The following is a 54,355-nucleotide window of genomic DNA, read 5'->3' as shown; positions in this document are numbered from 1 at the left end:
GCCGGGTTCGCTGACACCACCGGCCGGTTCCTGCCGATCGTGGTGACGCTGAACGCGGCCCGGGTCCTCGACGCGGCGGCCAAGCTGCTCGGCGTCGACCACGCCGAGTTGTCCCGGCTCGCGCTCAGCGCTCCGGCCGGCGCCGACGGGCTCGTGCTCGTGCCGTACCTGGAGGGCGAGCGCACGCCGAACCGGCCGGACGCCACCGGGGCCGTCCACGGCCTCACGCTCAAGACCTCCGACCCGGCCCACCTGGCCCGGGCCGCGGTCGAGGGCATGCTGTGCGCGCTCGCCGACGGTCTCGACGCGCTGGTCGCGAACGGGGCCACGGCCAACCGGATCGTGCTCGTCGGCGGGGGCGCCCGCAGCGAGGCGGTCCGCCGGATCGCGCCCGAGCTGTTCGGCCTGCCGGTGCTCGTGCCGCCGCCCGGTGAGTACGTGGCCGACGGCGCGGCCCGTCAGGCGGCCTGGGTCGCCCTCGGCGGTGACGAGCCGCCCGTGTGGACGGCTGAGTCGCCGGAGACGTACGAGGCCACGCCGGTTCCGCTCATCCGGCAGCAGTACGCAGTCGCGCAGGGGGCGGTTGTCGATCGCGCCCGCTAACCTTTGCGGGTGAGCAGGGGAGGCGCCGCCCATCGCGCGTACAGCGTGGTGGTGTTCGTGGTCCTCGCCTCGCTCGACAACGTCGCCATCGGCCTGGTGCCGCCGCTCTACGGCAGCATCGGGGACGCCTTCGGGGTCGGCGAGGGCCACATCGCCCTCGCCACCACGATCATGTTCCTGATCAGCGCGGTGGCCGCGATCGGCTTCGCGTACGCCGGGGATCGCACCGACCGCAAGCCGGTGCTGATCCTCGGCACGCTCATCTGGGTCGCCGGCACCGCGTGGTCGGGTCTGGCCGGCAGCTACCCGAGCTTCCTGATCGCCCAGATCGTCGCCTCGTTCGGCCTGGGCGCGGTCGCCTCGGTGAGCTTCGCCGTGGTCAGCGACCTGATCTCGCCCAAGCGGCGCGGCCTCGTAATGAGCTTCTGGGGCCTTTCCCAGGGGGTCGGCACGCTCGGTGGCACCCTGGTCGGCGGCCTGCTCGGCCACTCGAACTGGCGGGAGCCGTTCCTGATCACCGCGGTGGCCGGCGTCGTGGCCGGGGTGGCGTACATGTTCACCTACAACGTGCCCCGCGGCGACAGCCAGCCCGAGCTGGCCGGGGTCGACTACGACGAGCGGATCCACCACGACCACCTGCCCCTGATCCTGCGCCGGCGCACCAACATCTGGCTGATCCTGCAGGGCAGCACGGCCCAGATCGCCCTCGGGTCGCTGGTCTGGCTGCCCGTGCTGTTCCGGTCGCGGGCCGAGGACCAGGGCTATTCGGCCGGCACGGCCGTGCTGGTGGGCAGCGTCTTCGCCACGCTGTTCCAGCTCGGCGGCGCCCTGTCGATCCTGGGCGGCCTGGCCGGCGACCGGCTTCAGCGCCGTACGCCCCGGGGCCGCGCCCTGGTCGCCTCGGCCGGGGTCGTCGCGGCCGTCCCGTTCTACATCGTGTTGTTCTTCGTCCCGATGGACATCGAGGTCCCGGACGGCGGCGGGACGGGCGCGATCATCGGGGCCGTGCTGGGCAGCGTCTTCACCTCGCCCACGGTCGGCCTCTGCCTGGCCACGGCCGTCTTCGCGCTGATGCTGACCTCGGCCAACTCGCCCAACTGGTTCGCCCTGATCGCCGACGTCAATCCGCCCGAGCACCGCGGCACCGTCTACAGCCTGGGCAACCTGGTCAACGGATTCGGCCGGGCCGGTGGCAACGCCATGGTCGCGGTGGCCTTCCGCGGGCTGGCCGGCGCGTTCCCGCCGCCGCTCAACTACGCGGTCGGGCTGGCCGCCTTCCAGCTCTTCTGGGTGCCCACCGGCGTGATGTTCTGGCTGGCCAGCAGGACGGTGGCGAAGGACATGGCCGACACCCACGCCGCCCTGCTGACCCGCGCGGCGGCCCTAGAGGCGCGCCCAGACGGTGACGTCGGTGGGTACCCGCCCGTCGTCGAGGGGCTCGCTGCTCAGCAGGACGGTGGCCCCGGCCGGTAGCTCGACCGCGTCCGGCCCGAAGTTGGTCACCACCAGCACGTCACCGTTGGTGAAGGACAGAGAGTCGGACTTGCCGGACCAGGTCAGCCGGCCGCCGCCCAGACCGTGCTCGCGCCGGATGGCCAGCGCGGAGCGGTAGAGCTCCCAGGTCGAGCCGGGCACCCCCTGCTGGCGGTCGGCCGCGTACTCGGCCCAGACCGCGGGCTGCGGCAGCCAGCTCTTGTCGCTCGGGCCGAAGCCGTACGAGGGCGCGTCGGCCTCCCACGGCAGCGGCACCCGGCAGCCGTCCCGGCCCCGCTCGGTGTGCCCGGAACGCTCCCAGGCCGGGTCCTCGCGGACGTCGTCGGGCATCGTCGTGTGCTCGGGCAGCCCGAGCTCCTCGCCCTGGTAGAGGTAGGCCGAGCCGGGCAGGGCGAGCATCAGCAGCGTGGCCGCCCGGGCCCGGCGCAGGCCGAGCGCGGTGTCGGGCTGCGGGTCCCCGGCGCCGATGCCGTGCATCCGGGCCTGCCCGACCGGGTAGCCGAGCCGGGTCGAGTGCCGCACCACGTCGTGGTTGGACAGCACCCAGGTCGTGGTCGCGCCCACCTCGTCGTTGGCGGCCAGCGACTCGTCGATGATCTCGGCCAGCCGGGCCGGGGCCCACGGCGCGTCCAGGTACGGGAAGTTGAAGGCCTGGTGCATCTCGTCGGCCCGGACGTAGCGGGCGAGCCGGGACGCCGGCTGCACCCACGCCTCGGCGACCAGGATGCGGCCGCCTTCGTACTCGTCCAGGGTCGAACGCCACTGCTGGTAGATCGCGTGCACGCCCTCCTGGTCCCACATCGGCGGCGGCGGGCCGGCCGGCTCCAGACCACCGAGGATCTGGCTGGTCGACGTCCAGTCGGCCAGGTCCTTGTCCTTGATCAGGCCGTGCGCGACGTCGACCCGGAAGCCGTCCACGCCCCGGTCCAGCCAGAACCGCAGGATGCCGGCGAACTCCTCCCGCACCTCCGGGTTGTCCCAGTTGAGGTCGGGCTGGGTGACGTCGAACAGGTGCAGGTACCACTGCCCGTCGGGCAGCCGCTCCCAGGCGCTCCCACCGAAGACGCTCTGCCACGAGTTCGGCGGCTCCGAGCCGTCCGGCCCCTTGCCGTCGCGGAAGATGTAGCGGGCCCGCTCCGGGCTGCCCTTCGCGGCCGCCCGGGCGGCCCGGAACCACTCGTGCTCGCTGGAGGTGTGGTTGGGCACCAGGTCGACGATGAGCTTGAGCCCCAGGTGGTGCGCCTCGGCGATCAGCTTGTCGGCGTCGCCGAGGTCGCCGAAGCGCGGGTCGACGCCGCGGTAGTCGGCCACGTCGTAGCCCGCGTCGTGCTGCGGCGAGGGATAGAACGGGGAGAGCCACACGGCGTCGATGCCGAGCTCTCGCAGATAGGGCAGGCGCCCGGTGATGCCGGGCAGGTCGCCCATCCCGTCGCCGTCGCTGTCGGCGAACGAGCGGGGATAGACCTGGTAGATGACGGCGTCGCGCCACCATTGTTCTGAGCGGGGCATACCCCCAGGCTAATCGTCCAGGATGGCGGCGAATCTCTCCTCGGCCAGGTCCAGCTGGTCGAGGATGTGGTCCTTGGCGGCGATCGACAGCGGCGTGTCGGGCCGGCCGACCAGCTCGCGCAGCTTCGGGACCAGCGGGCGGTACTTGACGGCCGCTTTGAAGGCTTTCTCCGGGGTCGTGTGGACCACGCCCACCCCGTTGTCGGTGAAGTCCGAGACCTTGATCACCCGGGCCCACGGGTCGCGTTCCAGGCTGTCCGCCACGTGCTGCCGGTACTGCTCGTGGCGGTCCCGGTCGCGGTCGTACTCCGGGTTGGTGACCGAGCGGACCAGCTCGGCCGTGCGCGGGCCGAACCGGCGGGCCAGCTCGGCGATCGCGGCGTCGGTCAGCTCCTGATAGGTGCCCGAGGACCGCCCGGCCAGCTCGGCCGGGTGGTCCTCGACGGCGTCGTGCAGCAGGGCCGCGCTCAGCACGTCGACGTCGCGCACCCCGTAGTACCTGATGATCCGGATGGCCACCCGGAGCAGGTGGTTCAGGTACGGCTCGCGCACCCGCCGGTCGTTCGCGTGCAGCCGGGCCGCCAGGTCGAGCGCCTCGACCAGCCGCTCCCGCTCGCCGGCCGGGAACGACTCCAGCTCCAGCAGGAGCCGCTCGCGCAGGCCGGCCTCGCCGTACACCTCGGTGATCGCGTGCAACGGCATCGACAGCAACATCCGGGGCGCCATGCCGAGAACGTACCGGACACCTCACCCGTTGGTGGGCGTCCGCACGGGAACCGGGCGCGGCGAGGGCCGCCGGACGGTCGGCGTGGCGATCGTGGCCTGCTTGAGCGACCACGGGACGGCGGTGTCGGCGTGCGCCCCCCGGCGCGGCGTGCCCGCCCCGTCGGTGAACTCCTCCTCGGTCATCGCCTGCAGCGCGCTCAGCGCCACCCCGACGATGGTGGCCGCGGTGATCAGGGTGATCGGCACGATCATCGTGAGGGGCCGGAAGCCGTCGACGGCGGCCGTCGCGCTCGGGTCGAGGTGGACCGACATCGCGGCCATGCCCGTGTAGTGCATGCCGCAGACGGCCACTCCCATGATGGCGGCGGCGCCGCTGATCGGGACCCAGCCGCGGACCGAAATGGCGAACCACAGGGCCACGGTCGACGCGACCACCGCGATGAGGGCCGAGGCGACGACCAGGGCCAGGTTGTACCGCATCTCGCCGGCCACGTGCATGCCGTACATGCCGGTGTAGTGCATGGCCAGCACCCCGCCGCCGGTCAGCACGCCGGCCGCGATCACCTTGGGCAGGCTGCGCCGGCCGTGCCCGACGATCAGCAGGCCGGTGCCGACCGCGGCCACGGCGAAGACGAGGCTCAGCACGGTCATCGGGATGTCGAAGCGCACCGGGCTGTCCGGCACCTCGAAGCCGAGCATGGCCGCGAAGTGCATCAGCCAGATGGCGCCGCCCCCGATCGCGAAGGCCGAGATGACCAGCCAGCGGTTGCGCCGGCCGGCCGTACGGGCGTCCCGTGCTCGCGCCGTGCCCAGCAGCCCGAAGAACGAGCCGAGAAAGGCCAGCAGATAGGCGGCGAGCGGGTTGAAGACGCCGTACGTGAAGTGATGAACCTCGGCCACGACAGAGCCACCTCGCGATGAAGATCGACGGATTTCCGGAATTGATTCAGTCAGAAATCCGCGGAACGTCATCGCACGAACAGTGCGGCCCGCATATGAATGGAGCCGGGGCCACCCGTTCAGGTGGCCCCGGCTCTGAGGTTTACCGGGGGACTTAGATCGTTGGGGCGGGGGATCAGGTGAAGATGCTGACGCCGCCGGGGCCGACCAGGAGGCCCACGATGATCAGCACAATTCCCCAGAGGAGCTGCCGCCGGAACAGGGCGAGGATACCGGCGACCACCAGAATGACTGCGAGGATCCAAAGGAGTACGTCCATGCGCCCCAGGTACCCGAACGCCCGGTTTCTCTAAACGTGGTTCTCACACGGACGTGAGTGACGTCTCGATCTCTTCCGAGAGCAGCTGGTACACGTTGTACGCCTGCTTGATCACGGGGTGCGCGACGTTGCGGACGGGCACCCCGCCCGGGGTCCGTCCGCGCTCGGATCCGTGGTGCGCGTGCCCGTGCAGGGCCAGCGCGACCGGCGCCGAGTCGATCGCCTGCCCGAGCTGGTAGCAGCCCAGGAACGCGTAGATCTCCAACGGCTCGCCGACCAGCGTCTCGGGCACCGGCGCGTAGTGGGTGAGGGCCACCAGCGCGTCGCACTCGACCGAGTGCAGCGCCTCGCGCAGCGCCGCCGCGTACCGTTCGCTGGTGCCGACGAAGTCCTTCATCTCGCGTTCGCCGAAGTTGCTGGCGCAGGCCCCGGCGAACCCGCCGCCGAAGCCCTTGGTGCCGGCCACGCCCAGCCGGTGGCCGTTGAGCTCGAGCACGGTGGCCGCGCCCTCGAGCACGGTGATCCCGGCGTCCTCGAGCACCCCGGTGACCTGCTCCTGCTGGTCGCTCTGGTGATCGTGGTTGCCGAGCACCACGACGACCGGCACGGCCAGGCCGCCGAACTCCTTGGCGAAGCACTGCGCCTCCTCGACCGTGCCGTGCCGGGTCAGGTCCCCGGCGATCAGCAGCGCGTCGGCGCGGTCCGGCAGTTCCTCCAGGGCGGGCCGGTAGCGGCCCACCACGTCCTTGTCCACGTGGACGTCGCCCACGGCGGCGATCCGGATCATGAAATCTCCTCCACCTCACTGGGCGCTTGGGCCCGAGTGATGCCGATGTCGCAGGTGATCTCCACCTCGGGGTAGCGCGAGGTGATCTGCCGGCAGATCTCGTCCCGGCGCTGCGCGCTCTCCACCTCGCCGCCGAGCACGATCGAGTGGTCCCGGCGCTGAACCGTGATGCCCTGCTCGGCGATCCGGTCGTGCTCGGTGAGCAGCCTCTGGATCTCGGCCTCGAGATCGATGTCGTTCGTCATAGGTCCCGGCCCTTCACTTGGTTGCCAGCGCCTCGGGCAGCGGAACGACGTCCAGCCGGTCCAGCAGAATCAGAAACGCCTCGGCGTACGGTGATTTGCGCGTCTCCCGCCGGACCCGGTCCCAGTCGATCTGCTCGCGCAGCGAACGGGCCACCGGAAGTCCCGTGGCGAAGTCGCAGTAGTGCTGGCTGTAACTCATCAACTTGTGGATCATCAGCTGGCTGGCCGAGAGCACCGGCATGTAGATGGCCTCGACCGAGATCTGCTCGGTGTCGCGCAGCGTCTCGTCGGTCACCGGCGTCTCCACCGGGCGGTAGATCAAGTCCACCATCCGGTCGGAGTCGTAGACCTTGACCAGCCAGTCCTCGGGCGGCTGTTCGGTGCGGAAGCCCACCTTGGCCAGCTCGGCCAGCGCCTGCTCCTTGTCCTGCTCGCGGAGCAGGAAGTCCACGTCGTGGTCGCTGGAGTGGCCGCCGTGCGCCCACACCGCGAAGCTCCCGCCCAGCGCGAACGGGATGGCCGCCGCCTTGAGCGTCGAGGCGACCTTTTTCAACGTGGTGGCCAGGCCCTCGTCCACCTGGTGCGGCATGTTCTCCCCCTGTCGACGGGTGCGGTCCTGTGCCGGTTACGACTACCCGGGCGGCCCCGCGTTTGAACCGCCGACCTTGTGGATCTTCGGGCAAATCCACTGGAACCCCCATTTTGGTACGCCGATGACCGCCGTCGCCGGAAAACCGCATGTGCACCTGCCGGTTACCGTTGGTTGGCATGACCCTCCGCACGATCGCGCTGATCGGCATCGACGGCTCCGGCAAGACGACGCAGGCCCACCGGCTGGCCGAGGAGCTCGCCGCGGCCGGGCGGCCCGCCGTCTACCGGCGCAACGCCGGCGGCCGGCACTGGGTCGGCAAGGTGGCCGTGCGGCTGGGCAAGCGCGACGCGGAGGATCTGATCGGCCGGCGCGCGATGCTCTTGGTCGAGTCGGTGCTGCGCTGGCTGGCCATGCTGCGCACGCTGCTGTGGCGCGCGCTGGTCGGTGGCGTGGTGGTCATGGACAGGTACGCCTACTGCCAGTACGCGAGCCTGCGGTCGCGCGGCGCCCGTCCGGCCGCCGAGCGCCGCGCCCGCCTCGCGTACCGCCTCTTCCCGAAGCCGGACGTGACCTTCCTGCTGGCCGTCGACCCGGCCGTGGCCCAGCAGCGGATCGACGCCCGCGGCTACGACCACGAGTCGATGGCCTACCTCACCGCCGCCGACGCCGCCTACCGCTCCCTGCCGGAGTTCCCGTCCTTCGTCGTGATCGACGCCAATGGCACGCCCGACGAGGTCTCGGCCGCGCTGCACGCGGCGCTCTCGTCCTCCCCGGTGTCCCGGCGCCGCGGCCTCCTGCTCGCCGGCGCGGCCACCCTGGCGGCCATGGTCACCGTCCTCGGCTACCAGTTCGCCGAACTGCTCTAGACGGGAATCTGCGCGCCCGTCGTCGGCCGCGACGCGTCCGAGGTCAGGAAGAGCAGCACCGAGGCGACCTCCTCGGCGCTCGTCCACTTGCCCGGATCGGCGTCGGGCATGTCCCGCCGGTTGAGCGGGGTGTCGACGATCGCGGGCAGGAGGGTGTTGCACCGGACCGCGCTGCCCTTGTACTCGGCCGCGACCGAGCTCGCGAAGGCCAGCACGGCCGCCTTGGCGATCGCGTAGCCCGACCCGCCGGGGAACGGGGCCAGGGCCGCCCGCGCGGCCACGCAGACCACCGAGCCACCGCCGGCCGCCACCAGGTGGGGCAGGGCGGCCGCGGTGACCAGATACGTCGGCCGCAGGTTGGCCGCGAGCATGGCGTCGAGCCCGGCGATCGGCGTCTCGTGGATCTTCCCGCCGACCGCGAAACCGCCCACCAGGTTGACCACCGCCCGCAACGGAGCGCCGGCCTCGGCCGCCGCGACCGCCATGGCCGCGGTGACCTCGGTCTCCTTCTGGAGGTCGCCCTCCACCGCCACGGCACCCGAGGGCAGCCGTCCGGACGACCCCGGACGGACCGGGGCGACCACCCGCCAGCCCTCCGCCACGAACCTCTCGACCGCCGCCGAGCCGATGCCGCCGGCCCCGCCGGTGATCAGAACCGTGCCCTCGCCCATGTGCCCTCCCGCTGTGTTTTTCGTCACCCCGGCCGTCCGGATGGTCCGGGCGCTCCGAACCGTTGTCGAACGGTGGGTCACTCGCCTGGGCATCACCCGTGCGGGCGAGTGAACTGCGCCGCCGCGTGCCGCATTGTGGCAGGTGGTCCCGTTCGGTGAACGCCTCGGGATCTTTTCGATGGTGCTTTTGTTTCAGACCCGTAGCGAACCTGACGATCCACCACCTGAACCCGGGAAGCCACTCGGCCGTACAGGGTGGTGACGAGCGTCCCAAGGACCTTGGTGATGCCCGTCGCTGTGATCGATGAGGGACCGGTGGTGTCATGGGACGAGCGACGGGTATCCGTCTGTCAGCGCTGCCGACAACCAGGGCGCGTGGGAATGCCAGCGGAGTGACACCTGCTCAGGAACTACGCACTGGGCTCTCAGCTATCACCCAGGCATTCGTGACACTTTCGACCCACCAGCCGGAATCAGTACAGGCAGCAATTTGTTGTGTAGATGCCAGTAACCGCAATACGCGAACTGCGGACGTTACGGGGAGGAACTGATGGACACAGGTATCGCCCGTAGCGGGGTTAGTAGTGATGGCAATGAGGGGACCGTGGGCAACGTGGAGAAGAGCACCGTCTTGAGGACCGATCAGGTTGCCGAAGAGCGCGACCTCGTTGGCGTCTACCTGCACGAGATCTCACGGACGCCGCTTCTGGACGCCGCGCGGGAGGTGGAGCTCTCCAAGGCGATCGAGGCCGGCCTGTACGCCGAGCACCTGCTCGAGACCGGCGAGGCCAAGCGCGGCGTGAGCCGCGAGGAGCTGGAGCGGCTGGTCACCGAGGGCCAGAAGGCCAAGGACCTGTTCATCCGGGCCAACCTGCGGCTGGTCGTGTCGATCGCCCGGCGCTACGTGCGTTCCGGCATGCCGATGCTCGACCTCATCCAGGAGGGCAACACCGGCCTGGTCCGCGCGGTCGAGAAATTCGACTACGAGCGCGGCTACAAGTTCTCGACGTACGCGACCTGGTGGGTCCGTCAGGCCATCAGCCGGGCCATCGCCCAGCAGGAGCGCACCGTGCGTCTCCCCGTGCACCTGGTCGAGGACGTCAACCGGATGCGCAACGTCACCCGTCAGCTCGTCCGCGAGCTGGGCGGCGACCCCGAGCCCGAGCAGGTCGCGGCCGCGCTCGGTGTGACCGTGGAGCGGGTCAACGAGCTCACCCGCTGGGCCCAGGACACGGTGTCCCTGGACACGCCGGTCGGCGACGACGGCGACACCAACCTCGGCGACCTGGTGGCCGACAGCGACGCCCCCTCGCCCGAGGACATCGTCCTGACCGCCCTGGAGCGCCAGCGCATCGAGGGTCTGCTCAACCACCTCGACGACCGGTCGGCCGGCATCATGCGGGCCCGCTACGGCCTCGAGGACGGCCGGGAGCACTCGCTGACCGAGGTGGCCTCGCGCTTCTCGCTCAGCCGCGAGCGCATCCGCCAGCTCGAGATCCAGGCGCTCGGCCGGCTGCGTGAGCTGGCCCGGGCCGAGGGCCTGCAGGCCGCGTAAGGTTCCTTCCTCCCCCCGCCCACAGACGCGAAAGGCCGGTACCCGACGGGTACCGGCCTTCATCGTGTGCGCTGGCGGGTCGCTAGACCCGGCCGTATCCGTACGGGGTCATGACGTTGATGGAAACCTTCTTGACCACCGTGCCGGTGTGCGGCGCATGAATGATCATGCCGTCGCCGACGTAGATCGCGACGTGCCCGAGACTTCGGTAGAACACGAGGTCGCCGGGTTGCAGCTCGGACTTGCTGATGCGGGTCGTCGCACTCCACTGGGCCTCGGTGTTGTGCGGCAGCGACTTGCCCGCCGCGGCCCACGCGCCCATTGTCAGGCCCGAGCAGTCCCAGGTGCTGGGGCCGTCGGCGCCGAACACGTACGCCTCGCCGAGCTGGGCATAAGCGAACGAGACAGCCTTGCCGGCCGAACCCGCGATGGTCGGAACGGGACCGTTGTACTTGGTGGGGGTCTCTTGCGCCTGGCCGTAGGCCTGGGTACGCATGGCCATCAATTTCTTGATGTCCTTCTCGATGCCGGTCTTCTGGGTGGCCAGCGCCGTGACCTGAGCCTGCTGCTTGGCCTGGGTCGCCTTGAGGGCGGCCTGGCGGGAGCTGAAGTTCTGGGTCGCCTCGGTGTAGGCGTCGATGTCGCGCTGGTTGGACCGGGTGATCTGGTCGAGATAGCTGATCTTGTCGACCAGGTCGTCCTGTCCACCGGTCAGCAGAGCGGTCATCGGGCCGACCCGGCCCTGCTTGTACGTCGTCGCCGCGAGGGTGCCGACGCGGGCGCTGGCGGTCTTGAGCGCGGCCTGGGCCGGAGCCAGGGACGCCGCGAGCTTCTTCTCGTCCGCGATCGTCTTCTGCAGGTTGATGCGCATCTTGTTGTAGTTCTCGGTGACGTCCTCGAGCTGGTTGGACGCCGCCTCGATCTTCTTGGTGAGCTCGCTCGTGGACGGCGCCGCGTGCGCGGCCGTCGCCAGAGACCCGGTGATCGCGACAGCCATGGTCGCGACTGCGAGCGCCCGAAGCCTCGTACGGAGGTGTGGCACCGGTTAGTGGCCTTTCTTCCGCTTGGCCGCCTACCGGGTCAGCTGTCGGGTTGGGGCCCGGAAGAAGCCCTCCCGCGCGCACGCGGATTCACCCCAGAAACACGGTTTCCCGGCTCCGGCGTGGGACTTTGCGCGCTCGGGGGAGGGCGGCGGTCGTCACGCAGGATTGGGCGGCGTTGGCCGGCGCCACCGAGGGGAGTGGCTGCGGACCGAACCAACCGCATTAACTTATCGGGGGAAACATCAAATGCAAGCTGTCACAGAGTGATTTAAGACTGCGGACCGCTTTGCGTCATTGATCCCGATAACAGATAGTCATTCGGCCGGGACAATGTGTTGATGGTCCCTCTCAAGCCGGACTATTCGCAAGCTCGGCCTGACGCTCCGGAATCCACTGCTTGCTCACCTTGCGCTCGACCCAGAACGACAGGAACGGGATCGTGCCGGCCAGCATCACGGCGATCATGCGGGGGAACGGCCAATTCGCCCGGCGGGACAGGTCGAAGGTCAGCGCCAGGTAGACCATGAACAGGAAGCCGTGCAGCGGGCCGACGACCGCGACCACGGAGGCGTTGTCGGCCAGGTACTTCAGCGGCATGCCGACCACCACGAGCGCGAGCAGGCCCACGCCGACGATGTAGGCGATGATCCGGTAGCGGGTCAGGGCTCCCTGCACAGTGGCACGTCCTTCTTCTACTTCGGCCCGGGGTAGTCGCCTGGGCGGGCCCCCGGGTGTTCCTTCAACCAGGCCAGATAGTCGTTGTAGGCGGCCGTCTCGGGATCATCGGCGTCCGCGGCCGGGCGCACGGCCACCCGGACCGGCCGGCCGACGGTAACAGCCGTACCTGGGAGCCTCTCCGGCTCCGGCTCGTCGCCGTGCGACGGGTCCAGCTTGCGCCGGGCGAGCTGGACCTCACGCCACCAGAGGAAGACCACGAAGCCCGCGAAGACCGGCCACTCGAACATGTAGCCCCAGCTGATCGCGTTGCCCCCGGTGGCACGGCTGAACTGCCACCAGCCCAGCACCAGGCACCCGAAGAACAGGATCAGCGCCAGGACGTGCCGGGCGATCCACGCCGGAGTCCACAGGCCCTTCATGCCCTTGAGCGTACCGGCGTGGGTTTGACCCCCGCCCGCACGGGCAACCGTGCTGGCAGCACACCGACCACCCGCGCCCACGGAGGTACGCCATGACCGATGCCCAGGACTCCTCGGCGCCCCTCATGGAGAACGGGATCGACCCCGCCGGCCTGGCCGACGAGGACCTGTTCCGCGAGCTGGGCAGCCTCTACCGCACCCGGCTGGCCACCCTCCGGCACGGGCCCGACGCCGCCCTGGCCAACCACTTCAAGCGGACCGCCGAGCTCGAGACCGAGTACCTGGCCCGCAATCCCGGGCGCGAGGTCGACCAGGACCGGCTGACCCAGGACTTCCAGTAAGGAGCCACCTTGACCGAGACGCTGCGCGCCCGGCTGGCGCGCGTCGGCCAGTCGTACGCCCCCCACGAGCACCGGCCGCTCGCCGGCTACCTCGCCGCCATGGGCGCCTTCAGTGCCCTGGCCGCGAGCCTGGCCGCCGCCGCGAAGGTCACCGGGAAGCCCGCGCCGGAGCGCCCCTCCCTGGGTGACGTGGCGCTGCTGTCGATCGCCACCCACAAGCTGAGCCGGCTGATCGCCAAGGACTCGGTCACGAGTCCGCTGAGGGCGCCGTTCACCCGTTACAGCGAGCCGGCCGGCGCGGCCGAACTCAACGAAGAAGTACGCGACCACGGCAGCTCCCTGAAACACGGGATCGGCGAGCTCATCACGTGCCCGTTCTGCCTGGCGGTGTGGGTCGCCACCGGCCTCACCGGTGGTCTCGTGCTGGCCCCGCGCCTCACCCGCCTGGCCGCGACGACTTTGACGGCCACTGCGGTCTCCGACTTCCTGCAGATGGCCTACGACATCTCCAAGCACGCCGCCGAGGGCGACTGATCTTTCACCGTCGAAAAAGCCGCCCCTCAGCGCGAGGGGCGGCTTTTCAGGGTGGCCCGTCCTTTTCGAGGCCGGACGAGCCATCCGGGCTCTCGGGCTCGCTGTCGTCCCGGTCCGCGGTGACGTCCTCGTCGACAGCGGTGTCGCTGTGCTCCGAGGCGAAGTCCTCCTGCTCGTCCGGATCGCCGATCGGCTCCATGCCTTCCCTTCCCGTTCGGTTTAGAGGACCCGCAGGGCCTCGGCTGCCTCGTCCTGTGCGTACTCGCCGTCCGGCAGCGCGTCGATCCGGGTCATGGCCGTGGCCGGCAGATCGGCCGCGATGGCCCGGCGCTGCAGGTCGGCACTGCTCAGCCGCTCCTGCGCGTCGAAGGCGTCGTCCAGAAAGGCGTCCAGCTCACGAAACTCATCGGTCACGGCCCGAGGACTACCCCCGGCACCCGGCGACAAACGCTGTGGTGGGCGTCACATCGGCTAACGGAATCGTGACCCCCGTCCGACCGTTGAGAGCAGATGTCGGTGTGCCCAGTGTCCCCGGGCCTCACCCATTGCCTTCACGGAATACCGTTCGGCTGGAGCCGTGATGAGCCACTCGCCGCGAGGCGACCTGCACACCGATATCGCGCCGTCCCCGGTCCGCCGGGGGCGGCGCACCCTTTCTCCGGCCCGGCGCGGTTTGGGGGAAGGGCGGGCGCGGGTACCCGATCTCTCATGACTGATGACCGGATCAGGCAGCGGGCCGCCGATCTGCTCCCCGAGGAGCAGGGCAGCGCCGACCCGCGCGCGCAGGCCGAGGCGATCCTCGCCGATTCGGACGAGCGCGAGGCCGACCTCGAGGCGGCGCCGGACTCGTTCCTGGAGCACCGCCGGTCGGATCAGGCCGCGGCCACCGGCGAAACCACCCGGTAGAGGCACAAGGCTTACGTGATCGTCAATGGTCATGGCAGGATGCCCCGCGTGCCTGCCCCAAATCGCCGGGTTTCTTCCGCGCAGCGTGGCCCCGCCCGGGTGCTGACCCGGCCCGGGCGCCTCCGCGCGCCCGCGGGCCGCCCGGCGGACCCCAGCGGGCCACACCCGCTCGAGCTGGCCGGCCTGCTGCACGAGCTGTCGGCCCGGCTGCTCTCGGCCGACAGCTTCACCGCCGCCCTCGAAAGGCTGGCCCAGTTCACCGCGGGGGCGGTGCCCGGCACGATCCGCTGCTCGGTCGCCCTGATCGGTGAGGGCGGCCCGCCGACCCGGACCGGCCACGGCCCCGCCGGCGAGGGAGTGGACGCCCTGCAGTACGACCAGGGGACCGCGGGACCCGGCCTGGAGGCGGCCCGCACCCGCGCGCTGGTCATCGCGCCCGATCTGGCCGGGGACCAACGCTGGCCCGAACTGGCCGGCGTGGCCCGCGCCGAGCGGGTCCGCGCCGTCGCCGCCATCCCGCTCGACCTGCCGCGGGCCGAGGTGGGCGCGCTCAGCCTGTACTTCGACGAGCCCGGCGCGCCCGGCCCCGACCGCCTGCTGATCGCCATGGCTTTGGCCAGCCAGTCCGAGGTCCTGCTGGACGAGCTGCGCCGCCGCGACGCCCTGAGCGCCGGCGCCACCGTCGACCAGGCCATCGGCGTCATCATCGCCCAGCGCGGCTGCGGCGTCCGCGAGGCCCGCGACGTCCTGCGCGACACCGCCCAGCGCCTGGGCCTCGACCCCCAGGCCGTAGCCGCCCGCCTGCTCGCCGTGGCCGCCCGCTCCCGGCCCACCGACACCTGACGGTGCCACCAAGTCGGGCGGTGGTCGGTCAGGCTTTGCCGACGTGCTGGACGACGTCGAACTCGAGCAGGGAGGCGCCGCCGGCGACGGGCTTGGCGCGCTCGCCGGAGTGGGCGGCGCGGCCGCTGCCGGCCGACCAGGCCTGGAAGTCCTCCTCGGTCTCCCAGCGGGTGTAGACGAAGTAGCGGGTCTCGCCGGCGACGGGGCGCAGCAGCTCGAAGGACAGGAAACCGGGCGCGTTCTCGACGGCGCCCTGGCGGGCGGCGAACCGCTTCTCCAGCTCGGGGCCGGCGCCCTCGGGAACGTCGATCGCGTTGATCTTCACAACAGCCATGCCGCCACGGTATCCGGGCCAAGGGCAAAGAAAGCGGGAGGCCGGGAGTGTCCGGCCCCCCGCTGAAGTGCCGTGCGTCAGCTCTTGTCTTTGCCTGCGGGGACTGTTTCCGAGGCCGACGTGGAATCCGGCTTGTCGCGGAGGGGGCCCGCTCCCACCTCGCCGGGGACGCCGTCGCTGTTCTCGGCGGCGAGGATGTCGTCGGCGCGCTGCTGCTGGGCCGAGCGCATGCTCAGCGGGATCTCCGGCAGGAAGAAGACGACGATCAGGCCGATGACCATGACGGCCAGGGCGAGCAGGAACACGACCTGGATGCCGTCGGAGAAGCCCTCCTTGAAGGGGTGGGCGATCACGTCGGACAGCTTGTTGAGGAACGACGTGTCGCTCAGGTCGCCGCCACCCGCCGTGGCCTGCTGCAGCGTCTGGGCCTGGGCCGGGTCGGCCTGCAGGGCCTGCTGGAACTCGGGCGTCGAGCGGGCCGCCGTGAAGGCGTCACTGATCTTGCCGGGCAGGACGTTGAACAGCACCGACAGGAAGATCGCGGTGCCCAGCGTGCCGCCCATGGAGCGGAAGAAGGTCACCGAGCTGGTGGCGACGCCGATCTCGCGCGGGGAGACCGCGTTCTGCACCGCGGTGATCATCGGCTGCATGTTGCCGCCCAGGCCGAGGCCCATCAGCACCATGATCAGCATGGTGCGCCAGAGCGGGGTGTCGGCGCCGATCGTGGCGAACAGGGCCAGCGCGGCCACCATCAGGGTGCTGCCGATGATCGGGAAGATCCGGTAGCGGCCGGTCCGGGCGATGAGCTGACCGGAGATGATCGAGCCGGACATGATGCCGAAGACGAACGGGATCATCTGCAGGCCGGCCAGGGTGGCCGACGAGCCCTTCACGATCTGCAGGTAGAGCGGGACGGTCATCAGGCCGCCGAACATCGCCATGCCGAGGATCGTGCTGGAGGTGGCGCCGACGGCGATCGTGCGGTTCCGGAACAGGCGCAGGGGCAGCAGGGCCTCGTCGCCGTAGGCCCGCTCGGCCAGGACGAAGGCCACCAGGCCGAGCGCGCCGATGATGTAGCAGGCGAAGGCGCGACCGGAGTCCCAGCCCCAGTCGCGGCCCTGCTCGGCCACCGTCAGCAGCGGCACCAGGCCGACGATCAGGGCCAGCGCGCCGGGCCAGTCGATGCGGTGGTCGACGCGGGTGTGCGGCAGGTGCAGGACCCGGGCCACGACGGCCATGGCGGCGATGCCGATCGGGACGTTCAGGTAGAAGACCCAGCGCCAGCCGTCGACCCACAGGATGGTGTCGGCGCCGGCGAAGAAGCCGCCCAGGATCGGGCCGAGGACGCTCGCGGTGCCGAAGACGGCCAGGAAGTAGCCCTGGTACTTGGCCCGCTCGCGGGGCGGCACGATGTCGCCGATGATGGCCAGGGCCAGCGACATGAGGCCACCGGCCCCGATGCCCTGGATGGCGCGGAACGCGGCCAGCTCGTACATGTTCTGCGAGAGGCCGCAGAGCATCGAGCCGACGACGAAGATGCCGATGGCGAACAGGAAGAACGGGCGCCGGCCGTAAAGGTCGGAGAGCTTGCCGTAGAGGGGCGTCGAGATCGTCGACGTGATCAGGAAGGCCGTGGTGGCCCAGGCCTGGATGTTGAAGCCGTGCAGGTCGTCGGCGATCGTGCGGGTGGCCGTGGCCATGATCGTCTGGTCCAGCGCGGCCAGGAACATGCCCATCATGAGGCCGGCCAGGATCGTCAGGATCTGCCGGTGGCTGAATTCCGCGGACGCGGGTTTGGTGGTGGGGTTGCTCACGCGTTCTCCCGTGATGGAGTTGCGGCCGGCTCGTTGCGCAGCTGCGCCTCGACCGAGCTGTTGAATTGTTCGAAGAGAGCGGCGAAGGTGGCGATCCGCTCGGCCGGCCAGCCCTCGAGCGCCTCGGCCAGCCACGCCTGGCGGGCCGCCTCGAGCTGCTCGCACGCGGCCCGGCCGGCCTCGGTGATGGCCAGGCGTGATGCCCGGCCGTCCTCGGGGTCGGCCTCGCGCCGGGCCAGTTTCGCCTTCACCAGTTGTGCCACCTGCCGGCTGATCGTGGAGGGGTCGGCCTGCTTGATCTCGGCGAGATCGGTGGCCCGCATCGGGCCCTTGTGCCGCAGTGGAAACAGCAGCATCAGCGCGGAGAACTCCGCACCGAGATCTCCGACACTGAGCATGCTCCTGCTCCGCGTCGCGAGCCGGTGGAACCGGACAAGTTCTTCGGCGAGTTGGGGGAGGGCATCCACGGCGTGCCGTCCTCGGGTCGAACGGTTGATTGCTTGTAACCTACAACTGGTTGGGTGATGAACGCATCTCGATTGTCATCAACCCACGGTCACCATCAGCGCATTTGCCATACGCCTGTGACGAGCGTCTCGGTCTCCTCGAGTGCGGCCGGCACGGGCACGACGTACTCGGCCACCTGGGTGAAGAGCCGCTCGGGGAAGTACCCCCGTCCGGGGTCCCCAACCAGGACCAACGTGTTTTCCCGCCGCGCGGCCCGCAGGGTGGCGGTGATGGCCGGGGCGACCGCCGGGCTGTAGAAGACGTCGCCCGCCAGCAGGACGTCCGGAGTCCCGGTCTCGGCACTGAGTGTGACGTCGTTGGCGGCGGCGTTGCGCCGGGCCGCGGCCACCGCGGCCGGATCGAGGTCGGTCGCGGCCACCTCGGCCGCGCCGGCCCGGGCGGCCGCGATCGCGGCGACTCCGCTGCCGGTGGCGAGATCGTGCACCCTCTTCCCGGCCACCACGGCCGGATGGTCGAGCAAATAGCGGGCCAGGGCCTGACCGCCGGCCCAGACGAAGGCCCAGAACGGCGGCGGCTCGTCGCTGCGGAACTCGCCACCGGTCAGATCGAAGAGGCCGACGTCCTGGTCGGCCAGGTAGAGGGAGATCTCCGGGGCCAGCGGTACGGGCAGCAGCTTCACACAGCGATTGTGCGACCCGAGTTGGCCATCACGAGCTTGGCCCGGTACTCGGCGCGGGCCTCGGCGGCCCACGGGGCGTCCTCGTCCTCGAGCAGCGGGCGGCTGGCCAGGAAGGCGGCCGCGGTCAGCGGCTTGGCCGCGCGGTCGGCCGGACGGCCCTCGGCCGCGGTGATCAGCTCGTCGAACCGGTGGACGTCGACCCGGACCTGGTCGAGGTCGAGCGACCAGCGTCCACGCTGGTGGCGGACGACCGGCTCCATCGTGTCCCGCAGGACGGACATGTCGGACTCGACGGCGTTCTTCTTTTCTTCCAGCGCGTCGGCCAGCTCCGCCGTCGACTGCGGACCCCGCAACGCGAGCAGGGCGAGCAGGTGGCGCGGGCGGTCTCCACCGAAGTCGGGACCGGCCAGGAGGATGCCCCTGGTCCGAACCTCGACCCGGCCGAAAAGCTGGATGTCGAACATGTTTCGGAACTTTGCAAGTGAGGAAGGCAGTGCGGCAAGCCCCAATGCGGGGGGTCTAATCACCCGAAAGATTGGTGATCACGGCCGCTTGGTGTCAACCGATCATCGGGCGTACCGGTGGAACGGATCCGGCCCGGTGCCGCCGCCGTCTGTTGGTAGGGCAAAGATGAGAGCTGGTACTCCTTAGACTTCCACGGGTCCGGTTGAGAGAAAGGTGGCGCATGACTAACGGCGATGCGATCAGCGTGCTCGTCGTCGACGGCCACCAAACCTTTGCCGAGCTGCTGGGACACGCCCTGGCCGGCCAGCCCGACCTGCAATATGTGGGTCACGCGCTGACGGGTGCGGAGGCGCTGCGCCTGGCGGCGGAGCTCAAGCCGAACGTGATTCTGCTCGATCCGGATTTGTCCGATGCGGACGGAATTGCCATCGCCGAACTGCTCCGCGTACGCCAGCCGGACACGCGTGTGGTGATCCTCACTGCCTCCGAGGAGCAGGCGCTCGTCGGGCGGGCCACGGCGGCCGGCGCGGCTGGCTTCCTGTCCAAGAACGGCGCGCTCGGTGATGTGCTCAACGCGCTGCGTACGGCCCACGGCGGTGGCATGACGGTGTCGACCGACATCCTGGCCCGGCTGCTGCGCAGCACGAGCCCGGTGGTCGGCCCGCGCGGCGGCGGCCTCACAGCCCGTGAGGACGAGGTGCTGCAGCTCATGGCGGCCGGCCTGGACGCGCGGGCCATCGCGCGCCGGCTCGGCATCAGCCTGCACACGTGCCGCGGTTACGTGAAGGCGGTTCTGGCCAAACTGGGCGCGCACAGCCAGCTCGAGGCGGTCGCCATCGCCACCCGGCGCGGCCTGGTGCGCCCCGGCCGGCCGTAACGCTAAGTAGTTCTCCCCGGTACTCATCCGGGAGGACGCGAAATCCGTACTCCTTCCGGGGTGCCGCTGTTGATGGCGGCGTCAGGGGAAGGATTCGCGTGGACCGAACAGCAGCTGACCGAGCAGCGGCTGGCGGGGCACCGTCCGATGTGGCGGTGGCCGAGCCGTCGGCGCCCGGCCTGGGGAGTCGAGACACCATCTATCGACGGCCGCCGGCCCAGCCGGAGACGGAGGACCCGTCGTGGTTCAAGGGCGGCGCGCCCGCGGCCCCGGCCGCCGAGACGACGAGCCGGGCCTCGTTCGGCTTCGGCGACGGCCCGATCTCGCCGGTGCGGCACCCGGCGTCGCCGACCTCACCAGCGCCGGTGAGCTACGAAGAAAAATACGACGAGAAGCCCGAGCCGATCGCCGTCGAGCTCCCGGTCCGCCGCATGGGCGACACCGCCGAGCGCCGGATGAACTTCTCCGACACCGGTGAGCGTCCGGCGATCTTCCCCGACCTCAACGAGCGCCCGGCGCCCACCGGCGCGCCGATCGCGTCCCCGGCTCCGGCTCCGGCTCCGGCGCCGGCCCTGATCCCGGCCGCGCCGCGCCAGTCGCGCGGCGTCACCGTCGGCATCGTGCTGATGAGCCTGGTCGTCCTGATCGCCGGCAGCATCGTCGGGGTCGTCTATTTCACCGGCTCCGACGACGACCTCGACTCGGTGCTCCAGCTCGGCGCCGGCGACAACGGCAAGCGTACGGCCGTGGCCCCGCTCGACAACCGCACGAAGGCCAGCTTCGAGCTGCTGGCCGCGAGCAACAAGGTCAACGTCAGCATCGGCGAGCTCGGCGACGACCTGTACCGGATCTCCACTCCGGAGGATGCCGGCATCCTGCCCAGCCCGGTCGTCCGCGACGACGACGTGAAGCTGCAGGTGACCCGGGACGGCGACGGCACCGGGGGCGAGATCGACGTCGTGCTGGCGGCGAAGGTGAGCTGGCAGCTGCGCTTCTCCGGGTACGCCGAGGAGCAGGTCATCGATCTCAGCGGGGGCCAGATCAGCGGCATCGAGATGGTCGGCGGCATGCGCACGGCCCAGTTGACCCTGTCCCGGCCGGCCGGCACGGTCCCGATCAAGATCAATGGCGCGGTGGAGAAGCTGGCCCTCAAGTCGCCGGCCGACAGCCCGGTGCGGGTCAAGGTCGGCGGCGGCGCGCAGACCGTCGTGGCCGGGACGAGGACGCTCAAGGACGTCGCCGCCGGCTCGACGCTCACCCCGAAGGACTGGGCGGTGCCGAACCGGTACGACGTGGGCGCGGGCGCCCCGATCACCACGCTGACTGTTTCCAACGCATGATGGCGGGGGAGGGCCGGGGCCCTCCCCGCCACATCAGGAGAGAACGCGCAGGCGGACCGTCTGCTCCATGGCCCGCAGCCGGTCGAGCACCTCGTCGCTGAAGTCACCGCTGATGTCGGTGATCAGGTAGCCGTACTCGCCGCGGGTGCTCAGCAGCTGACCCTCGACGTTCACCTTGTGCTCGGCCAGGATGCTGTTGACCTGGGCCAGCACGCCGGGCGTGTTGACGTGCACGTGCCCGATGCGGCTCTGCCCGGCCTGCTCGGGCAGGGCGACGCCGGGGAGGTTCACACTGAGCGTGGTGTTGCCCTCCTCGACGAAGGTGGCCAGCTTGTTGGCCACGAAGGCGCCGATGTCGGACTGCGCCTCCTCGGTCGACCCGCCGATGTGCGGGGTGAGGATGACGTTGGGCAGGCCACGCAGCTCGGAGACGAACTCGTCGCCGCGGCCCTTGGGCTCGGTCGGGAAGACGTCGACCGCGGCGCCGGCCAGGTGGCCGCTCTCCAGGGCCTCACGCAGGGCGACGTGGTCGACCACGATGCCGCGCGACAGGTTGAGGAACAGGGCGCCCTCGCGCATCCGCTTGAACTGCTCGGCGCCGAAGAAGCCGGCGTTGCCGGGGCGGCCGTCGACGTGGATCGTGACGATGTCGCTGGTCTCCAGCAGCTCCTCGATCGAGGCGCAGCGGTGCGCGTTGCTCAGCGCGAGCTTGTCGGCGGTGTCGTAGAACGACACGTGCATGCCGAGGTTCTCCGCGAGCACGGAGAGCTGGGTGCCGATGTTGCCGTACCCGACGATGCCGAGGCGGCGGCCGCGGATCTCGTGGGCGCCGTCGGCCGACTTGTCCCAGACGCCGGAGTGCATGAGCGCGTTCTTCTCGGTGAGCCGCCGCGTCATCGCGATGATCTCGGCGATGGCCAGCTCGACGACCGAGCGCGTGTTGGAGAACGGCGCGTTGAAGACCGCGACGCCGCCGGCCGAGGCGGCGGTCAGGTCGATCTGGTCGGTGCCGATGCAGAAGGCGCCGATCGCGACGAGCTTGTCCGCCGCCTCCAGGGCCTTGGCGCTGACCTTGGTCTTGGACCGGATGCCGAGCAGGTGCACCCCGCGGATGCGCTCGATCAGCTCGGACTCGTCGAGGGCGTTGCGGACGGACTCGACGACGTATCCCTCGGCCTCGAGCCGGGTCACCGCGTCGGGATGGATGCTCTCCAGTAGTAGGACTCGCACCTTGGCCTCGTCGATCATGGGGTTCCGTTCAGTGAGGAAGTTTGGCCGTCCGGGCCGCCACGCCGAAGCCCGACCACCCAGCCTAATGCCCTGGAATGACCCGCCCGGGCGGGTGTGCTCGACCTCCCATCTGGTGGTTTCGCGCGTGTTTCCGCGTGCGCACAGATACGGAGGTGACCTTCTATCGGTTCACAACTCGGCCTTCAACCAGGGCAGGAGCGCCTCGGCCTGCCACCGCTGGAAGGCCCGCACGGTCGGGATGCCGGGCGGCGGCGGCAGCCGGCAGATGTCGGAGAACATGCCGGCCAGGGCGGCGAACGCGTCGGTCACGATCCGCCGGTCGATACCCTCGATCACCCGTTCGGGATCGCCGCCGTGCACCCAGACGTTCGACGCGAGGTCGACGCGGTCCCACCAGCCGGGCCCGACGGCGGCCCACGGCCAGTCGACGATCACCACCCGGCCGTCCGGGCGGACGATCATGTTGTCGGCCCGGATGTCGCAATGCGCGACGGTGTCTCCGGTCCCCAGCCGATCGAGCGTCCGGGCGGCGGCGGCCTGCAACTCGGGCAGGTGGTCGCGCGCCCATGGGTCGAGGTCGGCCGGCGGATCGGCGGCCACCCGCTCCCAGCCGCGGAACTCGTGGGCGAACTGGTCGCCGGCCCGGGGCAGGCCCGAAGGCGCCGGCGTGGTGGCCCGGGCGAGCTCGGCGAGGGCCGTCACGGCAGCGTCGATCTCGCTGCTCACCCAGGGGGTACGGGGGTGAGCGCCGGCCACGTCCTCGAGCACCAGGACCACCCACTCACCGTCGTCGAACCCGCCGATCAGGCGGGGCGCGGGCACCCGCTCCGGCAGCAGCGCGGTGATGCGCATCTCGTCGCGCGCCATCTCGGCCGAGCGCGCGTTGATGGTGGCGGTGACGGCCTTGACGAAGGCCCGGCGACCGGTCTCGGTGACCACCCGGTCGGCGCTGCCGGGGGAGAAGCCGCCGGGCTGGGAGTCGGCGCCGACCACGGGGCCGCCGCCGACGATCTGCTCGACCCGGGCCCGCACCGCCCCGGGCAGCTCGAGCCACGTGATCCGTTTTCCGGTCGCCGCCACCATGGGCTGATCGTGTCAGCTTTCCGACGGTGCGGGCGACCCCATTTATTTTGGGACTGATGCCGTTTTTGCCGCCTCTGCCGGGTCTTGAAAAGGTGAAAGGTCTGGCAGACTCGAAGGGTGGCTTCGCTGGGGTGGGCGGTAGTGCTGTCGGTGCTGTCGGCCGGCAGTTACGCGGCCGCGGCCGTGGCCCAGGAGCGCCTGGCCAAGCACGGCCAGCGGGGCCTGTCCCGCTGGGTGATCGCGCTGATGCTGACCGGCGGCGGCGCGATCCTGCATCTGGTCGCGCTCGACTTCGGCACCGTCGCGGTGGTCCAGGCGCTGGGCACCCTGACCCTGCTGTTCGCGCTGCCCATCGCCCGGGTCCGCTATGGCGTACGGCTCAGCGCCGCCGCCTGGGCCGACGCGATGCTCACGGTGGCCGGCCTGGCCCTGATCATGTCGCTGTCCGTCGAGTCGGACCGGCCGGCCGTGCTCGCGCCCGGCGAGGGCCTCGACATCTCTCTCATCACCGTGGGCGCCGTGGGTGTCCTGGCCCTGCTGGCCTGGCGGGTCGGCGCGCGCCTGCGCGGCGTCCTGCTGGCGGCGGCGGCCGGCATCGCCTTCGGCATCTCGTCGCTGCTGGCCAAGGCGGTGATCGGTTCGCTCACCGGCGACGGCCTGGGCTCGGTGTCGACCTTCCTGCTGGCCCTGGTCATCATCTTCGGGGCCGCCGGCTACCTGCTGGGCCAGCTCTCCTACCGCGGCGCCGGCCTGGCCGCGCCCCTGGCCACGGTCAGCGTCGCCAACCCGATCGTGGCCGCCTTCGCCGGCGTCCTCGTCTTCGACGAGGGCTTCCGCTTCGGCGCCACCGGCCTGGTCGTGGTCGCCCTGGCCGGTCTCGTCATGACCGCCGGCGTGATCGGCCTGGCCCGCCGCACGGCCGCGCCCCCGTCGGCCGCCGCCGACGCGCCCGGCGAGTTGTCGGAGCGCTCGGCTCACTGACCCCCGGTCATCACCCGCATGAAGTCGGCGATGGTGGCCAGCTCCTGGGTGCTGTAGCGGGACAGCAGCGAGCGCATGTGGTCGGCCTGGGCGGCGTAGCGGGGGCGGACGCGGTCGTCGACGGCGGCCTCGACCGGGGAGACGATCACCTTGCGGCGGTCGTGCGGGTCGCGGTCGCGGCGGACGAGGCCGGCCGACTCCAGGCGGTCGAGAACGCCGGTCACCGTGCCGGTCTTGAGACCGGTGAGTTCGGCGAAGCGGCCGGGCGTGAGCGGGCCGTGCACGTCGAGCAGCGTCATGAACTGGGCGTCGCTCGGGCCCAGCCGGAGCTCGTCGGCGACCTTGTGGCTGAACAGGACGGCCGAGGCGATCATCCGCCGGGTCGCATCGATGATCTCGGCCTCGGTCAATTCCCTCGTGGACACAAGTATCTCTCAATCGCTAGTATCTCGGTCAGACGAGATAATTGGCTGAGCGAGACATTTTCCCACGGGGAGGGATCACATGGATCGGGCACGGACGGCGATCGTGGTGGGCGGCGGCATAGCGGGGCCGGTGGCGGCGATCGCGTTGCGTAAGGCGGGCATCGAGGCGACGGTCTACGAGGCGTACGAGGGGACTGCCGAAGGAATCGGCGGTGCGCTGACGCTGGCCCCGAACGGGATCGCGGCGCTGGACGCGATCGGCATCGGGGAGGCGGTCACGGCGGCCGGCTCCGAGACGCCGCGCATGGTGATGGAGACCGGTTCGGGCCGGCGGCTCGGCGTCTTCACCGACCTGCCGGGCCTGCCGGTGAGCCGGACCTTCGCCCGGCCCGAGCTCTACGCGGCGCTGCGAAAGGTCGCTGAGGATGCCGGGGTGTCGACCCGGCACGGCAAACGGCTCGTGTCCTATGCGGACGGTCCTGGTGGCGTCACGGCCGCCTTCGCCGACGGCTCCAGCGCGACGGCCGACGTGCTGATCGGGGCCGACGGCATCCACTCGGCCGTACGCCGGCTGCTCGATCCGGCCGCGCCCGCGCCCCGCTACGTCGGTCTGCTCGGCCTCGGCGGGTGGGTGCCGGACGACGGGCTGCCCTCGACCGCGGGCGCGATGCACTTCGCCTTCGGCAAGCGCGGCTTCTTCGGCTACTGGGTGTTCGGTGGGCGGGCCGGCTGGTTCGCCAACCTGGCGTCGGAGAAGCCGCTGAGCGCGGCCGAGGCTCGGGCCGTCCCGGAGGGCGAGTGGCTGCGCCGGCTGCGGGAGCTGTTCGCGGGGGAGAAGCTGCCGGCTTTCCGGATGCTCGACCGGGTCGAGCCGGGGACCCTGGTCAACGTCGGCGGGATGTACGAGTTGCCGCCCGTCCCGGTCTGGCGCCGTGGCCGGGTCGTGCTGACCGGTGACGCCGCGCACGCCACCTCGCCCAGTTCGGGTCAGGGCGCGTCGCTGGCCGTCGAGAGTGCGATCGAGCTCGCCCGCTGCCTGCGCGACCTGCCGGTGCCGGCGGCGCTGGCGGCGTACGAGAGCTTGCGCCGGGCCCGGGTCGAGCGGGTCATCGCGCAGACGGCCAAGGTGAACACCGCGAAGGCGGCCGGGCCGGTGGCCCGGGTCGTCCGCGACCTGACGTTCCCCCTCGCCATGCGCACGGTCTTCAGTCAGGAGCGGATGATGGGCTGGATGCATCGGTACAAAGTGGACTGGAATTCGATGGTTATCCAGACGGAGTAGTCCTTTCGTGCCATCGATGAGGGACGAACGGGTCGCATCGAGCTTGATCTAGATCTGCGGGCGGCCGGCTTCCGTGTTGTCGGGCGAAGGGGCGACGCTCACGCCCCCAAACAAGGAGTCTCCATGCTCAACACGAAGCGTTCCCGGGTCCGTGCCGCCGCTGGGGTGGGGATGGCGGCCGTGGTGGCGGCCGTCGGTGCGGTCACGTTCAACGCGTCCGCGGCCGAGCAGTCGTCGGTGGCGGTGACCGCGCCCGACGGCAAGGCCGTCTCCATCCCGGGCATCGCGGCCGCCATCAAGCCGCCGAAGGGCGTCAAGCCGCTCGGCGCGTACGTCGTCACGTCGGGCACCCAGACCTACACCTGCGCCAACGGCTCCTTCGCGGGGGCGTCCGTGCCGGAGGCGCAACTGCTCGGCACCGGCGGCCGGGTGCACCACTTCGCCGGCCCGAGCTGGCAGTCGACCCGCGACAACTCGCTGGTCAAGGCGGCCAAAGAGGCCGAGAGCGCGCGTGCCGGCACGATCCCGGAGCTGCTGCTCAAGGTCACCGAGACCTCCGGCACGGGTGTGCTGAGCCGTGCCACCTACATCAACCGGCTGCTGACCTCCGGCGGCACGGCCCCGGCCGGCGCCTGCACGAACGGCGAGAAGAAGGCCGTTCCGTACGGCGCGGTCTACGTTTTCTGGCGCTAGATCAGGCCGCCCATGCCGGGGTCGCTGATGCTCTCCTCCCCGTTCTCCAAGTGGCCGGCGTAGCGGCGCTCGACGCCCGCGCCGGTCACGGTGAGGTCGTACCACCCACGGGTGCGGTCGGTGGCGCGGTGGACGATCCGGCGCGCTCCGGCGCGTACGGCCAATCGCTCTGACTTGTGGGTGTAACGGTCGGCGATGGTCAGATCGGCCCGCGCGACGCCGTGGTTGCGCAGCTCCAGCGTGATCGTCTGCCGGTGATCGTCGGTGCCGACCCGTACCTCAAGCGCGGTGTTGCCCTTGAAGTGCCGGAAGAAGCCGTTCGGGCCGCGCACCTCGAGGTCGGGCTGTCCGGGCCAGGTGCCGGTGAGTTGCCGGCCGGGCTCGACGGTGTACGTGCGGGGCGCGACCGTGGCCTCGCCGGAGTGCACGTGGAAGACGGCGGCGGCCCGCCCGGTGTTGCGGAACTCGATCGTGAAGCCGTCCTTGTCCGCGCGGCCGTCGACCTGCAGGCGGTACGGGAGCGCGCGGGCCGGGCGGACGCCACGCTCCTGCCGGGGAAGCGCGGGGTCGGCCGGCGGCACGGGCGCCTCGTCCGGCTGCCGGGTCAGCTCGGCCGGCTTGAAGTCGGCGGTGCTCGGCAACGAGGGCCGCCGGCGGTTCGGGTTCTTGAAGTCGAAGACGCTGGTCAGGTCGCCCGCCACGGCGCGCCGCCACGGGGTGATGTTGGTTTCGGTCAGGCCGAACCGCCTCTCCAGGAAGCGGATCAGCGACGTGTGGTCGAAGACCTGCGAGTTCACGTAACCGCCGCGGGTCCACGGCGAGACCACGATCGTCGGGACGCGCAGACCCAGGCCGTACGGGCCGGTGGGGTGACCGGCGCTGCCCGGGAAGATCTCGTTGGTGGTCGGGACGGTCGACTCGCCCGGTGTCGGCGGCACGAGATGGTCGAAGAAGCCGCCCTCCTCGTCGTACGTGACGATCAGGGCCATCTTGCTCCACACCTGCGGGTTGTCGGCGAGGATGTCGATGACGCGCGAGACGTACCACTCGCCGTAGTGCGGGCCCCAGTTCGGGTGCTCGGTGTAGGCCTCGGGCGCGACGATCCAGCTGACCGCGGGCAGCCGGCCGTTCTCGACGTCGGCGCGGAAGTCGGTGAGCAGCTTCTCCGGATCGCGGCCGAGCTTGTTGATCTCGGTGCCGGTCTTGGCCTTGTCCGCGAGAGGGTTGCCAAGCGTGGCGTTCTGGTACTGGTGGAAGTAGAGCAGCGCGTTGTCGCCGTAGTTGCCGATGAACGGGTCGCTGGTCCAGCCCCAGGAGCCGGCCGCGGTCAGCCCGAGCCCGATGTCCTGATAGATCTTCCACGAGACGCCGGCCTTCTCGAGCCGCTCCGGGTAGGTCGACCAGTCGTACCCGGCCTCGGCGTTGTCGACCACCGGCCCGCCGCCCCGGCCGTCGTTGCCGACCCAGCCGGTCCACATGTGGTAGCGGTTGGGGTCGGTCGAGCCCAGCAGCGAGCAGAAGTAGTTGTCACAGACCGTGAACGCGTCGGCCAGCGCGTAGTGGTACGGCAGGTCGGCCCGGACGTGATGGGTCATGGTCTGTACGCCCTTGTTGGGCACGAAACGGTCGTGCCGGCCGCCGTTCCAGGCGGCGTGCGTGTCGTTCCAGCCGTGCGGCGGGTCGGGCAGGAACATCGCGCCCACGTCCGGCACCTCGGGCCGGAACGGCAGCAGCTCGCCGTCGCCGTTCGCCTGGTGCCAGACCGACTTGCCGTTCGCCTGCCGGACGGGGTGCGGGTCGGCGAAGCCCCGGACCCCGCGCATCGTGCCGAAGTAGTGGTCGAACGACCGGTTCTCCTGCATCAGGAAGATGACGTGCTCGACGTCCCGGAGGCTCCCGGTGCGGTTGTCCGCGGGAATAGCCAGAGCCTTGTCGAGGCTCGAGGGCGCCGCCGAGGCGACCGCGGGGATGCCCAGCATCTGCAGGAACGTGCGCCTATCCACATTGGCCATGAGCCGGAAGCTAGACCGCCAAGGTGGCCACTGCATATACGTAAGTCGATCAGTGGGCGACCTTGAAGTCTTTCGCGCGCAGGCTCACCTGGGGCGCCGCAGCGGTCCCGACGGTGATGAAGAGCAGCTGGAGGGTGTTGCCGGGGTTGAGCAGCGTCTTGGGGGCCTGGATCTCGAGCCCCTCTTTGTTGGCGGCCACACCCTTGAGCGGCTCGGGCGGCGAGCTCGGATGGTCGTGGAAGCTGGCGGTCAGCAGGTGGAGGCGCCCGCCGTCGACCGTGACGGTCAGCGGCTTCTCGATGTCCTGCCGGGGGAGGCCGGCCCGGCCCACGTTGGTGGCCCGCACGACGTACAACCGCGGCGTGTCGAGCAGGACGCCGTCGAGGGTCAGCCCGATCCGGGGGCCGGCGATCGCCGGAAGCAGGGGAACCTCACGCACCTCGACGATCACCCGGCGGTGCCGGTCCTTGCGCTTGTCGAGGATGGTGAACAGGAGGCCGGCGGCGGCGACGGCCAAGGAACCGAGCGTGATGTAGACGGTGACTGCCATGTTGATCACCTCGAATCGTGGGCGTAGTGATCAAAAACCGCGACCTCGCTGGCGTCGAGGTCGCGGCCTTCATGGGTGGTGCCTGTCCTTTTTGCCCTTGACCCAGTAGAACATGCCACTTGGCTGTCCGCCAACTGTCAGTCTGCCATGTTGCAGATCGCGAAATCGGCGTCTCGTGCCGGGGCGATGATCGGGCGTAGCTTGAGCGGGAAGGTCGTTCCGTCAGCGGTGAGGAGCCACCATGAAGAAGCTCATCAACGACCCCGCCAACGTCATCACCGACGCCCTCCACGGCTTCGCCGCCGCCCATCCGGAGCTGCGCGTCGACTACGAGAACCGCATCGTGGTGCGCGGCGACGCACCCGTGCCGGGCAAGGTCGGCCTCGTCTCGGGCGGCGGCTCCGGGCACGAGCCGCTGCACGCCGGGTTCGTCGGGCCGGGCATGCTCGACGCCGCCTGCGCGGGCGAGGTCTTCACCTCGCCGGTGCCCGACCAGATGGTCGCGGCCACCCAGGCCGTCGACGGCGGCGCCGGGGTGCTGCACATCGTCAAGAACTACACCGGCGACGTCATGAACTTCGAGCTCGCGGCCGAGATGGTCGCCGCCGACAAAGGCACCGAGGTGGAGGCCGTGATCGTCGACGACGACGTGGCCGTGCAGGACAGCCTCTACACCGCCGGCCGCCGCGGCGTCGGGGCCACCGTGCTGCTCGAGAAGATCGCGGGGGCCGCGGCCGAGGAGGGCCGGCCCCTGGCCGCGGTGGCCGAGGTGGCCCGCAAGGTCAACGCGAACGCCCGCAGCATGGGCCTCGCCCTCACCTCGTGCACGGTGCCGGCGGCCGGCCGGCCCACCTTCGACCTACCCGACGACCAGATGGAGGTCGGCATCGGCATCCACGGCGAGCCGGGCCGGCGCCGGGTGCCGGTCGCGCCGGCCAACGAGATCGCCGAGATGCTGGTCAGCCCCATCCTGAGCGACCTCGACTTCACCGGCGGCGAGGGCGTGATCGCATTCGTCAACGGGATGGGCGCGACGCCGCTGATCGAGCTCTACCTGATGTTCAACGAGGTGAGCCAGCTACTGTCCAAGGCCGGCATCCCGGTGGCCCGGTCGCTCGTGGGCCCGTACATCACCAGCCTCGACATGGCCGGGTGCTCGGTGACGCTGGTGAAAGCGGACGACGAGATCCTGCGATTGTGGGACGCTCCGGTCCGTACGCCCGCCCTGCGACGTGGGGTTTGAGGCCTGTGGAGACGGCGGCGCTGAACGCGTGGGTCCGGGAGTTCGCGCGCCTGGTGGCGGAGAACAAGGAGCGGCTCACCGAGCTCGACTCGGCCATCGGCGACGGTGACCACGGCGTCAACATGGACCGCGGGATGACCGCGGTGGTGTCCGCCCTGGACGCGGAACCGCCGGACACGCCGTCGGCGCTGCTCAAGAAGGTCGGCATGACACTGATCAGCAAGGTCGGCGGGGCGAGTGGGCCGCTCTACGGGACGGCGTTCCTGCGGATGGCAGCCGCCGCGGGTGAATCGGCGGGTCTCGGTCCCGGCCCGGCGGAGTTCGGGAAGGTGCTGCGGGCGGGGCTCGACGGGGTGATCGCGCGGGGCAAGGCGTCGCTCGGGGACAAGACGATGGTGGACGCGCTCGCGCCGGCGGTCGACGCGCTGGAAACGGGCGGCGGTCTGCGGGAGGCGCTCGAAGCGGCGTCGCGAGGCCGCGACGGGACGGTTCCGATGGTGGCCCGGAAGGGCCGGGCCAGCTATCTGGGAGAGCGCAGCGCCGGGCACGCCGATCCGGGCGCGACGTCGGTGACGCTGCTGCTGCAGGCCGCGGCGACAACGCTGGAGGCCTGATGGTCGGGCTGGTGGTGGTATGCCACAGCCGCCCCCTGGCCCGGGCCGCGGTCGCCCTCGCGTCCGAGATGACGCGAGGGCAGCCGCTCTCGATCGAGATCGCGGCCGGGCTCAACGAGGAGACGTACGGCACCGACGCAGTCGCGATCATGGAGGCGGTGGTCGCGGCCGACAGCGGGGACGGCGTGGTCGTGCTCATGGACCTGGGCAGCGCGGTGCTCTCGGCCGAGACGGCTCTCGAACTGCTCGACGACCCGGGGCGGGTGACGCTGTGCCCGGCACCGCTGGTCGAAGGGCTGGTGGCGGCGGCGGTCGCGGCGGCCGGCGGGGCCGGCCGGGACGAGGTGGTCGCCGAGGCGCTGGGCGGGCTCGCCGGCAAGCAAGCCCACTTCGACGGGTTCGTCGCTGACGGCGGTGACGTTGACGCCGGGCCGTCCAGTTTTGTCACGGTGACCGATCCGCACGGGTTGCATGCGCGGCCGGCGGCTCAGGTGGTCGGTGCGGCGCGCTCCTTCGACGCGCGGGTCTCGCTGCGCAATGCGACCACGGGATCGGGCTGGGTGCCGGCGTCCAGCCTGTCGCGGGTGGCCACGCTGGGTGCTTTGCAAGGTCACGAGCTGGAGGTACGAGCGTCGGGGCGCCAAGGGCAGGAGGCGGTCGACCGGCTCGTGGCGGTCGTGGGATCGGGCCAGTCTAGTGCGCTTGACGGGGTGCCCTCGGAGTTGTCCACAGAACTTCGGTTGTCCACAGGGGTTTCTGCGCCGGCCGCCTTTTCGGAGCAGAATGTGTCAGGCGGGGGCCCCCCAGGGAGGGCGGGCTCTGCGGTTGGGGGTGCGGCGTCGCCGGGGGTGGCGATCGGGCCCGCGATGCGGCTGCGGGAGCCGTCCGTCGAAGTGCCCGACCAGCCGTCGCTCGGCGTGGACGTGGAGCGTGGCCGGCTGGAGGCCGCTTTGGACGAGACGCGCCGGGAGATCGCCCGCATCCCGGATCCCATCTTCGATGCTCACTTGCTCCTGCTCGACGATCTGCAGCCCGACGCGGCGGCCGGAATCGAGCAGGGGCTGGCTGCGCCGAAAGCCTGGCAGGCGGCCGTCGACGGGATCGCCTCTTCGTTCGACGCGTTGCCCGATCCCTATCTGCGGGGGCGCGCCGCCGATGTGCGGGCGGTCGGCCACCAGGTTCTCCGGGCGCTGCTCGGGGCGCCCGCCGCGGCCGTGACCGGTGACGGTGTGCTGGTGGCCGCTGACCTGACGCCCGCGGAGGCGGCCGGTCTCGACCCGGCCCGGATCGCCGGCGTGCTGTTGGCCGAGGGGAGTCCCACATCGCATGCGGCGATCCTGACCCGGACCCGGGGGATACCGGCCGTGGTCGGCGCGGGCCGGTCGGTGATGCAGATTCCGGATGGCAGGGTTGTCGCGCTCGACGGAAGCTCGGGTGAGGTCGTGGTCGGGCCCTCGGAGGAGGTGCTGGCCTCTTTCCGGGCGCGGGCAGCGCGGGAGGAGGGGCGGCGACAGGGCGCGCGGTCGCGGGCGGCTGATCCGGCGGTCACCAGCGACGGAACGCAGGTCCTGGTGGGGGCGAACATCGGCTCGATCGACGACGCGCGGGCGGCGGCGGCGAACGGGGCCGACCTGGCGGGGCTGGTCCGGACCGAGTTTCTCTTCCTCGACCGGGCCACCGCGCCCGATGTGGACGAACAGGTCGCGGTGTACCGTGCGATCGCCGAGGCGCTGGGTGGTCGCCGGGTCACCCTGCGCACGCTCGACGCGGGCAGTGACAAGCCATTGCCGTATCTTCCGGGGCCGGTGGAAGCCAACCCGTACCTCGGGGTGCGGGGGTTGCGGCTCTCCCTGACCCACCCGGCGGTCTTCGCCGAGCAGTTGCTCGCGATCGCCCGGGTGGCGCGGGAGACGCCGGTCAGCGTGATGTTCCCGATGGTCACCACCGTGGACGAGCTGCGCCGGGCCCGCGGGATGCTCGACGAGGCCGTGAACCGGGCCGGTGGTGGCCGTCCCGACGGGCTGCGGGTGGGCCTGATGGTCGAGGTGCCGGCGGTTGCGCTGCGGGCCGCCGAGTTCGTTCCGTACGCCGACTTCTTCAGCGTCGGCACCAACGACCTGACGCAGTACACCCTGGCCGCGGAACGCGGCAATCCCGCGCTGATGTCCCTTGCTCGTGGCCTGGACCCGGCCGTGGCCCGGCTCATCGACGAGTTGGGCCGGGCCGCCGCCGGCCGCGTCCCGGTGGCCGTCTGCGGCGAGGTGGCGGCCGACGAGCAGGCCGTCCCGCGCCTGCTGGCCGCCGGGGTCCGGCAGCTGAGTGTGGCGCCGGCCCTGGTGCCCCTCGTCAAACAGTCCGTTCGTTCAGTGGGAGTTGATCAGTGAGCACCGGTGTCATTCGTGAGTGGAACGGCGACGAGGGCTGGGGAGTCATCGACTCCACGGAAACGCCCGGCGGATGCTGGGCCCATTTCAGCGCGGCCGCCGTCGACGGCTACGTCAGCTTCGGCTCGGGGGAGCGGGTCGACTTCGAGTGGGAGGCGCCCGGCCAGGACGGTTTCCCGTTCCGCGCGCTCAAGCTGTGGCCGTCGGGGTCGTCGCCGGTCGCCCGCCCCTCTTCGAGCGGCGGCGCCTACAGCAGCACCCTGTCCCTCCACTTCGACGAGCAGCCGTGAGCATTTCGCTGCCGGCCTTTTCCCTGGAGGGGCGGAAGGCGCTGGTCACCGGGGGCAATCGGGGCCTGGGGTACGCCTTCACGGAGGCCCTGGCGTTGTCGGGCGCGCAGGTGGCGTTCGTCGGACGCGACGCCGCGGCCAACGACGAGGCGCTGCGGCGGCTCGCGGGTTCGGGCATCGAGGCGTACGGCATCTCAGCCGACCTGACCCGGGACGGCGACGTGGAGCGGGCGGTCGACGAGGCGGCCGGCGCCCTCGGCGGCCTCGACATCGTGGTGAACAACGCCGGCGTCTGCTTCCACAACCCGGCCTGGGACGCGACCGACGACCAGTGGGAGCAGGTCTTCGACCTCAACGTCCGCGCGGTCTGGAAGGTCAGCCTGGCCGCGGGCCGCCGCCTGCGCGACACGGGCGGCGGCGCGATCGTCAACATCGGCTCCATCTCGGGCCTGATCGTCAACCGCCCGCAGATGCAGGCCCCGTACAACGCCTCCAAGGCCGCCGTCCACCAGCTGACCAAGTCGCTGGCCGCGGAGTGGGCGCCGCACAACATCCGGGTCAACGCGGTCGCGCCCGGCTACGTCAAGACCGAGATGGCCCCGGTCGACCGCCCCGAGTTCCGCCGCATGTGGATCGAGGACACACCCCAGCAGCGCTACGCGACCCCCGAGGAGATCGCCCCGACCGTGGTCTACCTCTGCTCACCCGCGGCCTCCTTCGTGACCGGCGCCGTGCTGGTCATCGACGGCGGCTACACCGTCTACTGACCGCCGTAACCGAACAGGTAGTCCGGCGTGCGCCGATGCTCGCCGAGCCCGGCGGTGTCGAACTCGTCGAGCCCGCCGTCGGCCCGGACTCCCAGCACGCGAAGCGCCGCGTTGATGTCCGTCACCCCTTCGACCCGCCGGCCCGCCTCGAAGGCGCACGCCCACTGCTCGCCCATCCCGCCGAAATACTCGGTCATCACCAGCGCGAACGTCGGCGCCGGCCCGGACACCGCGGCCGCCAGCGCGGCCACGACTCCCTCACGCGGGAAGTCACCCGGAAAGTCGGCGGGCACGTCGAGCATCGACGTCTCGCCCCGCTTCGCCTGCCAGTGCTCCGTGTAGGCGGGGCTGAGGTGGACCAGGCGCAGACCCGCGTCGAGTGGCATGCCGTGCACATCCCACTCACGGGCCGCGCCCTCGTCGAACGGTTCCCGCACGATCAGCGCGCAGATGTTGTGACCCACGTGAGCACGCTAGCCCAGCTGTGACGCAGCTCTTACTGTCCATGTGGTCATTACGAGTTACGTTAATAACCACGTGGTCAGCAAAACGGAGGTCGCCGTGAACGCTCATGCCGGTGCTCCCCAGCCCACCTGGGGACGCGTTCTTTCCCTTCTCTGGTTCCCCTTCTTCTTCGCGGCCGTGATGTCGGTGGTCTACGTCGTGGGCATCTCGCACCCGGCGCCGACGGCGGTGCACCTCGGCGTCCTCGACGCGGCGCCCGTGCACCTGCCGGCGGGCATCGACGTCGAGAAGGTCAACACCATCGACGCCGTACGGACCGACGAGCTGGCCGGTGTCTTCGACTCGGCCACGAGCACGCTCTACGTCTCGTCGGCCGGCAGCGGCACGCGCGCCGACTATCTGACGGCGGTGCTTCAGCCGGCGCACACGGTCGACGTGGTCCCCACGGCGAGTGGCGACGTCACCGGTGTCGGCCTGTTCTTCTACGGGCTGCCGCTCCTGCTGGTCGGCATGATCACCTCCTTCATGATGCTGCAGTTCGGCACGTGGCCGATGCGCCGGAAGGTCGTCACGCTGGCCGCCGCGGGCGCGTTCGCCAGCGTCTTCGCCTACGCGGTGGCGGTCGGGCGCGACGTCATCCCGGGCGATGAGTGGTTGCTGCTCTACGGGTTCCTGCTGACCCAGGCGATCGGGTGGATCACCACGGCGCTGCCGCGCTTCGTCAAGCAGTTCACCATGCCGGTGGCGATGACCTTCGTGCTGCTGCTCGGGCTGCCGACCGCCGGCGGCACGGTCAACGCCGACATGCTTCCGACGGTGTTGCGCTGGCTGCACAACGTCCTGCCGTTCGGGCAGTTCATCGAGGTGGCGCGGTCGAGCGCGTACTTCGGCGGTCACGGGCTCGGGCGGCCGCTCGCCGTCCTGATCGCCTGGGTGGTCGCCGCCGCGGCCCTGCTGGCCTGGGCGGCCCGGCCGCCGAGGCCGAGCGCCCCGCCGGTCGCCGAGGAGACGGGCCACCGCCTGAACGGAACCGTCCGCACCACCGCCGGCCGGCCGGTGCCCGGGGCCACGGTGCTCACTCTGGACGACAACGGCCGGGAGCTGGTCCGCACGACGACCGGCGCCGACGGCGGGTACGAGGTCGGCAACGTCCGCCCCGGCCTGCATCACCTGGTCGTCACGGCCGCCCACCACGAGCCCGAGATCGTCACGATCGGCGTGCACCAGCGCTACAACCGGGCCCGGGACATCACCCTGATCGACTGGAACGACCCAGCGGGCCCGCTCACCTCGCAGGAGATCGACGAACGCCGCAGCCTCGTGAGCTGATGCTCGCCGGGGCGTCATGACGCCAGCGCTTCCGTCGGCGCCAGCCGGGCGGCGCGGATGGCCGGGTACAGCCCCGCGACCGCCCCGATGCCCACGGTCGCGCCCACGCCGCCGGCCAGGGCCCAGGCCGGCACCACGGTCGGCCAGGTCTGCGTCATCGCGTAGAACCCCGTGACGACGTAACCCAGGAAGACCCCGGCGGCGCCGCCCAGCAAGGACAGCAGCAGCGACTCCGCGACGAACTGGAGGCGGACCTGGCCCCGGGTCGCGCCGAGGGAACGGCGCAGACCGATCTCGGCCCGGCGTTCCAGCACCGAGATGACCATCGTGTTGGCCACCCCGATGCCGCCGACCAGCAGCGCCACCGCCCCCAGACCGAGCAGCAGGGCGGTGAACGCGTCGTTGGTGGCCCGGCGGGCGGCCAGCGCGTCGGACGGCTTGGACACCTTGACCTCGGTCGGGTTCTCCGGGTTGGCGGTCGCCGCCAGCACCCCGCGGACCGCCTCGACCTGGGCGTCGACCGATCTGGTGTAGACGGTCGTCGGATGACCGTCGAAGCCCAGATAGGTGCCCGCGGCGTCCCAGCCGACCAGCGCCGCGTCGTCGATCTCGGGCGCGAGGGGCACCGGCTCGAGCACGCCGACCACCGTCCACCAGCGGCCGTCCATGTAGACGGTCGGCGGATGGCCGAGCCGCCGGGCCGCGCCCGAGCCGAGCACCACGGCCGGGTATCTCCCGGTCGCCGCGTTGAGCCAGACGCCGTCGGCGAGCGCGCCGCCGACGGTCTCCAGCAGCGCCTGCTCGGCCGCGAGGACCGCTATCCCGCTCGTCTCGCCGGACGGGATCCTGTCGGTCCGGTAAACCCCGGTGTCGCCGACCGAGCCGGTCGCGGTGGCGGCGAGGACCGGGCCGATCCGGCGGATCATCGAGACCGAGGCGTCGGGCAGCGTCGCCTCGTCGCCGAACATGGTCTGCCCCGGCGCCACCGTCAGCATGTTCGTGCCGAGCGCGGCGAGCTCCCGGTCGAGGTCGGCGCGGCTCGACGACGAGATGCCGACGACCGCGATCATCGCGGCGATGCCGATCGCGATGCCGAGGGCGGAGAGCACCGCCCGCAGCGGGCGCGCTTGTAATCCGTACCCCCCGAGGCGGAAGAGATCCGCCAAGCGCAACTTCGCGGGTTGCCAGGCCATGTCAGATCACCCGGCCGTCGCGCATGGGGACCTGGCGAGGCAGGCCGCCCGCGATCTCGTGGTCGTGGGTGATCACCATGATCGTGGTGCCGGCCGCATTGAGCTCGCGCAGCAGCTCGACCACCCCCGCGCCGGAGACCGAGTCGAGATTGCCGGTCGGCTCGTCCGCGAGCAGCACCGCCGGGTCGCCGGCCACGGCCCGGGCGATGGCGACCCGCTGCCGCTCGCCACCGGATAGCTCGTGCGGTCGATGGCTGAGCCGGTCACCCAGACCGACCCGGACCAGGGCAGCCTCGGCCCGCCACTCGCGCTCCTTCTTCGGCATGCCCGTATAGAGCAGCCCGTCCGCCACGTTGGCCACGGCGTGGCGCCCCCGCGCGAGATGGAACTGCTGGAACACAAAGCCGATCCGTCGGGCCCGGAGCGCCGACAGCTGCCGGTCGGACAGCGTCGCCACGTCGTGCCCGTCGATGCGCACGGTGCCGTGGGTGGGCCGGTCCAGCGTGCCGATGAGGTGCAGCATCGTCGACTTGCCGGAGCCGGACGGCCCGACGATCGCGACCAGCTCGCCGTACTCGACGGCCAGATCCACCGAGCGCACCGCGGTGACCCCGCCGGGGTAGGACTTGGTGACGCCGGCCAGCTCGATCACGGCGCTCATGACGGGACCACCACCCGCATCCCGGCCTGAAGACCGCCGCCGGAGACCTCGACCTCGCCGTCCGCGAACAAGCCCACCTTCACCGCGACGATGTGGCTGCCGCCGGTCTCCGCCACCTCGACGCCGTAGCCACCCTCGGACAGCGCCAGCAGCGCGGTGACCGGAACGGCCAGCACGTTCTCCCGCTGGGACGAGGTGAAGTCGACGGTGACCGCGGCCTCGTCCAGACCCTGGGGTGACTTCGCGAAGGCGATGGTCACCTGGATCTTGGTGGTGTCCTCCTCGTTGCCCTGACCCGGCTCGACCACCGTCTCGACCTCGGTGATCCGGCCTTTGGTCGCGCTCCCGTCGGGCATGGTGACGTCGACCGTGGCGCCCCGGCGAGCCAGGCGCTGGGCGTCCACGTCGAGCGAGACCGTGGCGACCATCGTGGTGCCGGTGGTCTGGAGCAGCTCGGCGCCGGGCTGCACCACGGCGCCGCGCTCGACGCTCAGTGAGTCGACGCGGACCTGACCCGGCGCGTACTGGATCTGATCCGTCCCGACCGCCCCCGTTTCCTCCCGGCCGAGATCGTCCTGCCATTGCTCGACGGCGTCGGCCGTGGCCGAGGTGTACTCGTCGTCGACGGTGAATCCGCGGTAGCCCAGCGCCCACAAGTTCTTCTCGAACTGCCGCACGTCGCCGCCCTCGACGCCGGGCTTCAAGGTGCGGTAGGCGGGCAGTGATCCGTACAGCAGGGTGACGGGTCTGTTGTCGATCTTGTAGAGGGGCCGGCCTCGGGTGACCGTGCTGCCGGCGGCGGCCAGCGCGGTCACCGTGCCCTGCGCGCGGGCCGAGATCGTGGACGTGTCGCCGTGGCCCAGCGTCCCGTCGTGGGACTCGCTGTCGACCAGGGTCTGCTTGGCCACCTCGACGGTCTTCTGTTCCTTGTCGGTGGTGGTGCCGTCGGTGCTCTCCGCCCGCGGCAGGTTGAAGGCGGTCACCGCCGCGGCCACCGCGCCGACGGTCAGCACGCCGGCCACGACGCCGGTGCTCCGCCGGCTCATGCCGGCTGCCCTTCCTCGTGGCGCTCCAGCGAGGCGCCCTCAGGCTGGTATTTCGCGCAGGCCTTCTCGGCCTTGTCGAAGGTCGGCTCGCCGGGGCCGGTGCCCAGCTTCTTCGGGTCGAGCTGGATGCTGCCGTCCGGCTTGGGGTCGGGGAAGTTCGGCACGCCGTTCTCCCGCATGCACTTGGCCATCTGCCGGGCCAGCTCGATCATCTCGGGATCGGGCGTGGGCCGCTCACCGCCGTTGGGCGCGAACTCCTTGCAGGCTTCCTGGGCCTGCTCGAGCTTCTTCGGGTCGAAGCCCTTCGGCGTCTTGATGGTCGTGCGGCCGCCCGGATTGGGGTCGGGCCACCAGGTGATGCCCTCCTTGCGCATGCACTGCGCGAACTTGAGCGCCATGTCGGCGTCGGGTGTCGCCGGCGCGCTCGGGCTCGCCCCGGGCGTCGCGGCGCCGGACTGCGCGGTCGCCACTCCCGTGCCGTCGTCGGCGTCGGCGCGGGCGCACCCGGCCGCCACCAGAGCCAGCATCAGACTTACGGCCAGCAGCTTCGCTGTTCGCATCTCCAACCTCCCGTGCTCGCTGTCACCGGACGAAGTAGAGCGGACCGCGGGTTTCCCGGCCGTCACGAAAAAACGTGACGCCCAGGTGACACTCCGGCGCGGGAGGATGGGCACATGCGGATCCTTGTGGTCGAGGACGAGCCGCTGCTCGCCGACGCGGTGGCGCAGGGGCTGCGTCAGGACACTCACGCGGTCGACGTGGTCTACGACGGCGCCGCCGCCCTCGAGCGGGTCGGTGTCAACAACTACGACGTGGTGGTGCTCGACCGCGACCTGCCGGCCGTGCACGGCGACGACGTGTGCCGCGCGCTGATCGAGCGGCACGGGGACACCCGCGTGCTGATGCTGACGGCCGCCGCGGGCGTCGACGACCGGGTCACCGGGCTGATCCTCGGCGCCGACGACTATCTGCCCAAGCCGTTCGCGCTGCGCGAGCTGTCGGCCCGCGTCATCGCGCTCGGCCGCCGGTCCCGGCCGGCGGCGCCGCCGATCCTGCGCCGGGCCGGGATCAGCCTCGACCCGCACCGCCGCGAGGTCTTTCGCGACGGTCGCTACGTGCCGCTGTCGCGTAAGGAATTCGCCGTGCTGGGCGAGCTGCTGCGCGCCGACGGGACGGCGGTGTCGGCCGAGACCCTGCTCGAGAAGGTCTGGGACGAGAACGCGGATCCGTTCACCCACGCCGTCCGCATGACGATCCTGAAGTTGCGGCGCAAGCTGGGCGATCCGCCGGTGGTGCTCACGGAGCCGGGAGTGGGGTATCGGATCTCATGAAGCTCACCGTGCGCGGCCGGCTGACCCTCGTCTACGGGGGTCTGTTCGTCCTCGCCGGGCTGGTGCTGCTCGGCGTCACGTACGTGCTGGTGTCCCAGCGGTTGCCGATCGGTGAGGCCAAGTTCGAGACCACCTCCGTCCCGCAACCCGCGCCCGGCGACCGCCTCCAGGTGCAGCAGATCATCGAAGGGACCCGCGCGGGCACCCTGCACACCATGCTCACCCAGGGCGCGATCGCGCTGGGGACCGTCAGCGCGGCCGCCATCGCGCTCGGCTGGCTGATCGCCGGGCGCATGCTGCAGCCGCTGCAGCAGATCACCGAGACGGCCCGGCGCATCGCCGACGCCCCCGACGCCGACCGCGGCCTGCACGAGCGGATAGCGCTGACCGGCCCGCAGGACGAGATCAAGGAGCTGGCCGACACCTTCGACGTCATGCTGGCCCGGCTCGACCACTCCTTCGACGGGCAGCGCCGCTTCATCGCCAGCGCGTCACACGAGCTGCGCACCCCGCTGACGCTCAACCGCACCCTGCTGGAGGTCGCGCTCGCCCGGGAGGAGGCCTCCGAGGAGGTACGCCATCTCGGCGGCACCCTGCTCGAGATCAACGATCGGCACGGCCGGCTGATCGACGGCCTGCTCGTGCTCGCGCAGTCGGACCGCCCGGTGGTGGAGCGCTCCTACGTGGACCTGGCCGACATCGTCGACCACGTGGCCGTCTCCGACACGGTCAAGGTGATCACCACCCTCGACGAGGCGTCCGTGCTCGGCAATCCGGTCCTTCTGGAACGTATGGTGCAAAACCTCGTGGAGAACGGCGTACGGCACAACAGACCCGAAAACGGGTGGGTGCATGTGAAGACCGGGACGATCATGGGCCGGGTGATCCTCGAGGTCACCAACTCCGGGCCGGTCATCCCCCGCTACGAGGTGCCCGGCCTCTTCGAGCCCTTCCACCGCTACGGAACGGCGCGCCTGCACTCGCCCGGCGCGGGCCTGGGCCTCTCAATCGTCCGGGCGGTAGCCCGCGCCCACGACGGCGACGTCCACGCCGACGCCCTCAGCACAGGCGGCCTGACCATCACTGTGAGCCTGCCCCAGGCCCCCTGACCGAGACCTCGGCCTTACGAACGTTTCCGCTGCTCAGAGGGGGTAAGCGCGCCCGGCAGGATTCGAACCTGCGACCGATGGATTAGAAGTCCATTGCTCTATCCGCTGAGCTACGAGCGCGTGGGCCAACAGCCTATCTTGCCGACGGCGACCCGGGGGTAACCAGGCGTCCCCTCAAAACCACCCGGAATGTCTATGCCGGCCCGACCGCTCGGCCCCCTCGTTCCGGACCCGCTCACCAGATCCGGAAGCGCTCGTCGGTCCTGAGCAGGAAGGCGAAACGCCCGGCCCCCGCTTTGTCCAGGCTGTCGATCGCGGCGTCGGCTGCCGCCTTCTCGCTGAGCGGGTCGCGGCGCTGCCAATAGGCGACCTGGGACAGATGGCGCCGCCGCACCAGCTCGGCGTGGCGGTCGGCCATAAGGCAGAAGAACTCGTCGACGTGCTGAACGTCGATGCCGGCGTTGATCTGGTCAAGGCAGCGCTGGAAGTCGTCGATGTCGCTGTCGTTGGTGAGCAGGATGTCGACCCCGCCTGCGTGGGCGGCGGCCAGCACGTGATGGTCGTTCGGATCCGCTGGCTGGGGGACCGACTGCGGATCCCAGCCCATCACCTTCGCCTCGGGGAAATGCTCATCGAGCTGATCGCGCCAGTGTGGTCTCATGTCCTCAAGCGACAGTCGATTCACTCGTAGATAGCAAGGTCATCCTGGTCGGCCATCAGGGCTTCGTAGGCCTCACGCTGTTGGGCGACTCGCCGACGGCGGTAAGCCAGGAGGTCGGCCAGGGCCACCCGGCGGTGGGTTCCCACCTTGTGCGACCTGATTTCTCCCTTGTCCAGCAGGGCTGTCAGCGTCGGGCGGGAGACGCCGAGGGCGCGGGCGGCCTCGCTCGTGGTGAGCTCCCGAGCGACCTCGCTCACGGCCACTCCGTCGCCACGATCCAGCACGGCGCTCACCTGCTTGAGCAGGTCGACGAGGAGTGGTGGAAGGGTGACCGTCTCGGCGTCGCCGACCCCGAGGCGTACCTCGGCTCGATCTGCCTTTGAGAGGAGGGCGAAGAGCGACTTGAGGGAGTCGTGTTCCGGACTTCCCCGGCGGGTGGCCGCCTCGGAGAGTTGCAGGGCGGTGGCCGCCAGGGTGGTTGCCGCACTCATGCGCACCCGCGTGCGACACAAACGCAATATCTGCAAGCCGCTTCCGTTTATTTCACCTGCCGGCGTCCTCTGGGGCTGGGGGGACCTCGATCTCCGGGGTGCCGACCGGGGGGAGGTACGCGTCGGCCCAGCGGCCGAGTTCGCGGAAGACGTCGATGCGTACCTCTTTGCCGGAGAGGGTCAGGTCGTGCATGCCGCCGTCGAAGCGGGCGATCGAGACGCGCGGGCCGAGGCGGGGGGCCCAGCGGACGATGTGCTCGACGTCCAGCACCGAGTCGGAGGTCCTCAGGTCGTCGTGCCAGGCGCGGCCGCGGAAGGTGCGGGACGAGCAGGCGACCAGGATCGGGGCGTCGATCGACAATCCGGCGCGTAGGCGCCTTTGACCGCGGCGAATGGCTTCGAGCCAGCCGGTGGTGACCGGGAAACCGAGTACGGGCTTCCAGGCCAGGTCGTATGTCCATTCACCACGGTGCTCGGTGTGCAGGCTCTGACCGTAAAGGCCGAGATTCGCCATCGGGATCTTCCGATAGGGCGCACGCCGGGAGACACCGATCGCGGCCGCCATGATCGGGCGTTTGACCAGCCAGGGCACGTTGAAGTCGAAGAACGGGCTGTTCAGGAAGAGGCCGTCGACGATGCCGCGGCCCTGCCGGGAATGCGACCACAGCGACGTGATGAGCCCGCCGGTGGAATGGCCGGCGACCAGCAGCTGCTCGTGCCCGTCGTCCTCGCGGATGATGCGGGCCGCCTCGTCGAGCTCCGGGTAGTAATCGGTGAGGCTGCGGGCGAAGTTCGGCGTCTGGTGGGGCAGCAGGCTACGGCCGTACTTGCGCAGGTCGAGCGCGTAGAAATCCCAGCCGTGCTCGACGAAGAAATCGGCCAGATGGGTCTGGAAGAAATAGTCCACGAAACCGTGCACGTAGAGCACGGCGCGTTTCTGCGGCTTCTCCGGGCGCCGGCGCACCAGCGTGGCGATGACCGCGCCCTCGTCGTCGGAACCCAGGTCGATCGTGTGCCGCTCGTACGGCGCGCCAAGAACGTCGGTCTCCACGGGCCCAGGCTACCGACCGGTACCGCCCGCCGCGCGCCATATCAGATCGCCTTGGTCACGGCCGGTTTTCCACAGTGCGCCCGTTGTCCACAGACCCAGAGTCAAGATCCCCCGGCCGTACGCGGTGACGGCCAGACTGCCGCTGTCAACGTCACCCACAGGAGGTCACACCGTGTTCGACACCAACCTCGTAGTCGTCGGCAACGTTCTCGCCGCCCCGGAATGGCGCCGCGTCAGCACCAACGGCAACCTCGTCGCCAACTTCCGGATCGCCTCGAACTCGCGCCGTTTCGACCGCGAGACCAACGCCTGGGTCGACGGCCACAGCTTGCGGATCCGGGTGTCCGCCTGGCGCAAGCTGGCCGAGGGTGTCGCCTCGTCGATCACCGTCGGCGACCCCGTCATCGTGTACGGGCGTCTCTACAGCCGCGACTGGAAGGACGAACAGGGCAACAACCGCATCTCGTACGACATGGTGGCGTACTCGATCGGCCACGACCTGGGCCGGGGCCGGGCCCGGTTCTTCCGGCAGAAGGCGCTGCCCGGCGGCTCCGCGATCGAGGACGCCGAGGCCGACCTGCTCGTCGGCGGTGAGCCGTCGATCCCGGTGACGGCCGAGGAGGTCCCGGCCGGGTACGGCGAGGGCATCCCGGAGACCGACACGCCGGAGTTCGCCGAGCCGCCGGTCTTCCCGGAGGTCCCGGCCGAGCTGTCGCCGGTGGCCGCGGTCGCGGAGAAGCCGGCCACGGAAGAGACGGCCGACGACGACTTCACGCTCGAGGTGGAGCGGCTCACGAATGAGCAGCCCGCCACGCCCGCCCGGCGCGGCCGGCGTTCCTCGGCCAAGCGGGAGCCGATCGCGGCCTGACCCGTACCGCCCGGCCGGCGACCGCCGGCCGGGCATCCATCTATCGAACGGAGGTGCATCGCCTCTAGAGTCGGCCGGTGCTCGAACGGCGACTGGCGATTCTTACGACGGCCCTGATGGGCGCCGCGATCCTGAGCGGTTGCGGCGACGACGCGGTCCCGGCCGAGTCGGCGCCGACACCCGCCACGACCGCGACAACCGTCGCACCGCCGACCAAGGCCGCACCCACGTCCCAGCCGCCGGCCAGCGAGAAGGCGGGGGCCAGCGAGAAACCGCCGGCCGGCGAGAAGGCGGCGAAGACGCTGCCCAAACCCGGCAACCCGGCCGGCCACGCAGGCGTCCCGGCCGAGGCGCGCGCGGTCGACACCAGTCACCCGGACCGGACGGTCGGCAACGGCACACCGGCCGGCTGCACTTCGGCCGCCGTGGTCAAGGCCGTCGCTCAGGGCGGGATCATCGCGTTCGACTGCGGTCCCGACCCCGTCACGATCACCATGTCGGCCACCGCCAAGGTGCGGAACACCAGCTCCACGGTCGTGCTCGACGGCGGCGGCCGGGTCACGCTCAGCGGCGACGGCCGGCGCCGGATCCTCTACATGAACACCTGCGACAAGGAGCTGACCTGGACGACCTCGCACTGCAACGACCAGGAGACCCCGCGCCTGACGGTGCAGAACCTCGCCCTGGCCCGGGGCAACAGCGCCGGCCAGACCGCCGAGGGCGGGGGCGGCGGCGCCATCTTCGCCCGCGGCGGCCGGCTCAAGGTGGTCAACTCCCGGTTCACCGGGAACCGGTGCGACAGCACGGGCCCCGATCTGGGCGGCGCCGCCATCCGGGCGCTGGACCAGAGCGGCGGCCGCCCGGTCTACGTCGTGAACAGCACCTTCACCGGTGGCCAGTGCTCCAACGGAGCCGCCCTGAGCAGCATCGGAGTTTCCTGGACGGTGCTCAACAGCGTCTTCAGCGGCAACTCGGCGATCGGTCACGGGGCCAACCCGGCCCGCGGCGGCACGCCCGGTGGCGGCAGCGGCGGGGCGATCTATCTGGACGGCAACAACTTCACGCTCACCCTGGACGGCACCGTCGTCAAGGACAACAAGGCCAAGGAGGGAGGTGGGGCCATCTTCTTCGTCAGCAACGACCGCACCGGCACGCTGAAGATCCGCAATTCGAAGCTGCTCCACAACCCGAACGCCGGCTTCGAAACCGCCGGCCTGCCCGGCGTTTTCTTCCTCGGTCAGGGCAAGCCGTCGACCAGCGGCTCGACAGTGGAGAAGTAGCGGAAAGGGCCGGACGGGTGAGGGTCACCCCCGAACGGGGTGGGCCGATCGTGCCGCTTTAACCGGCCGCCCGGCCGACCTGCCCGGTTGGTCCTGGCGTGGCCGCGCCCGGCAGACTGGGGCCGTGCTGTTGAAGGAGATCCGCGCGATAGCGGGCGAGACGTTGGTGCTTGCGCCGCACGACCAGGACGCCGAGACGGTCAACACCAGCTGGTTCGGTGCGCCGCTGCACGAACGCATAAGCATGACGGCAGAAGAGGTCGTCTCCGCTTTCGAGGAGACCGCCGAGCTGCTGCGGGATCAGGTCGCGGCCCTGCGACACGGCGGGCCGGCGACGTTCTACGTGTGGCACGACCCGGAGGCGGGGCAGCTGCGCTGCTCGACGCGCTCCTGCGGCCACGACCAGTTGCCGTTCGAGACGACCTACCGGACGACGGGCGACCTGCAGTCGATCGTCGTCGAGTTCCTGGAGGATCGCGCGCCCGGCGCGATCGCGTGGGGCCAGATGGAGCCGGTCCCGTTCCCCGACGATCCGGTCGCCGACGAGCCGGAGGTGGCCGTGTGGGTCTGTGACCTGAGCACCGCGGCCGCGGAGCGGGGCGTGGTCTCCGGCTAACGTTGCCGCGCGGCAACGGTGAAGCGGCACAGGAGGACCGAGATGGCGAGCATGAGACCCGGTACGGCGGACGCCGCCGGACTGATCACGGGTTACCTGCTCGACGCGGTACTCGGTGATCCACGCCGCTTCCATCCGGTCGCCGGGTTCGGCACGGCGGCCGGCGCCCTGGAGCGCCGCCTCTACGCGCCGACCCGGCGCTCGGGGGCCGCGTTCACCACGATCGCTGTCGGTGTGCCCGCCGCGGCCGGGCTGGCCGCGGCGGTCGCGACCCGCCGCCTGCCGATCGCCCGGGCCGCCCTCGTCGCCGCCGCGACCTGGACCGTGCTCGGCGGCCGGACCCTGCGCCGCGAGTCGCGGATCATGGCCAAGCACCTGGACCGCGACGACCTGGCCGCCGCCCGGGGCCGGCTCAATCACCTGTGCGGGCGCGATCCGTCCCAGCTCGACGCGCCCGAGCTGGCCCGGGCCACCGTCGAGTCGGTCGCCGAGAACACGTCCGACGCCGTGGTCGCGCCGCTCTTCTGGGGCGGCGTGCTCGGCCTGCCCGGCCTCCTGGCCTATCGGGCCGCCAACACCCTGGACGCGATGGTCGGGCATCGATCGGAGCGGTACGCCCGGTTCGGCACCGCCGCGGCCCGGCTCGACGACGCGCTCAACCTGGCCCCGTCGCGCCTGACCGGCCTGCTCACGATTGCCGCCGCGCCGATCGCGGGCGGCTCGCCGCGCGAGACGCTGCGGGTCTGGCGCCGCGACCGTAATGACCACCCCTCGCCCAACGCCGGGCAATGCGAGTCGGCCATGGCCGGTGCTCTCGGCGTACGGCTCGGCGGTCGAAATGTCTATTTTGGCCGAAGTGAGACGCGGCCGTTCCTCGGGGACGGCCCCGAGCCGAGACCCGTGCACCTGCGGAGGGCCGCGCGTGTGTCCGGTCTGGTCGGTTCTGGTGCTGCTGTGATTGCCGCGGGAACGGCTCTGGCCAGGAGGTGCCGATGAACGGCCTACTGGTCGCCGGCACCACCTCGGACGCCGGCAAGAGCGTGCTGACCGCCGGGATATGCCGCTGGCTCCATCGCCGCGGGGTCAAGGTCGCGCCGTTCAAGGCGCAGAACATGTCCAACAACTCGGTCGTCGTGCTCGGCCCGGACGGCCGCGGCGGCGAGATCGGCCGGGCCCAGGCCATGCAGGCGGCGGCCTGCGGCATCGAGCCCGACCTGCGCTTCAACCCGGTCCTGCTCAAGCCCGGCAGCGACGTGTCGAGCCAGGTCGTCCTGCTCGGCCAGGCGATCGACACCGTCACCGCCGGCAACTACCGGTCGATGAAGCCGCGGCTGGCCGAGACCGCGCACGCCGCCCTGGCCGAGTTGCGGGCGGAGTACGACGCGGTGATCTGCGAGGGCGCCGGCAGCCCGGCCGAGATCAACCTGCGGGACGGCGACTTCGTCAACATGGGCCTGGCCCGGCAGGCCGGTCTGCCGGCGATCGTGGTCGGCGACATCGACCGGGGCGGGGTCTTCGCCGCCCTTTTCGGCACGGTGGCGCTGCTGGAGCCGGCCGATCAGGCGCTCGTGGCCGGCTTCGTGATCAACAAGTTCCGCGGCGACCTGGGCATCCTCGCGCCCGGGCTAGACATGATCACCGCCGCCACCGGGCGGCCCGTGCACGGGGTGCTGCCGTTCCACCTCGACGTCTGGCTCGACGGGGAGGACTCGCTGGCCTACGGGCGGGTGATCGGGCGACCGGCCGCCCCACGCGGCACGGAGTGGTTGCGCGTGGCCGTCGTACGGCTGCCCCGGGTCTCCAATGCCACGGACGCCGAGGCCCTGGCCGCGGAGCCGGGGGTTCGCGTGCGGATGACCGTCGAACCGGCCGAGATCGCCGACGCCGATCTCGTGGTGCTGCCCGGCTCGAAGTCGACGGTGAGTGACCTCGCCTGGCTGCGGGAGACCGGTCTGGCCGGGGCCGTCCAGGCGCACGCGGCCGCCGGCAAGCCGCTGCTCGGCATCTGCGGCGGCTTCCAGATGCTCGCCCGCACGATCCACGACGACGTCGAGAGCCGCCGCGGCACCGTACCCGGCCTGGGCCTTCTGCCCGTCGACATCACCTTCGGCCCCCGCAAGATCCTCGCCCGGTCCCAGGGCCACGCGTTCGGCGCGCCGGTCACCGGTTACGAGATCCACCACGGCTTCGTGTCAAGTCAACAGCCAACACCCTTGGTGACGTACGCCGACGGGCGCGCCGAAGGAGCGAGGTCCGGCCCGGTCTTCGGCACCCACTGGCACGGCGCTCTCGAGTCCGACGAGTTCCGCCGGCGCTTCCTCACCGAGGCGGCACGGCTGGCCGGGCGGCACGGGTTCACGGTCGCGCCGGACACGCGCTTCGCCGGCCTGCGCGAGCGTTCGCTGGACATTCTCGGCGATCTGGTCGAGGAGCACCTGGACACCGACGCGCTGTGGCGGCTGATCGAGCAGGGCGCGCCGGCCGGACTTCCGGTCATTCCGCCGGGAGCACCTGGTTAAAGGTTGCGTTCCGGAAGTACCTTGAGCCTGGCGTGTTCAGGCCCGGAGCTCAGGACGGGGTGTGGGATCGATGACGACCGACGAGGAGAACCGCCCGGTCCGCCGGCGGGTCACCCTGACCGGCATCAGCTCGCGGGCGTGGGAGCACCCGGCCGACCGGGGCGCGCTGACCGCCCTGCGTGAGCTGCGCGGCTTCGACGACGTGGTCAAGGCCTTCTTCGGCATGTGGAACGAGCGCGGTTTCCGTCTGCAGTTCCTGGCCGGGGCCATCCGCGTCGACCACCGGCAATACCCTCGCGTCTACCAGCGCTTCACCGAGGCCGCTCAGACCCTCGACGTGGTCGAGCTGCCCGAGCTGTTCGTCTCGCAGGACCCGATCATCAACGGCTCCGCGATCGGCCTCGACAAGCCGTTCATCGTCGTCACCACCGGCGCCGTCGAGCGGCTCGACGACGACGAGCTGCGGGCCATGCTCGGTCACGAGATCGGCCACGTCCGCAGCGGTCACGCCGTCTACAAGACGATCATGATGATCCTCACCCGCTGGGCGGCCAACCTGAGCTGGCTGCCGGTGGGCGCGATCGCGCTGCGGGCGATCATCGCGGCGATGTTCGAGTGGTGGCGCAAGGCCGAGCTGTCGGCCGACCGGGCCGGCCTGCTGGCCGGTCAGGACCCGGCGGCCTCGCTGCGGCTGCTGATGAAACTGGCCGGCGGCGGCGACCTCTCCCAGATCGACACGGCCGCCTTCCTCGAGCAGGCCGCCGAGTACGAGAGCGGCGGCGACCTCCGCGACAGCATCCACAAGATCGGCATGACCGCGTGGAGCACCCACCCGGTCCCGGTCGCGCGCGCCGCCGAGCTACGCAAGTGGGTCGACTCGGGGGCGTATGCGCAGATTCTCGGCGGCGACTACCCGCGCCGTGACTCCGACGGCGACGCCTCGGTCTCCGAGGACGTGAAGGCCGCCGCCCAGTCGTACCGCGACAGCTTCAGCAACTCGCAGGACCCGCTGGTCGGCCTGCTCCGCAAGCTCGGCGACGGCGCGGGCGACCTGGCCGGCTCGGCCGTGCGCGGCGCCCGCAACTGGGCCAGCGACGCCTCCCGCCGAGGCCGCAACGACGGCTGACTTTATGTCGGAGGCCGCGCATAGGATCGGGTCATGAGTTTGAGTGAATCCGATCTGCGCGCGGCGATCGCGCGGGAGCTGCCCGGGGTCCGGGCCGACCTGGAGCGGCTGATCCGCATTCCCGGCATCGCCTTTGAGGGCTTCGACCACTCCCACGTGGAGCGGTCGGCCGAGGCCGTGGCCGAGCTGCTGCGCGGTGTGGGCCTCGAGGTGCAGATCGTGCGGCACGGCGGCCAGCCCGCCGTGATCGGCCGTAAGGCGGCCCCGGCCGGCGCGCCGACCGTCCTGCTCTACGCGCATCACGACGTCCAGCCCGTCGGCGACCTGAGCAACTGGACGAGCGACCCGTTCGAGCCGCAGGAGCGCGACGGCCGGCTCTACGGCCGCGGCGCCGCCGACGACAAGGCCGGCGTGATGGCCCACGTGGCCGCGCTGCGCGCCTTCGGCGACCAGCTGCCGGTCGGCGTGGTCGTCTTCGTCGAGGGCGAGGAGGAGTACGGTTCCGATTCGCTCGACGCGATCATCCAGGCCCACCTCGAGGAGCTGCGCTCCGACGTCATCGTAATCGCCGACTCCGGCAACTGGGACATCGGCGAGCCCGCGCTGACCACCTCCCTGCGCGGCCTGGTCAACCTGTTCGCCGAGGTCAAGGTGCTGCGCAGCGCCGTGCACAGCGGCATGTTCGGCGGTGCCGTGCCCGACGCCCTGATCACCCTGTCCCGCCTGATCACCACGCTGCACGACGAGCACGGCGAGGTCACCGTCGACGGCCTGGTCGGCCGCGAGGGCGCCCCGGTCGACTACCCGGAGGATCGTTTCCGCCACGAGGCCGGCACGCTCGACGGCGTCCAGCTGATCGGCAAGGGCACCATCACCGACCGTCTCTGGACCAAGCCGGCGATCTCCGTGCTCGGCATCGACGCGCCCCGCACCCTGGAGGCGGCCAACGCGCTGCAGCCCACGGCCAAGGCCAAGATCGGCGTACGGCTGGCGCCGGGCGACGACCCCGAGTCGGCCTATGCGGCGATCAAGGCTCACCTGGAGAAGCACGTTCCGTGGGGCGCCGAGGTCGAGGTGACCCTGGAGAGCCTCGGCTCACCCTGCGTGATCGACGCGACCGGCCCGGCCTACGAGGCGGCCCGCGCCGCCTTCACCTCGGCCTGGGACGGCACGTCGCCGGTCGACATCGGCGTGGGCGGCTCGATCCCGTTCATCGCCACCTTCCAGGAGCTGTTCCCGCAGGCCGCGGTCCTCGTCACCGGCGTCGAGGACCCGTTCTCGGGCGCGCACGGCCCCGACGAGAGCCTGCACCTGGGCGAGTTCGAACGGGTCTGCGTGGCCGAGGCCCTGCTGCTGAAGAACGTGGCGGACACTTTGACCAAGTGAGGAGCGGCCGATGGCCGAGCTGACGTGTGACGTGCTGGTGGCGGGAGCCGGTCCGACCGGGCTGATGCTCGCCAACTGGCTGATCAAACTCGGGGTCGACGTGATCGTCGCCGACGGCAAGGAAGGGCCCACGCGCGAGTCACGGGCCCTCGTCGTCCAGGCGCGCAGCCTCGAGATCTACGACCAGCTCGGCCTCGGCGACCTCGTGCTGAACGCCGCCCACCGGGCCGACGCGCTGGCGCCCGGCTTCGGTGACCGGGCGTTCGGGCGCATCCCGATCGGCCCGCTCGGCGGCGAGGTCACCCCGTTTCCGTACATCCAGGTCCTGGAGCAGAGCCGCAACGAGGAGATCCTCTACGAGAATCTCCAGAAGATCGGCGGCCGCGTCCACTGGGAGACGCCGGTGACAGCCGTGACCCAGACCGAGGACGGCGTGGTCGCCAAGGTCGGCAACGACACCGTCCGGTCCCGCTTCTGCGTGGGCTGCGACGGAGCCAACTCGATCGTCCGCAGGGCCCGCCGCATCCCGTTCGAGGGCGTCACCAACCCGCACCGGTTCTTCGTCCTCGACGCCGCGGCCACGGGCGGCCTGGTCGAGAACGCGATCAACGTGCGCCCCGGCCGCGCCGACTTCCTGATCGGCTTCCCGATGCGCGGTCGCGGCAACTGGCGGATCATCGGCCTGGTCGGCGACGAGGAGCTCGGCGAGGAGGACGTTCGGCCGCGCATCCGCCGGTTCGGCGTCACCTACAGCGAGGCCCGCTGGTTCGCGACGTACAAGGTGCACCACCGGGTCGCGGCGGCCTTCCGCGACGGCCCGTTCTTCCTGGCCGGCGACGCCGCGCACGTCCACTCGCCGGTCGGCGGCCAGGGCATGAACACGGGCCTGCAGGACGCCCACAACCTCGCCTTCAAACTGGCCGACGTCGTGCACGGCCGCCGCAAGGACGCCTGGCTCGACCGGTACGAGGCCGAGCGGCGCCCGGTCGCGAAGACGCTGGTCGCCACCACGGACCGGATCTTCGGGCTGGTCACCTCCCAGCGGCTCGCGGCTCGCGCCCTGCGGGCACTCGCGGTGCCGTTGCTGGCGCCGATGGGTGTACGGGTTCTGCCGCGCGCCTCGGGTGGATCACGCCTGTTCCAGTACGTGTCGCAGATCCGCATCCACTACTGGATGACCACCGGCGCCCAAGCGGCCTCGGGCGGACGGCGCGACGAGGTGGTCGGGCGCCGGCTGCCCTGGACGGGCGGCAACTTCGACGTGCTGCGCGAGCTGACCTGGCAGATCCACGCCTACGGGGGAGTGGCCGAGGCGGACGTGCCCGACCTCGGCGTGCCCGTTCACGTCTTCGCGCCCGCGCCGCGGACCGGACTGGTTGCGGGCCGGCTCTACCTCGTACGGCCCGACGGATTCGTAGCCGCCGAGGCGGCGCCGAGCGAGGCCGTTATCGCGTTCTCTCCCCTGCTTACAGGCTGAGAGGCGGGCTTCGTCACAAGGAGTGAACTGGTGCGCGAGGCGGCTGCGTCCTGTTAGGATTAGAACATGCGTTCGAACAAAGTGCCTGCCTCGCTTGTCCCGGTGGTGCGGCCGATGCCGGTCGGGCCGCGCAACACCATCGACCGCCTCCGCGACCATGAGCGGATCCAGTCGATCGCGCGCCTCCGCTCCGCGGTCCTGGCCATGGACTCGGTCGACGTCGCCGACTGGGACGACTCCGCCCTCACCGATCACCTGGAGGAGCTCTCGGCCACCCTGGTCGCGATCGACGCCCAGGTGAGCCGCGTCGCCGACCAGGTCCGCGCCCGCGGCTTCCGCATCTCCGAGCCCCGCGCCGCCTGACCCACCTCGCCACCCGCCGCCTGACCCACCTCACCCCGCCGCCGATCACCCGCCGCCATCACGTGTCGCCGCCCCGCGTCCCTCCGCGCCCGTCCCTCGCCGCCGCTTAGCGCCGCCCTCAACCTCGCGTGTCCTCCCATCTCCGTTTGTCGCTGTCCTTCGTCCACCAACCGCTTACCGTCATCTGCCGTCCGCCCGGAGCTCGTCGCCGCCTGCCCGGGGCTCGTGACCGGCCGGCGAGCCGGGCGGTTGCTGGCTGCCGCCGCATGGGGGCTTGCTGCCCGGTGCCTCTGTGCGCGGCTTGCTGGTGGGGTGCCTCCCGCGTGAGGGCTTGTCCTCGGTTGCCGCGCTAAGCCGTCGCCAGCTACCGCCACGCGCCGACCCTTGCCTGCTGAGGCCATGCCGGAGCTCTTGTCTGTTGCTGCCGCGCGGGGATTTGCCTGTTGCTGCCGCGCGGGGGTTTGCCTGTTGCTGCCGCGCTGAAGCCGTCGCCAGCCACCGCCACGCGGCGGCCCTTGCCTGTGCCGCCATGCGGGAGCTCTTGCCTGTGCCGCCATGCGGGAGCTCTTGCCAGTCGCGCGCGAGGGCTTTGCCCGTTGCCGCGCGGGGGCTTTTGCCTGTTGTCGCGCGGGCTTGCCTGTTGTCGGCGGCGTGGGCCGTTGCCGAGCGCCGCTGAACAGGGCTTGCTGACGGCTGTCGCTGCGCGGTCACGTCCGCTGGCGTGGTGTATGAGTCGCCATCGCTGATCCGTGTGGGTTGATGTTATGCGGCGATTCCGGCGGGCTGGTCGGGTTCGGTGT

Annotated in this window: 61 protein-coding genes, 1 tRNA gene and 1 riboswitch (1 of these 63 cut by a window edge); of the genes, 30 read left to right on the top strand and 32 right to left on the bottom strand. The window is 71.0% G+C overall.

Annotation, left to right across the window (positions count from 1 at the left end):
* Window positions 1-603 carry the 3' portion of a xylulokinase gene (xylB, locus tag AB0J66_RS42560; RefSeq protein ID WP_364673218.1) on the top strand. It extends 798 nt beyond the left edge of the window, so the window shows 603 of its 1,401 coding nt (coding positions 799-1,401); its start codon lies beyond the left edge, outside the window; the stop codon is at window positions 601-603.
* Between the two features lie 9 nt (window positions 604-612).
* The gene (locus AB0J66_RS42555; protein ID WP_364673216.1) at window positions 613-2,076 is read left to right on the top strand and encodes an MFS transporter; all 1,464 of its coding nucleotides are present in this window, start codon (window positions 613-615) and stop codon (window positions 2,074-2,076) included.
* Here AB0J66_RS42555 and AB0J66_RS42550 read toward each other — a convergent pair.
* From AB0J66_RS42550 to AB0J66_RS42520, 7 genes are all read right to left on the bottom strand, one after another.
* Window positions 1,987-3,606, bottom strand: coding sequence for an alpha-amylase family glycosyl hydrolase (locus tag AB0J66_RS42550; RefSeq protein ID WP_364673214.1), 1,620 nt, complete (start codon window positions 3,604-3,606; stop codon window positions 1,987-1,989). The two genes, AB0J66_RS42555 and AB0J66_RS42550, sit on opposite strands and share 90 nt — an antisense overlap.
* A gap of 9 nt (window positions 3,607-3,615) precedes the next feature.
* Window positions 3,616-4,332, bottom strand: a complete 717-nt coding sequence (locus AB0J66_RS42545) for an HD domain-containing protein (RefSeq protein ID WP_364673212.1) — start codon at window positions 4,330-4,332, stop codon at window positions 3,616-3,618.
* Window positions 4,333-4,353: 21 nt separating this feature from the next.
* Window positions 4,354-5,232, bottom strand: coding sequence for an MHYT domain-containing protein (locus AB0J66_RS42540; RefSeq protein ID WP_364673210.1), 879 nt, complete (start codon window positions 5,230-5,232; stop codon window positions 4,354-4,356).
* Between the two features lie 175 nt (window positions 5,233-5,407).
* On the bottom strand, window positions 5,408-5,551 hold the full coding sequence (locus AB0J66_RS42535) for a GPGG-motif small membrane protein (RefSeq protein ID WP_179855124.1): 144 nt from the start codon (window positions 5,549-5,551) through the stop codon (window positions 5,408-5,410).
* Between the two features lie 43 nt (window positions 5,552-5,594).
* Complete coding sequence (locus AB0J66_RS42530) at window positions 5,595-6,338, bottom strand: metallophosphoesterase (RefSeq protein ID WP_364673208.1); 744 nt, start codon at window positions 6,336-6,338, stop codon at window positions 5,595-5,597.
* Window positions 6,335-6,583, bottom strand: coding sequence for a hypothetical protein (locus AB0J66_RS42525; protein ID WP_364673206.1), 249 nt, complete (start codon window positions 6,581-6,583; stop codon window positions 6,335-6,337). The genes AB0J66_RS42530 and AB0J66_RS42525 overlap by 4 nt, the downstream gene beginning before the upstream one ends.
* Before the next feature lie 13 nt (window positions 6,584-6,596).
* Entirely contained in the window at window positions 6,597-7,172 is a 576-nt protein-coding gene (locus tag AB0J66_RS42520) for a nucleotidyltransferase (protein ID WP_364673205.1), read from the bottom strand.
* A 179-nt stretch (window positions 7,173-7,351) separates the two neighbouring features.
* Between AB0J66_RS42520 and AB0J66_RS42515 the strand changes: the two genes are divergently transcribed.
* Window positions 7,352-8,041, top strand: coding sequence for a dTMP kinase (locus AB0J66_RS42515; protein WP_364673203.1), 690 nt, complete (start codon window positions 7,352-7,354; stop codon window positions 8,039-8,041).
* Here AB0J66_RS42515 and AB0J66_RS42510 read toward each other — a convergent pair.
* On the bottom strand, window positions 8,038-8,712 hold the full coding sequence (locus AB0J66_RS42510) for an SDR family NAD(P)-dependent oxidoreductase (RefSeq protein ID WP_364673202.1): 675 nt from the start codon (window positions 8,710-8,712) through the stop codon (window positions 8,038-8,040). The two genes, AB0J66_RS42515 and AB0J66_RS42510, sit on opposite strands and share 4 nt — an antisense overlap.
* Before the next feature lie 550 nt (window positions 8,713-9,262).
* On the opposite strand from AB0J66_RS42510, the gene AB0J66_RS42505 reads away from it, so the two are divergent.
* Window positions 9,263-10,267 carry a sigma-70 family RNA polymerase sigma factor gene (locus AB0J66_RS42505; RefSeq protein ID WP_364673200.1) on the top strand — a complete coding sequence of 335 codons (1,005 nt, stop codon included), beginning with the start codon at window positions 9,263-9,265 and terminating at the stop codon, window positions 10,265-10,267.
* 82 nt (window positions 10,268-10,349) lie between these two features.
* On the opposite strand, the gene AB0J66_RS42500 is transcribed toward AB0J66_RS42505, so the two are convergent.
* From AB0J66_RS42500 to AB0J66_RS42490, 3 genes are all read right to left on the bottom strand, one after another.
* Window positions 10,350-11,264 carry a C40 family peptidase gene (locus tag AB0J66_RS42500; protein ID WP_364673198.1) on the bottom strand — a complete coding sequence of 305 codons (915 nt, stop codon included), beginning with the start codon at window positions 11,262-11,264 and terminating at the stop codon, window positions 10,350-10,352.
* A 57-nt stretch (window positions 11,265-11,321) separates the two neighbouring features.
* Window positions 11,322-11,452: riboswitch (cyclic di-AMP (ydaO/yuaA leader) on the bottom strand.
* Between the two features lie 206 nt (window positions 11,453-11,658).
* The gene (locus tag AB0J66_RS42495; RefSeq protein WP_364673196.1) at window positions 11,659-11,985 is read right to left on the bottom strand and encodes a DUF3817 domain-containing protein; all 327 of its coding nucleotides are present in this window, start codon (window positions 11,983-11,985) and stop codon (window positions 11,659-11,661) included.
* Window positions 11,986-12,002: 17 nt separating this feature from the next.
* A complete protein-coding gene (locus AB0J66_RS42490; RefSeq protein ID WP_364673194.1) occupies window positions 12,003-12,407 on the bottom strand; it encodes a hypothetical protein in 405 nt (134 codons plus the stop codon).
* Between the two features lie 92 nt (window positions 12,408-12,499).
* Here AB0J66_RS42490 and AB0J66_RS42485 point away from each other — a divergent pair, with 92 nt between their 5' ends.
* Window positions 12,500-12,748, top strand: coding sequence for a DUF6158 family protein (locus AB0J66_RS42485; RefSeq protein WP_364673192.1), 249 nt, complete (start codon window positions 12,500-12,502; stop codon window positions 12,746-12,748).
* A 9-nt stretch (window positions 12,749-12,757) separates the two neighbouring features.
* The gene (locus AB0J66_RS42480) at window positions 12,758-13,282 is read left to right on the top strand and encodes a DUF1360 domain-containing protein (RefSeq protein WP_364673190.1); all 525 of its coding nucleotides are present in this window, start codon (window positions 12,758-12,760) and stop codon (window positions 13,280-13,282) included.
* Window positions 13,283-13,328: 46 nt separating this feature from the next.
* Here AB0J66_RS42480 and AB0J66_RS42475 read toward each other — a convergent pair whose 3' ends face one another.
* Window positions 13,329-13,481, bottom strand: a complete 153-nt coding sequence (locus AB0J66_RS42475; RefSeq protein WP_364673188.1) for a hypothetical protein — start codon at window positions 13,479-13,481, stop codon at window positions 13,329-13,331.
* Between the two features lie 20 nt (window positions 13,482-13,501).
* Window positions 13,502-13,696 carry a hypothetical protein gene (locus tag AB0J66_RS42470; RefSeq protein WP_364673187.1) on the bottom strand — a complete coding sequence of 65 codons (195 nt, stop codon included), beginning with the start codon at window positions 13,694-13,696 and terminating at the stop codon, window positions 13,502-13,504.
* Window positions 13,697-13,990: 294 nt separating this feature from the next.
* On the opposite strand from AB0J66_RS42470, the gene AB0J66_RS42465 reads away from it, so the two are divergent.
* Both AB0J66_RS42465 and AB0J66_RS42460 read left to right on the top strand, forming a co-directional pair.
* A complete protein-coding gene (locus AB0J66_RS42465; RefSeq protein ID WP_364673185.1) occupies window positions 13,991-14,188 on the top strand; it encodes a hypothetical protein in 198 nt (65 codons plus the stop codon).
* 48 nt (window positions 14,189-14,236) lie between these two features.
* The gene (locus AB0J66_RS42460) at window positions 14,237-15,031 is read left to right on the top strand and encodes an ANTAR domain-containing protein (RefSeq protein ID WP_364673183.1); all 795 of its coding nucleotides are present in this window, start codon (window positions 14,237-14,239) and stop codon (window positions 15,029-15,031) included.
* Window positions 15,032-15,059: 28 nt separating this feature from the next.
* Here the strand turns inward: AB0J66_RS42460 and AB0J66_RS42455 are convergent, their stop codons facing one another.
* From AB0J66_RS42455 to AB0J66_RS42435, 5 genes are all read right to left on the bottom strand, one after another.
* On the bottom strand, window positions 15,060-15,365 hold the full coding sequence (locus AB0J66_RS42455; RefSeq protein WP_364673181.1) for an antibiotic biosynthesis monooxygenase: 306 nt from the start codon (window positions 15,363-15,365) through the stop codon (window positions 15,060-15,062).
* 77 nt (window positions 15,366-15,442) lie between these two features.
* Window positions 15,443-17,179: an MDR family MFS transporter gene (locus AB0J66_RS42450; RefSeq protein WP_364673179.1), complete on the bottom strand. Its 1,737-nt coding sequence runs from the start codon at window positions 17,177-17,179 to the stop codon at window positions 15,443-15,445.
* Window positions 17,176-17,577, bottom strand: coding sequence for a MarR family transcriptional regulator (locus tag AB0J66_RS42445; protein ID WP_364673177.1), 402 nt, complete (start codon window positions 17,575-17,577; stop codon window positions 17,176-17,178). Before AB0J66_RS42445 ends, AB0J66_RS42450 begins: the two co-directional genes overlap by 4 nt.
* Before the next feature lie 164 nt (window positions 17,578-17,741).
* On the bottom strand, window positions 17,742-18,326 hold the full coding sequence (locus AB0J66_RS42440) for a 50S ribosomal protein L11 methyltransferase (protein WP_364673175.1): 585 nt from the start codon (window positions 18,324-18,326) through the stop codon (window positions 17,742-17,744).
* A complete protein-coding gene (locus AB0J66_RS42435) occupies window positions 18,323-18,790 on the bottom strand; it encodes a hypothetical protein (protein ID WP_364673174.1) in 468 nt (155 codons plus the stop codon). The genes AB0J66_RS42440 and AB0J66_RS42435 overlap by 4 nt, the downstream gene beginning before the upstream one ends.
* A 221-nt stretch (window positions 18,791-19,011) precedes the next feature.
* Here AB0J66_RS42435 and AB0J66_RS42430 point away from each other — a divergent pair, with 221 nt between their 5' ends.
* Window positions 19,012-19,668: a response regulator transcription factor gene (locus AB0J66_RS42430; protein WP_097319777.1), complete on the top strand. Its 657-nt coding sequence runs from the start codon at window positions 19,012-19,014 to the stop codon at window positions 19,666-19,668.
* A 155-nt stretch (window positions 19,669-19,823) separates the two neighbouring features.
* A complete protein-coding gene (locus tag AB0J66_RS42425; RefSeq protein WP_364673172.1) occupies window positions 19,824-21,008 on the top strand; it encodes a hypothetical protein in 1,185 nt (394 codons plus the stop codon).
* A 33-nt stretch (window positions 21,009-21,041) separates the two neighbouring features.
* Here AB0J66_RS42425 and serA read toward each other — a convergent pair whose 3' ends face one another.
* Together serA and AB0J66_RS42415 are read right to left on the bottom strand one after the other, a co-directional pair.
* Window positions 21,042-22,256, bottom strand: coding sequence for a phosphoglycerate dehydrogenase (gene serA / locus AB0J66_RS42420; RefSeq protein WP_364673170.1), 1,215 nt, complete (start codon window positions 22,254-22,256; stop codon window positions 21,042-21,044).
* Window positions 22,257-22,427: 171 nt separating this feature from the next.
* Window positions 22,428-23,342: an aminoglycoside phosphotransferase family protein gene (locus AB0J66_RS42415; protein WP_364673168.1), complete on the bottom strand. Its 915-nt coding sequence runs from the start codon at window positions 23,340-23,342 to the stop codon at window positions 22,428-22,430.
* Between the two features lie 117 nt (window positions 23,343-23,459).
* Here AB0J66_RS42415 and AB0J66_RS42410 point away from each other — a divergent pair, with 117 nt between their 5' ends.
* Entirely contained in the window at window positions 23,460-24,323 is an 864-nt protein-coding gene (locus tag AB0J66_RS42410) for a DMT family transporter (RefSeq protein WP_364673166.1), read from the top strand.
* Here AB0J66_RS42410 and AB0J66_RS42405 read toward each other — a convergent pair.
* Window positions 24,317-24,748, bottom strand: a complete 432-nt coding sequence (locus AB0J66_RS42405; RefSeq protein ID WP_364673164.1) for a MarR family transcriptional regulator — start codon at window positions 24,746-24,748, stop codon at window positions 24,317-24,319. The two genes, AB0J66_RS42410 and AB0J66_RS42405, sit on opposite strands and share 7 nt — an antisense overlap.
* Before the next feature lie 79 nt (window positions 24,749-24,827).
* On the opposite strand from AB0J66_RS42405, the gene AB0J66_RS42400 reads away from it, so the two are divergent.
* Both AB0J66_RS42400 and AB0J66_RS42395 read left to right on the top strand, forming a co-directional pair.
* Window positions 24,828-26,030, top strand: coding sequence for an NAD(P)/FAD-dependent oxidoreductase (locus AB0J66_RS42400; RefSeq protein WP_364673163.1), 1,203 nt, complete (start codon window positions 24,828-24,830; stop codon window positions 26,028-26,030).
* Between the two features lie 123 nt (window positions 26,031-26,153).
* The gene (locus AB0J66_RS42395; RefSeq protein WP_364673161.1) at window positions 26,154-26,723 is read left to right on the top strand and encodes a DUF3455 domain-containing protein; all 570 of its coding nucleotides are present in this window, start codon (window positions 26,154-26,156) and stop codon (window positions 26,721-26,723) included.
* Here AB0J66_RS42395 and AB0J66_RS42390 read toward each other — a convergent pair.
* On the bottom strand, window positions 26,720-28,735 hold the full coding sequence (locus AB0J66_RS42390) for a phosphocholine-specific phospholipase C (RefSeq protein ID WP_364673159.1): 2,016 nt from the start codon (window positions 28,733-28,735) through the stop codon (window positions 26,720-26,722). The two genes, AB0J66_RS42395 and AB0J66_RS42390, sit on opposite strands and share 4 nt — an antisense overlap.
* A 49-nt stretch (window positions 28,736-28,784) precedes the next feature.
* The gene (locus AB0J66_RS42385; RefSeq protein WP_364673157.1) at window positions 28,785-29,285 is read right to left on the bottom strand and encodes a hypothetical protein; all 501 of its coding nucleotides are present in this window, start codon (window positions 29,283-29,285) and stop codon (window positions 28,785-28,787) included.
* A 241-nt stretch (window positions 29,286-29,526) separates the two neighbouring features.
* Between AB0J66_RS42385 and dhaK the strand changes: the two genes are divergently transcribed.
* The 5 genes from dhaK to AB0J66_RS42360 are packed head-to-tail and all read left to right on the top strand — an operon-like array spanning window position 29,527 to window position 34,583.
* Window positions 29,527-30,528 carry a dihydroxyacetone kinase subunit DhaK gene (gene dhaK / locus AB0J66_RS42380; protein ID WP_364673156.1) on the top strand — a complete coding sequence of 334 codons (1,002 nt, stop codon included), beginning with the start codon at window positions 29,527-29,529 and terminating at the stop codon, window positions 30,526-30,528.
* 5 nt (window positions 30,529-30,533) lie between these two features.
* Entirely contained in the window at window positions 30,534-31,142 is a 609-nt protein-coding gene (gene dhaL, locus AB0J66_RS42375; RefSeq protein ID WP_364673154.1) for a dihydroxyacetone kinase subunit DhaL, read from the top strand.
* Window positions 31,142-33,526: a phosphoenolpyruvate--protein phosphotransferase gene (gene ptsP / locus AB0J66_RS42370; protein WP_364673152.1), complete on the top strand. Its 2,385-nt coding sequence runs from the start codon at window positions 31,142-31,144 to the stop codon at window positions 33,524-33,526. The genes dhaL and ptsP overlap by 1 nt, the downstream gene beginning before the upstream one ends.
* The gene (locus AB0J66_RS42365) at window positions 33,523-33,816 is read left to right on the top strand and encodes a cold shock domain-containing protein (protein ID WP_364673150.1); all 294 of its coding nucleotides are present in this window, start codon (window positions 33,523-33,525) and stop codon (window positions 33,814-33,816) included. Before ptsP ends, AB0J66_RS42365 begins: the two co-directional genes overlap by 4 nt.
* On the top strand, window positions 33,813-34,583 hold the full coding sequence (locus AB0J66_RS42360) for a glucose 1-dehydrogenase (protein ID WP_364673149.1): 771 nt from the start codon (window positions 33,813-33,815) through the stop codon (window positions 34,581-34,583). The genes AB0J66_RS42365 and AB0J66_RS42360 overlap by 4 nt, the downstream gene beginning before the upstream one ends.
* On the opposite strand, the gene AB0J66_RS42355 is transcribed toward AB0J66_RS42360, so the two are convergent.
* Complete coding sequence (locus AB0J66_RS42355) at window positions 34,577-35,047, bottom strand: hypothetical protein (RefSeq protein ID WP_364673148.1); 471 nt, start codon at window positions 35,045-35,047, stop codon at window positions 34,577-34,579. The genes AB0J66_RS42360 and AB0J66_RS42355 overlap by 7 nt on opposite strands.
* 97 nt (window positions 35,048-35,144) lie before the next feature.
* Here AB0J66_RS42355 and AB0J66_RS42350 point away from each other — a divergent pair, with 97 nt between their 5' ends.
* Window positions 35,145-36,377 carry a carboxypeptidase regulatory-like domain-containing protein gene (locus tag AB0J66_RS42350; RefSeq protein WP_364673146.1) on the top strand — a complete coding sequence of 411 codons (1,233 nt, stop codon included), beginning with the start codon at window positions 35,145-35,147 and terminating at the stop codon, window positions 36,375-36,377.
* 14 nt (window positions 36,378-36,391) lie between these two features.
* On the opposite strand, the gene AB0J66_RS42345 is transcribed toward AB0J66_RS42350, so the two are convergent.
* Genes AB0J66_RS42345 through AB0J66_RS42330 form a run of 4 tightly spaced genes read right to left on the bottom strand, consistent with a single transcriptional unit; the run spans window position 36,392 to window position 39,837 of the window.
* A complete protein-coding gene (locus AB0J66_RS42345) occupies window positions 36,392-37,570 on the bottom strand; it encodes an ABC transporter permease (protein WP_364673144.1) in 1,179 nt (392 codons plus the stop codon).
* Between the two features lies 1 nt (window position 37,571).
* Entirely contained in the window at window positions 37,572-38,222 is a 651-nt protein-coding gene (locus tag AB0J66_RS42340; RefSeq protein WP_364673291.1) for an ABC transporter ATP-binding protein, read from the bottom strand.
* Window positions 38,223-38,227: 5 nt separating this feature from the next.
* Window positions 38,228-39,277, bottom strand: coding sequence for a peptidoglycan-binding protein (locus tag AB0J66_RS42335; protein WP_364673142.1), 1,050 nt, complete (start codon window positions 39,275-39,277; stop codon window positions 38,228-38,230).
* Window positions 39,274-39,837, bottom strand: coding sequence for a hypothetical protein (locus AB0J66_RS42330; protein WP_364673141.1), 564 nt, complete (start codon window positions 39,835-39,837; stop codon window positions 39,274-39,276). The genes AB0J66_RS42335 and AB0J66_RS42330 overlap by 4 nt, the downstream gene beginning before the upstream one ends.
* Before the next feature lie 114 nt (window positions 39,838-39,951).
* On the opposite strand from AB0J66_RS42330, the gene AB0J66_RS42325 reads away from it, so the two are divergent.
* Window positions 39,952-40,608, top strand: coding sequence for a response regulator transcription factor (locus AB0J66_RS42325; protein ID WP_364673140.1), 657 nt, complete (start codon window positions 39,952-39,954; stop codon window positions 40,606-40,608).
* Window positions 40,605-41,717: an ATP-binding protein gene (locus AB0J66_RS42320; protein ID WP_364673138.1), complete on the top strand. Its 1,113-nt coding sequence runs from the start codon at window positions 40,605-40,607 to the stop codon at window positions 41,715-41,717. The genes AB0J66_RS42325 and AB0J66_RS42320 overlap by 4 nt, the downstream gene beginning before the upstream one ends.
* A gap of 47 nt (window positions 41,718-41,764) precedes the next feature.
* Here AB0J66_RS42320 and AB0J66_RS42315 read toward each other — a convergent pair.
* From AB0J66_RS42315 to AB0J66_RS42300, 4 genes are all read right to left on the bottom strand, one after another.
* Window positions 41,765-41,837, bottom strand: a tRNA-Arg gene (locus tag AB0J66_RS42315).
* A 115-nt stretch (window positions 41,838-41,952) separates the two neighbouring features.
* Window positions 41,953-42,378, bottom strand: coding sequence for a hypothetical protein (locus AB0J66_RS42310; protein WP_364673136.1), 426 nt, complete (start codon window positions 42,376-42,378; stop codon window positions 41,953-41,955).
* Window positions 42,379-42,398: 20 nt separating this feature from the next.
* Window positions 42,399-42,869, bottom strand: a complete 471-nt coding sequence (locus tag AB0J66_RS42305; protein ID WP_364673135.1) for a helix-turn-helix domain-containing protein — start codon at window positions 42,867-42,869, stop codon at window positions 42,399-42,401.
* Window positions 42,870-42,921: 52 nt separating this feature from the next.
* On the bottom strand, window positions 42,922-43,920 hold the full coding sequence (locus AB0J66_RS42300; RefSeq protein ID WP_364673134.1) for an alpha/beta hydrolase: 999 nt from the start codon (window positions 43,918-43,920) through the stop codon (window positions 42,922-42,924).
* A 172-nt stretch (window positions 43,921-44,092) separates the two neighbouring features.
* Here AB0J66_RS42300 and AB0J66_RS42295 point away from each other — a divergent pair, with 172 nt between their 5' ends.
* The 9 genes from AB0J66_RS42295 to AB0J66_RS42255 all read left to right on the top strand — a co-directional run bounded on the left by AB0J66_RS42295 (window position 44,093) and on the right by AB0J66_RS42255 (window position 53,555).
* Window positions 44,093-44,788 carry a single-stranded DNA-binding protein gene (locus tag AB0J66_RS42295; protein WP_364673132.1) on the top strand — a complete coding sequence of 232 codons (696 nt, stop codon included), beginning with the start codon at window positions 44,093-44,095 and terminating at the stop codon, window positions 44,786-44,788.
* Between the two features lie 77 nt (window positions 44,789-44,865).
* Window positions 44,866-46,068, top strand: a complete 1,203-nt coding sequence (locus tag AB0J66_RS42290) for a hypothetical protein (protein WP_364673130.1) — start codon at window positions 44,866-44,868, stop codon at window positions 46,066-46,068.
* Window positions 46,069-46,192: 124 nt separating this feature from the next.
* Window positions 46,193-46,684, top strand: a complete 492-nt coding sequence (locus tag AB0J66_RS42285) for a hypothetical protein (RefSeq protein WP_364673128.1) — start codon at window positions 46,193-46,195, stop codon at window positions 46,682-46,684.
* A gap of 51 nt (window positions 46,685-46,735) precedes the next feature.
* The gene (locus tag AB0J66_RS42280; protein WP_364673126.1) at window positions 46,736-47,680 is read left to right on the top strand and encodes a cobalamin biosynthesis protein; all 945 of its coding nucleotides are present in this window, start codon (window positions 46,736-46,738) and stop codon (window positions 47,678-47,680) included.
* Entirely contained in the window at window positions 47,677-49,203 is a 1,527-nt protein-coding gene (locus AB0J66_RS42275) for a cobyric acid synthase (RefSeq protein ID WP_364673124.1), read from the top strand. The genes AB0J66_RS42280 and AB0J66_RS42275 overlap by 4 nt, the downstream gene beginning before the upstream one ends.
* A gap of 70 nt (window positions 49,204-49,273) precedes the next feature.
* Window positions 49,274-50,329, top strand: a complete 1,056-nt coding sequence (locus tag AB0J66_RS42270; RefSeq protein WP_364673122.1) for a M48 family metallopeptidase — start codon at window positions 49,274-49,276, stop codon at window positions 50,327-50,329.
* A gap of 39 nt (window positions 50,330-50,368) precedes the next feature.
* Window positions 50,369-51,715: a dipeptidase gene (locus AB0J66_RS42265; RefSeq protein ID WP_364673289.1), complete on the top strand. Its 1,347-nt coding sequence runs from the start codon at window positions 50,369-50,371 to the stop codon at window positions 51,713-51,715.
* 10 nt (window positions 51,716-51,725) lie between these two features.
* Complete coding sequence (locus AB0J66_RS42260) at window positions 51,726-53,192, top strand: FAD-dependent monooxygenase (protein WP_364673120.1); 1,467 nt, start codon at window positions 51,726-51,728, stop codon at window positions 53,190-53,192.
* A 66-nt stretch (window positions 53,193-53,258) separates the two neighbouring features.
* Window positions 53,259-53,555 carry a hypothetical protein gene (locus AB0J66_RS42255; protein ID WP_364673296.1) on the top strand — a complete coding sequence of 99 codons (297 nt, stop codon included), beginning with the start codon at window positions 53,259-53,261 and terminating at the stop codon, window positions 53,553-53,555.
* The last annotated feature ends 800 nt before the right edge of the window (window positions 53,556-54,355 follow it).

The organism is Actinoplanes sp. NPDC049598 (genome assembly GCF_040675435.1).
Classification (GTDB): Bacteria; Actinomycetota; Actinomycetes; order Mycobacteriales; family Micromonosporaceae; genus Actinoplanes.
The sequence above is the reverse complement of the archived record's forward strand: the minus strand, read 5'-3'. Positions and strand labels throughout refer to the sequence as shown.

Bases quoted from the DNA above. Each gene is read 5' to 3' on its own strand.
- AB0J66_RS42475 (WP_364673188.1), bottom strand. From the start codon at position 13,481: ATGGAGCCGATCGGCGATCCGGACGAGCAGGAGGACTTCGCCTCGGAG.
- AB0J66_RS42445 (WP_364673177.1), bottom strand. From the start codon at position 17,577: ATGCTCAGTGTCGGAGATCTCGGTGCGGAGTTCTCCGCGCTGATGCTG.
- AB0J66_RS42400 (WP_364673163.1), top strand. From the start codon at position 24,828: ATGGATCGGGCACGGACGGCGATCGTGGTGGGCGGCGGCATAGCGGGG.
- AB0J66_RS42280 (WP_364673126.1), top strand. From the start codon at position 46,736: ATGAGACCCGGTACGGCGGACGCCGCCGGACTGATCACGGGTTACCTG.
- AB0J66_RS42535 (WP_179855124.1), bottom strand. From the start codon at position 5,551: ATGGACGTACTCCTTTGGATCCTCGCAGTCATTCTGGTGGTCGCCGGT.
- AB0J66_RS42345 (WP_364673144.1), bottom strand. From the start codon at position 37,570: ATGGCCTGGCAACCCGCGAAGTTGCGCTTGGCGGATCTCTTCCGCCTC.
- AB0J66_RS42500 (WP_364673198.1), bottom strand. From the start codon at position 11,264: ATGGCTGTCGCGATCACCGGGTCTCTGGCGACGGCCGCGCACGCGGCG.
- serA (WP_364673170.1), bottom strand. From the start codon at position 22,256: ATGATCGACGAGGCCAAGGTGCGAGTCCTACTACTGGAGAGCATCCAT.
- AB0J66_RS42430 (WP_097319777.1), top strand. From the start codon at position 19,012: ATGACTAACGGCGATGCGATCAGCGTGCTCGTCGTCGACGGCCACCAA.
- AB0J66_RS42395 (WP_364673161.1), top strand. From the start codon at position 26,154: ATGCTCAACACGAAGCGTTCCCGGGTCCGTGCCGCCGCTGGGGTGGGG.
- dhaK (WP_364673156.1), top strand. From the start codon at position 29,527: ATGAAGAAGCTCATCAACGACCCCGCCAACGTCATCACCGACGCCCTC.
- AB0J66_RS42485 (WP_364673192.1), top strand. From the start codon at position 12,500: ATGACCGATGCCCAGGACTCCTCGGCGCCCCTCATGGAGAACGGGATC.
- AB0J66_RS42455 (WP_364673181.1), bottom strand. From the start codon at position 15,365: ATGGCTGTTGTGAAGATCAACGCGATCGACGTTCCCGAGGGCGCCGGC.
- AB0J66_RS42270 (WP_364673122.1), top strand. From the start codon at position 49,274: ATGACGACCGACGAGGAGAACCGCCCGGTCCGCCGGCGGGTCACCCTG.
- AB0J66_RS42520 (WP_364673205.1), bottom strand. From the start codon at position 7,172: ATGCCGCACCAGGTGGACGAGGGCCTGGCCACCACGTTGAAAAAGGTC.
- AB0J66_RS42320 (WP_364673138.1), top strand. From the start codon at position 40,605: ATGAAGCTCACCGTGCGCGGCCGGCTGACCCTCGTCTACGGGGGTCTG.
- AB0J66_RS42325 (WP_364673140.1), top strand. From the start codon at position 39,952: ATGCGGATCCTTGTGGTCGAGGACGAGCCGCTGCTCGCCGACGCGGTG.
- AB0J66_RS42505 (WP_364673200.1), top strand. From the start codon at position 9,263: ATGGACACAGGTATCGCCCGTAGCGGGGTTAGTAGTGATGGCAATGAG.
- AB0J66_RS42385 (WP_364673157.1), bottom strand. From the start codon at position 29,285: ATGGCAGTCACCGTCTACATCACGCTCGGTTCCTTGGCCGTCGCCGCC.
- AB0J66_RS42525 (WP_364673206.1), bottom strand. From the start codon at position 6,583: ATGACGAACGACATCGATCTCGAGGCCGAGATCCAGAGGCTGCTCACC.
- AB0J66_RS42255 (WP_364673296.1), top strand. From the start codon at position 53,259: ATGCGTTCGAACAAAGTGCCTGCCTCGCTTGTCCCGGTGGTGCGGCCG.
- AB0J66_RS42530 (WP_364673208.1), bottom strand. From the start codon at position 6,338: ATGATCCGGATCGCCGCCGTGGGCGACGTCCACGTGGACAAGGACGTG.
- AB0J66_RS42390 (WP_364673159.1), bottom strand. From the start codon at position 28,735: ATGGCCAATGTGGATAGGCGCACGTTCCTGCAGATGCTGGGCATCCCC.
- AB0J66_RS42415 (WP_364673168.1), bottom strand. From the start codon at position 23,342: ATGGTGGCGGCGACCGGAAAACGGATCACGTGGCTCGAGCTGCCCGGG.
- AB0J66_RS42275 (WP_364673124.1), top strand. From the start codon at position 47,677: ATGAACGGCCTACTGGTCGCCGGCACCACCTCGGACGCCGGCAAGAGC.
- AB0J66_RS42545 (WP_364673212.1), bottom strand. From the start codon at position 4,332: ATGGCGCCCCGGATGTTGCTGTCGATGCCGTTGCACGCGATCACCGAG.
- AB0J66_RS42550 (WP_364673214.1), bottom strand. From the start codon at position 3,606: ATGCCCCGCTCAGAACAATGGTGGCGCGACGCCGTCATCTACCAGGTC.
- AB0J66_RS42510 (WP_364673202.1), bottom strand. From the start codon at position 8,712: ATGGGCGAGGGCACGGTTCTGATCACCGGCGGGGCCGGCGGCATCGGC.
- AB0J66_RS42490 (WP_364673194.1), bottom strand. From the start codon at position 12,407: ATGAAGGGCCTGTGGACTCCGGCGTGGATCGCCCGGCACGTCCTGGCG.
- AB0J66_RS42465 (WP_364673185.1), top strand. From the start codon at position 13,991: ATGACTGATGACCGGATCAGGCAGCGGGCCGCCGATCTGCTCCCCGAG.
- ptsP (WP_364673152.1), top strand. From the start codon at position 31,142: ATGGTCGGGCTGGTGGTGGTATGCCACAGCCGCCCCCTGGCCCGGGCC.
- AB0J66_RS42330 (WP_364673141.1), bottom strand. From the start codon at position 39,837: ATGCGAACAGCGAAGCTGCTGGCCGTAAGTCTGATGCTGGCTCTGGTG.
- AB0J66_RS42435 (WP_364673174.1), bottom strand. From the start codon at position 18,790: ATGTTCGACATCCAGCTTTTCGGCCGGGTCGAGGTTCGGACCAGGGGC.
- AB0J66_RS42335 (WP_364673142.1), bottom strand. From the start codon at position 39,277: ATGAGCCGGCGGAGCACCGGCGTCGTGGCCGGCGTGCTGACCGTCGGC.
- AB0J66_RS42260 (WP_364673120.1), top strand. From the start codon at position 51,726: ATGGCCGAGCTGACGTGTGACGTGCTGGTGGCGGGAGCCGGTCCGACC.
- AB0J66_RS42305 (WP_364673135.1), bottom strand. From the start codon at position 42,869: ATGAGTGCGGCAACCACCCTGGCGGCCACCGCCCTGCAACTCTCCGAG.
- AB0J66_RS42310 (WP_364673136.1), bottom strand. From the start codon at position 42,378: ATGAGACCACACTGGCGCGATCAGCTCGATGAGCATTTCCCCGAGGCG.
- AB0J66_RS42515 (WP_364673203.1), top strand. From the start codon at position 7,352: ATGACCCTCCGCACGATCGCGCTGATCGGCATCGACGGCTCCGGCAAG.